Genomic DNA, 47,729 nt, shown 5'->3' on the forward strand with positions numbered 1-47,729 from the left:
TCGCTGCGCTCCCGGCGCCGTCGTCATTCGGCCCGCTCGCTGCGCTCCCGGCGCCGGCACAGTAGCGGGCCGTGGCGAGGTCCTCCGCGCGGACCAGCACACCCTCGGAGACGAGGAATCCCGACGCGAGTTCGACATCGTGTCCCGGGGTCCGCATCGTGACCGCGAGACGTTCGCCGTTGACGCGCATCTCCAACGGCTCTTCGACGGCCAGCACGTCGACGCGCGTTGTCGGCTGCGCGCCGCGACGGACGCGAGTAACGCGACGTCGTGCTGTGATTCGGCCCATATAAACCACGGTATCGGTTGCCGGGCGACTCGCCCACCCGATGAGCGGCCGCAGTCGGGGGTCTCAGACGTCGACGATGAGGGTCACCGGACCGTCGTTGACCAGCGAGACCTCCATGTGCGCGCCGAAACGGCCCGTCGCGACGGTCGCTCCGGCGGTACGCAGTTCCGCGACCACGGCGTCGACGAGCGGTTCGGCGACCGCGCCGGGTGCCGCGGCATTCCACGAGGGGCGTCGACCCTTGGTGGTGTTGGCGTACAGGGTGAACTGGCTGATCACCAGGATCGGAGCGTCGAGGTCTGCGGCAGAACTCTCGCGCCCGTCCGGACCGTCGAGGATGCGTAGCCGCCAGATCTTGTCGGCGAGTTTCGTCGCGTGCGCCGGAGTGTCGTCGTGGGTGACCCCGACGAGCGCGACGAGACCGAAGCCTCCGGGAGCGATGTCGAGTTCACCGACCGTCTCGCCGTCGACGGTCACCTTCGCCTGGGTTGCTCGTTGGATCACTGCGCGCATGCCGACCAGCATCACAGATCGGCCGCACCCACCCGCTGGTGGCCGAGTGCGTCGGACATCAGATGAAGATCTGGTGACGACTTCGACGCGTCGGAATACCGGCGAGCGAAGATGAGGTTCGCTGTGAACATGACCGCTTCATCCAAGGCAGCGCAGACCAAGGCAGAACACATCGCCAAGTTCGGCACCTACGGCGCGTGGGGTTGGTTCAAGCAGTTCTCGCCCGACGAGGCCCGCGAGATCGAGAAGCTCGGCTACGGGACCATCTGGCTCGGCGGGTCGCCCAAGAATCTGCATCCGATTCGCACGATCCTCGAGGCGACGGAGCACATCACCGTCGCCACCGGCATCGTGAATATCTGGAACTCCGTCCCGTACGTCATTGCCGGTGAGTTCCACGCACTCGAGCGCGACTTTCCCGGCCGCTTCTATCTCGGTGTCGGTGCCGGGCATCCGGAGGCGACGTCGGAGTACACGACGCCGTTCAAGGCTGTCGGACGCTACCTCGACGCTCTCGACGGCAAGCAGGTTCCGCCCGACCGTCGACTGCTCGCCGCACTCGGGCCGCGCATGCTGCGGATGTCGGCCGAGCGGTCACTGGGCGCCCATCCCTACCTGACGACTCCCGAGCACACCGCCGAGGCCAGGAAGATCCTCGGACCCGACGCGCTGCTCGCCCCGGAGCACAAGGTGGTGTTGACCGTGGACGCCGACGAGGCACGTGCCGTCGGTCGCCCACCCGTCGACCAGCCCTACCTGCATCTGAGCAACTACACCAGGAACCTCAAGCGCCTCGGATACACCGATGAGGACATCGCCGACGGAGGCAGCGACGCGTTGATCGACGCCCTCGTCGCACATGGCACTCCCGCGCAGGTGAAAGCCCGACTCGACGAGCACCTTGCGGCCGGTGCCAATCACGTGACGATTCAGGTGCTCGGATCGGAAACGCCCGTCGAACAACTGGCTGCGATCATCTCGGCGTAGGGTTTCGCGCGACGATCGACTTCGCGGTGGCGGCGAGGCCCGACGACACCCTCAGCGCGCGCGGATAGCGGCGCTACTGCACCGGCTCCTTGAGCACCATCGAAATCAGCCAACTGACGATCGAGACGACCAGCGCGCCGAAAATCGCAGCCCAGAAGAAGCTGTCGACCTGCAGCCCCCAGTGCGTCGTGTTGTGCGTGATCCACGAGGTGATCTCGAGCATGAACGCATTGATCACGATGTGAATCAAACCGAGGGTGAGGATGTACAGCGGTATCGAAAAGAGCTGCACGATCGGCTTGATGAAGGCGTTCACCACACCGAAGATCAGGGCGACGAGCACCACGATTCCGAACTTTTCCAAGCCCGACGCGTCGTCGGGAAACTGAAAGCTCAGGCCGGGCACGATCAGAGTGGCCACCCAGAGAGCGACGCCCGAGAGCGCCGACTGGAGCAGAAATGCACGCATGTACAAGATCTTGCCAAATTCGGACAGGGCGGCGCGCGCTGTATGACGGATCGGCGACGCGCCCCTCGCGGCGGATGCCCTTTCAGCTCAGCCGATCTGATCGCGGCGCGCGGTGACGAGGGTGCGGATGGCGTCGTCGGATGGGGGATCAGACGGTTGGAACCGAATGGTGCCCTTGTCCATGTCGAGGCCCTCGAGTTCCGGGGCCGCTGTCGAGACCGCTTCCGGGCTGAACGGATAGATGCCGATGTGCTTTTCGGCTCGCATCACCGACAGCAGTGGCTTGCCGTGGTAGGTGAGGGCGGGCATGCCGTAGCCCTTGCCCTGCTCGGCGTCGGGGACGACCTCACGGGCGGTTGTGTAGATGTGATCGATCACTGCGCGGTCGGTGTCGTCATCGAGTTCGGCCAGATAGTCGTCGATGGTGCCCACGCCTCAGCGTGGCACGTCGCCATGCCCGACCGCCCGATTACCAGGACAATTCGGGGACCTGGTCGGCCGTGACCTTGTTCAGCTCGTCGAGTTGTTTGCGCTGCTCGGCTTCCTTCGCGGCCTTGGCGTCGTCCGTACCGGTTGCGGGGACCTCATGGTCACCATACGAATCCGCCTTGTGACCATGAGGGCGTCGTGGCTTGCCGCTCGGGATGATCGAACCCGCTCCCGCGAGCATCGGGAACTCCTCCTCGGCTTCTTTGTCGAGATCTGCTTCGACGTCGCTGGCCTTGGGTGCGGCGCGCAGCGATTTCCACAGCAGCACGAGTAGCCCCGCGATCAGCACGGCGAGCACGATGGTCGACGCCGCGAGACTCGGCAGTTGGGTGAGGCCGTAGACCGCGGCCGCGACGATCGCCGCGGCCGGCATGGTGACGACCCATGCCACCACCATCTTTCGGAACACCGCCCAGTCGACCGTGCTGTTGCGGTTGGTGGTGCCGACTCCTGCGACCGCGCCTGCGACCGTGTGGGTTGTCGACACCGGCGCGCCGAGGGCCGTCGAGCCGAAGAGTGCGATCGCGGCACCCGTCTCGGCGCAGAAACCGCTGACCGGGCGTAGTCGGGTGATGCCGGTGCCCATCGTCCGGACGATGCGCCATCCGCCTGACAGAGTTCCTAGCGCAATGAACAGATAGCAGCCGAGGGCCACCCAGTCGGGCACCGGCAGTGACGATCCGGTCTGGGTGAGGTGGCCGGTCGAGACGAGGAGGCCCGCGACGATGCCCATCGTCTTCTGTGCGTCGTTGCCGCCGTGGGCAAGCGAGATGGCTCCCGACGATGCGAGCTGGAACCACCGGAAGAGTTTCTCCGTGCGCAGGACGGGTGCGCGGAAGAGCGCTGCGCGCAGGATGAGCATGAGCGCACCGCCGAGCAAAAGACCCGCAAGTGGTGAGATCACAATGAATGCCGCGGTCTTCTCGACACTCGACGCCTTGATCGCGTCGATGCCACCCTTAACCTCGATCCACCGATCGGCTTTTGCGGTGTGGTGAAAAGTGTTGAGCACGTTCGGCCTGGGTGGCGGGCATGAGTCAGTTGCCGATCTCTGATGTCGGCTTGTTTCACCGGGTTTCGGGATCGAGGCTGTTGGGCCGGGGTGGTTAGGGCCAGGTTGGCGGTCTTCGGTGAATAGTGTTGTCGAACAACAGGTTCCATTCGGTTTCCCACGGCCATCGGGCGGGTAGGTGCATGGTGATGCGCCGGGCTGAGGACGCGATCCGCGCCGGAATGCAGATCAGGGTGCGGCGGACCGTGGATGTGGTGGCTTTGGCCAGACGCCCGCCGCTGAGGCTGGCGGCAGCACGAGTCAGGTTGAACGCGATGACCGCACACACCAGCCAGGCGGCGTTCGCGCAGAACTTTCCCGACGGCAGATGCGCGAGCGCGGAGGCTTTGAGATCGGCGTGAACTTGTTCGATGACCGCGTGGGCGCGGTGGGTCTTGTCGGCGGTGACGGTGTCGAGGTCGCTGGTGGTGAAGAAGGCGTGGAATCGCCACACATCGAACAGGCCGTCGCCCTCGGGTCGGAAGTCGGGGATACGGCGCACCACCAGCCGCCCGGGAACCTGCAGCGCTTTGGCTTTGGAGGTGAACGCGGTGAACGCTATCTCGGCGACCTCGGCACGTGAGATCCACAGTCCGGTGTCCGCGTCGAGAATCGCGTCGGTGTACTCGATCTTTGTCCACGCATCGGCTGCGATCTCGCTGATCGCCGCACGTATCCGCAAGTCTTGGCGCACGGTGACCGATACCTGGGCGCCGGCACCGATCGCAGCACTGACGGCGCGGTGACCGTAGAACGCTGAATCCGCCCGCACCAGCACCGGCCCCGACGCGTCAGTCGACCGCAGACGCCGCACGCTAGCCAGTGTGTCGGCGATCAACCGATGGGCTCCGCGGGCGGAATTGCATGCTCCTTTGCGTAGTCGTTGAGCAGCGATCACCGGTGCACCGTGGGCGGTGCTGATGGTGGTGATCGCCGAGTTGAGCCCCCGTACCCGGGTGTAGCCGAACCCAGCGCCCTGTTTGGCCGGGCCGTGGACCTCGATGATCGAGTCGTCGATGTCGACCATCACCGGCCCGTCGATCCCGGCCAGTACCGGGGTGTGGGTGTGCAGGCCAGCGAGCGTGCGGGCGGCGATCGCATCCAATTGCCGGACATGCCCGAACCGGAACTCGCGCAGAAACGACCCCAACGTCGACGGGGCATACGGATGGTCGAACACCTTCCCCATCGCACCGTGCCGCAGTACGGCCATGTCATCGATGCTGTCGGCACCGGCCACCATGCCCGCGACCAGCGAGAACACCTTCCGATCCGGATTGGCGCCCTTGTCGGTCGGCACCGTCAGATGCTCGAGAGCCAACCCCGACAGGCCCGCTTGCTCGGCCAACGTCATCACCGGCACCAACCCCGCCGCGCCGAGGAGATTCGGATCATCACAGGATGCAGACCGGACCGGATGACTGTGAGACAATCGCATCTACGAGATGCCCTTCTGCGTGCACGGATGGAAACCTAGACAATTCCCATTCTGTCACTCAGACAGGGCATTTCGTCTATCCCTCACCGCCCAAACGAATACGAATCGGTGGATCGAGGCTTAATCAGCGCGGCGCCGACGAGGCCGCCGATGAGGGCGTGCGACGACGACGTCGGAATTCCGAAGTGCCACGAGAGGAAGTTCCAGATGACCGCGGCGAGCAGTGCGGCGAAGACGACGGCAACGCTGTAGTACTGCGCCTTCACCGTCTCTCCGACGGTGTCCGCGACCGCGGTCCCGATCAGGAAGAAGGCGAGGAAGTTCCAGCCGGCCGCCCACACAACCGCGACCTTGGGCTTGAGGACGTGCGTCGCGACCACGGTGGCGATGGAGTTCGCCGAATCGTGGAATCCGTTCGTGAAGTCGAACAGCGCCGCAAGCGCGATGATGCCGACCACTGCAAGTGTTGTGAGGTCCACTCAATCCAGAGTGATAGCCGGTGGATGCCGGATGGGCTCTCCAGACGACTCGTGCGCAACTCATCGGAGTGTGTTCATCCCACGGTCACCCCGTCGGGCGAAATGTCGGAGTCGCGTCAGACCAGCTTCCCGGGTTCGGGTCAGACGGCACGGGTTTGGACTGTTAGGCCAGTTCGCGTAGGATTGAACGTCGGTGCGCTTGTCGTGCCGGTATGCGCATGCCATCTACCCGGTGAGCGCGGCCGGAGACATCGCCGCCAGGCCCTCGCTCTCGGAGCGGGTGCCAACACACTAACGGATAAACACAGATTCAACCGGGCAGTGGGGTGAATCGTTCGTCCGGGCACTTGTTGCCCTGCGAGCGGATCGCGACGCCGCCGAGGATCGCGGAGGACATGGCGAAGAAAGACGGGGCCATCGAGGTCGAGGGACGGGTTATCGAACCCCTGCCCAATGCGATGTTTCGCATTGAGCTGGAGAACGGTCACAAGGTTCTCGCCCACATCAGCGGCAAGATGCGGCAGCACTACATCCGCATCCTGCCCGAGGATCGGGTCGTCGTGGAACTCTCGCCGTACGACCTCGGTCGCGGGCGCATCGTTTACCGCTACAAGTAAGACTTCCCGGCCGAGACCGGTCCGGGACAACCCTCGTGTGGTGCGGCCATTCGGTCGTGCGCACGGGCGACAACAGGAGAGATTGACGTGAAGGTTCAGCCGAGCGTCAAGCCGATCTGTGAAAAGTGCAAAGTGATCCGCCGTAACGGCCGGGTCATGGTGATCTGCGAGAACCTGCGCCACAAGCAGCGTCAGGGCTGATCACTCCCACGGTCGTACGACCGTGGAGCACCCCACCAGATCGCTTGGTGAAACACACAACTGAATACACACACCAGAGCTGAGCAGAACTTGTGAAGCCCTCCCAGCACCAGCGGCGACAGACGCGTCACCGCCTACCTCCGGACTGTGTCACGCGGACCACCGCTCGACACCGCGCAGCGAGTACAACTCGCTTCGTGCAGAGGCCGGAGCCCCTCAGAGCAAGCAGTACAGACGAGTAGGGGACGGACCGGGAGAAGACCTCTGAAAAGTAAAGGAAATCCGCCACATGGCACGTGTTGCTGGTGTCGATCTTCCCCGCGAGAAGCGGCTCGAGATCGCACTGACCTACATCTACGGAGTTGGGCGTACCACCTCCAAGGAGATCCTTGCGGGCACCGGGCTGAGCCCCGACCTGCGCGCCAAGGACCTCACCGACGCAGACGTCACAAAGCTGCGTGAGTACATCGAAGGCTCGGTGAAGGTCGAGGGTGACCTGCGCCGCGAGGTGCAGGCCGATATCCGTCGCAAGATCGAGATCGGCTGCTACCAGGGTCTGCGCCACCGTCGTGGCCTGCCCGTCCGTGGACAGCGCACCAAGACCAATGCCCGTACTCGTAAGGGCCCGAAGAAGACCATCGCCGGGAAGAAGAAGTAATGCCTCCGAAGTCACGTAGCGCAGGCCCCAAGAAGGGCGCACGCCGTCGCGATAAAAAGAACGTCCCGCACGGCAACGCACACATCAAGTCGACGTTCAACAACACCATCGTGTCGATCACCGACCCCAACGGCAATGTCATCAGCTGGGCATCGTCGGGTCACGTCGGCTTCAAGGGCTCGCGCAAGAGCACCCCGTTCGCGGCTCAGCTCGCGGCCGAGAACGCTGCGCGCAAGGCCCAGGAGCACGGCGTCAAGAAGGTCGACGTGTTCGTCAAGGGACCGGGCTCGGGTCGCGAGACCGCCATCCGGTCGCTGCAGGCAGCCGGCCTCGAAGTCGGCACCATTTCCGATGTCACCCCGCAGCCGCACAACGGTTGCCGTCCGCCCAAGCGGCGTCGGGTCTAGCGGGAAAGGGAGGAAGAGAAAACATGGCTCGTTATACCGGCCCCGCAACAAAGAAGTCCCGTCGTCTGCGCGTCGACCTCATCGGAGGCGACCAGGCGTTCGAGCGTCGCCCCTACCCGCCCGGCCAGCACGGCCGCTCGCGGATCAAGGAGAGCGAATACCTGCAGCAGCTGCAGGAGAAGCAGAAGGCACGCTTCACCTACGGAGTGATGGAAAAGCAGTTCCGTCGCTACTACGAGGAGGCCAATCGTCGTAACGGCAAGACCGGCGACGAGCTGCTGCGCATCCTCGAGACCCGTCTCGACAACGTTGTCTACCGCGCAGGTTTGGCACGTACCCGTCGTCAGGCACGTCAGCTGGTCACCCACGGTCACTTCACCGTCAACGGTGTGCGCGTGGATGTCCCCAGCTACCGCGTCAGCCAGTACGACATCATCGACGTCCGCCCGAAGTCGCTGCAGACCACTCCGTTCCAGATCGCCAAGGAGCTCGTCGGCGATCGTCCGGTTCCGGGCTGGCTGCAGGTGGTTCCTTCGACGCTGCGCATCCTCGTGCACAACGTGCCCGAGCGCGCTCAGATCGAGGTTCCGCTCACCGAGCAGCTCATCGTCGAGTTCTACAGCAAGTAAAACCAAGCAGCACAAGCTGTTTCGGTCCACTTCTAGGCCGTCAAATAGCGGTCGGCCACAAGGAGAAATCAAGAAATGCTCATCTCACAGCGACCAACCCTCACCGAGGAGATCATCGCCGACGACCGGTCGAAGTTCGTCATCGAACCGCTCGAGCCGGGCTTTGGCTACACCCTCGGTAACTCGCTGCGTCGTACCCTGCTCAGCTCGATTCCGGGTGCTGCGATCACCAGCATCCGCATCGACGGAGTTCTGCACGAGTTCACCACCGTCCCCGGCGTGAAGGAAGATGTCACCGACATCATCCTGAACCTCAAGGGCCTCGTGGTGAGCTCCGAAGAGGACGAGCCGGTCACCATGTATGTGCGTAAGCAGGGTCCGGGCACCGTCACCGGTGCTGACATCGTGCCGCCCGCAGGCGTCACCGTGCACAACCCGGATCTGCACATCGCCACCCTGAACGACAAGGGCAAGCTCGAGATCGAGCTCGTCGTCGAGCGGGGCCGTGGATACGTGCCTGCCGTGCAGAACAAGGCGTCGGGAGCCGAGATCGGCCGTATTCCGGTCGACTCGATCTACTCGCCGGTGCTGAAGGTCACCTACAAGGTGGAGGCCACCCGCGTCGAGCAGCGCACCGACTTCGACCGTTTGGTGCTCGACGTCGAGACCAAGAACTCGATCAGCGCTCGTGACGCCCTGGCGTCCGCGGGTAAGACCCTGGTCGAGCTGTTTGGTCTGGCTCGGGAGCTCAACGTCGAGGCTGAGGGAATCGAGATCGGGCCGTCGCCTGCGGAGGCTGACCACATCGCGTCGTTCAGCCTGCCGATCGAGGATCTGGATCTGACCGTCCGTTCGTACAACTGCCTCAAGCGCGAAGGTGTTCACACCGTCGGCGAGCTGGTTGCACGTACCGAGTCGGATCTGCTCGACATCCGCAACTTCGGTCAGAAGTCGATCGACGAGGTGAAGGTCAAGCTGCACACCCTGGGTCTGTCGCTCAAGGACAGCCCGGCCAGCTTCGATCCGTCGCAGGTCGCCGGTTACGACCCGGCAACCGGAACGTGGTCGGACGACGCGTCTTTCGACGCTGACTCCGGTGAGGATTTCGCGGAGACCGAGCAGCTCTAGTCGCTGCGACTGCCAAACCTGACTCGTCGAGCGATCGTCGGGTCCTCCTAGGAGAAGACAATGCCCAAGCCCACCAAGGGTGCCCGCCTCGGCGGGTCGGCCAGCCACCAGAAGGCGATGTTGGCGAATCTCGCCACCTCGCTCTTCGAGCACGGCCGCATCACCACCACCGAAGCAAAGGCCAAGCGCCTGCGCCCGTACGCGGAAAAGATCATCACCCACGCCAAGGCCGGCAAGCTGGCCAACCGTCGTGAGGTCATGAAGGACATCCGCGACAAGGACGTCGTCCACACGCTGTTCGCCGAGATCGGCCCGTTCTTCGCGGACCGTCCGGGCGGCTACACACGCATCATCAAGACGATCAACCGCAAGGGCGACAACGCCCCCATGGCTGTGATCGAGCTGGTGCGTGAGAACACCGCGTCGACCGAGGCCACCCGCGCCACCCGTGTCGCTGCGTCGAAGAAGGCTGCTGACGAGAAGGCCGCTGCTCCGGCAGCCGAGGCCGACAACGTCGTCGAGGCCGTCGCCGACGAGGCAACCCCGGCACAGGTCGAGAACGCCGAGGCCGTGGCCGAGGCTGTCGACGATGAGTCGACGGCTGCCACCGCACCGGAGGCCGAAGCTGCTGACGCCGACGTCGACGGCGACAAGGCCGACGACAAGTAGGTCGGACGGCTGAACACGCCAGACATGAGCGGACCCGCCACCACACCAGGTGGCGGGTCCGTTCGTCTGCGTTTCGACATCGGCTACGACGGAACCGATTTCGCGGGCTGGGCGCGACAGATCAGTCAGCGCACGGTATGTGAGGTCGTCGAGACGGCGTTGTCGACGGTGCTGCGGGTACCGGTCCGGCTGACCGTCGCCGGACGGACGGACGCGGGCGTCCACGCCACCGGTCAGGTCGCGCACGCCGACATTCCCGTGTCGGCACTCGACACGCGCTCAATAGACGGCGACCCCGGGCGCCTCGTCGGACGACTCGCCAAGATGCTTCCCGACGATGTGCGCGTGAAGCAGGCCGCGTCGGTCAGTGACCACTTCGACGCACGGTTCTCGGCGTTGCGGCGTCACTACCGGTACCGACTGTCCGACGCGGCATTCGGTGCCGAACCGGTCCTCGCGCGCACCACCGCCGCATGGCGACGGCCGCTCGACGTGGAAGCGATGAACGCGGCGTCGTCGGCGTTGGTGGGGCTCAACGACTTTGCCGCCTTTTGTCGACGCCGCGAAGGTGCTACGACGATCCGCGATCTGCAACGGTTCTCGTGGTCACGTGACGCCGACGGCGTGCTGATCGGCGAGGTCAGCGCCGATGCGTTCTGCTGGTCGATGGTGCGCTCGCTCGTCGGTGCGGTGGCGTCGGTGGGGGATGGTCGGCGCGATGTCGACTGGTGCCGAGCGCTTCTCGGCGAGCGTGAACGCAGCGCGAAGGTGCCCGTCGCCGAGGCGCGGGGACTGTGTCTCGTCGGCGTCGACTATCCGGAGGCCGACGAGCTGGCGGCGCGCAATGCGATCACCCGCGACGTCCGGGTCGCGACAACCGAAGGCGCACAAGGATGTTGCGGCGACTAGTGATGACAACGGCGGTATGCGTCGATGGGTGAGCGCCGTCCCGAGACGGTCGACAAGGCAATCGCCCGACTGCAGAGGGCTGCCGCCGCAGAGAAGATCGAGTGTGCCCGGTTGTCAGAGAACGAGGTGGCGTTGCGGGCAGACGGGGTGTCGAGCCTTGTGACGTTCGAGCCGGATGCCCACGCGTTTCGTCGCGAGGGACTCGGTGGACTGCGCCGCCGATCGACTGGTGCCGGCGACCGATTTCCGGGCGCCGGCAGGTTTCCGTTGAGCGACAGCGATTCCGGGGTGGGCTTCGGAATGAGGAGGTCGACGATCCTTGCCGGACGCGGATTGGAGTTGTCGACCGCGCTGGTGAGAGAGGCTGCTACCGGAAAATGGGAGCCGCAGCCCACGAACCGTGTGGGCTTTCTTGTCTACGACGAGTTGGTGTTGCACGGCTGGCATCAGCGGTGCAGCAAGCAGACGCTGGCACTGATTGCGTGTGTGGCTCTCGTGCTCACCGTGGTAATCGCCGTGCTTGCCGTGGCGTTTCTCGCCTGAGTCCGACCTGCTTGCTGCTCGTCTGATCGTCTGGCTGTCTGGGCCGTTACGCCGAATATGCGAGTGTCTGCGCGTAGTTGACGCGCGCGCCGAGGTCGGCAACGGCTGCCCGTGACATCACCGGGATCGCGGTGGTGTGGGCGACTGGTCCAGCAGACACGGTGATCTGCACGAACCCGATGGTGCGCTCCTCCTTCACCAGAAGAAACAGCAGGCCGAGTCCGCAGAACAGTACGGCCGTCACGATTCCCACGATGAGGGCCCACTGCGGGATCTCGTTGGTGGTGCGTGACATATCGACGAAGCTCCACCGCGACCCGGCCAGTGGTGCGTTGCCCGCGGGTGTGATGACCTGGCTGCGCGTGCAGTGGATGTCACCGATCGAGACGAGGATCGGATCGCTCGGCGGCGGTGCCGCAGCGTAGCTTCCCGGGGCAGGCGTCGGCGGCAACTCGACGTCGCTCCACGCGGGACCGGTTGATTCGGGCCCGCGAGGTTTCGGCGGATCGGGGTTCGGCGCGTCCGGGTAGCTCACTGTGTCACCGTCCTCACGGGGGTCACCGTCGTCACTGGGTCGCGGTCCTCACTGGCTGCCATTGCACAGCAACGGCAGCCTCGTCAGGGCGTCAAGATCGGAGTTTGTAGCCGTTCGAGTCGCGGACGCTGCCGGTGAACATCATGATGGCGTCGACGAGGACCCAGATCCCGACCGCGGGCAGGATGAAGAAGCCGATGAAAAGGAACGTCGTGATCCACCCGACGATCGTCAGCACGAGCTGTGCGACGCCGATGCCGGTATATCCGAGGTAGAACCGTCCCGCGCCGAAACCGCCGAGGAACAGTTGGAGCAGGCCCGCCGTGACCTTGGACTTGCTCGAGAGGGGCTCACCGGTGAAGGGGTCGCGTCCGTACGGGGCCATCGGATCCGCGGCGCCGGGGTAACCGGCTTGCATCCCGTACCCGGGGACCGCATATCCCTGAGCCCCGTATCCCTGGGCTCCGTATCCCTGGGCTCCGTATCCCTGAGCGCCGTATCCCTGGGCTCCGTAGGTCGGCGAACCGGGGGTTCCGTTCTCGTACGGGAGCGGCATGAACTGGTCGCCGGCGGCGGGACCGAACGGTGATGGAGCGCCGTAGGGCGAAGAACCGTAGGGCTGCTCGTTGCCGCGGGCATCCTGGTTCGAATTGTCGGGATAGCTCATGGCGCCAATACTCGCATGGACCCCCGACAGGTGTCGCCCCCCGGGTCTCAACGAATGGGCGTATGTCGTTCGGTCGGCTGACCTCAGGTTGCGCTGCGCTCGTCGTCGATGGCGTCGAACACTGCCTCGACGGTCTGCTCGTCGCCAACGATGTCGGAACTCTTGCGGCCCTCGGTCATCAGCCTGCGCCAGACCTGGGAGTCGAACTCCATGGGTTCGTTGCGTTCGAGGAACTCCATGACGACCTGCACGAAGCGTTCCGGGTCGTCGTGGAAGGGGAAGTGGCCCGAGCCGTGGAACGTCGACATCTCGCTGTGGCCGATCGCCGAATTCGCGAGCAGGGCGTGTTCGTAGGGGATGACGGTGTCGTCGTCGCCCCAGACAATCAAAACGGGCAGGTACTCGGTCAAATAACATCGGTCGAGCATCGTGATCGATTGCCCTCGCCAGTCGACCACTGCCCGCAGGGTGCGGAGGAATGCCGCCGATGCGGTGGGTGCCGCGAGATCGCCGAGGACGCGAAGCAGATCCTCGTGGTCGTTGAGCATGCGTTTAGGTGACAGATCATGCGGGAGGTCGGGGATTCCCGGAGGCGTTGGCGTTGCGGCGATCACGCTGACGCCCAAACGGAGTGCAGGCAGCACTCCCGGAACCCGTAGTGCTGTGAGTGCGCTGTTGACCAGTGGCAACGTCACCAGCCTCAGGGCGGGGTTGACCTCCCGGCTGACGCCGCCCGCGGCGACCAGGACGAGCCGCTCGACGAACCTGGGGAACTGGTAGCAGAACTGCATTGCGACGCCGCCGCCGAGCGAGTGCCCGACGACGGTGACCTTGCTGATGCCGAGTACCACCAGCAGATCGCGCATGCCGTTTGCGAATGCTGGGACGGAGTAGTCGGCGCGCGGCTTGTCCGATCGTCCGTGCCCCAAGAGGTCGGGTGCGATGACGGTGTAGTGCTGGGCGAGCATGGGAATGACTTCGTTCCACGTCGACGAGTTGTCGCCGATGCCGTGGATGAGAAGCAGTGCCGGTCCGCTCCCCGCGATCCGATATGCCCGTCGGTAGCCGTGGATGACCTTGTATTCGATGCGCATTTCAGTGTCGGAGACCGGGCGTAGGTTGGCAGACGACGAGCCACCGGAACGTTTGATTCCGCCGACTCGGGTCGGGGCTTCTGACACGACTAACTCCTCGCGTGATCACAACGGCGTGATGTCTCGGCTGGCGGCATGTGACCACAACGCCTTACCTCCGAGTAAACACCTGATAGGCGTTGTCTGCCCACCATGTTGCAGCGAGTTAACGTGAGCGCAAACGAGTGGGTTCGACCACATCGCGGGCGCCCGGGTGTCGATAGGCTTGCGGGCAATGAATCCGTTCGACATCGACGCGTTTCTGACCACGGGCGGGCTCGTCGGACTGTGCCTGCTGATCTTCATCGAAACGGGCCTGCTCATCGGTTTCGTGTTCCCCGGCGACTCGATTCTGTTCACCGCGGGCGTCCTTGCGGCTCAGCCGGAACCTTTCGCCCCGCTCTGGCTGTTGTGTGTGCTGGTTCCGTTGGCCGCGATCCTCGGCGACCAGTGTGGATTCCTGATCGGTCGACGGCTCGGCCGCGGAGTGCTCGAGGGCCGTCTGATGCGCACAATCGGACCGACCTACATCGAGCGGACGCACCGCTTCTTCGACAGGTTCGGTCCGCTGACCGTGTTCTTCGGTCGGTTCATCGGGATCGTGCGCACATTGACGCCGCTTGTCGCGGGCTTCAGCGGGATGCGCCACTCGGTGTTCACGTTCTTCAGCGTTCTCGGCAGCATCGTCTGGGCGGCGGGCATCATCGTCCTCGGCTACTTCCTCGGCTCCGTGCCGATCATCCGCGATCACCTCGAACTGATCATCGTCGCGTCGGTGCTGACCGTGGTGGTGCCCACACTCATCGAAGGCGCCCGACGGTGGCGCGCAGTGCGTCGGCTGAAGGGGGCCGACGCAGTCGGGGCCGGTGGCGACGCGCGGGTCGGCGACGCTGAGGGTGGCGGTTCTGGGACCGGCAGTTGTGAGACCGGCAGTTCTGAGGGTGACGGTTCTGAGGGTGACGGTTCTGGGGGTGACACCCCAGCCGGCGACGGCCATGAGGGTGGCGACTCGGACGTCGATGGACTGGGCGCGGGCTGCTCGGGAGAGTCGCAGAACTAGCATCGCGGGATCGCACACTCGATGCCCTCGCAGATGTTTACGCGTTTGTTCGTCGCGAAACGTAAAAATCCGACAGAATGACTTATCCACAAGCAAGCGTCGGGGTATCGCCGGGAGGCCCACCGGGTGGCAATATCTCAACGCACAACGCGCTTGACGAGTGAGGTCAGCAGCGCGGCCGGTGGGGTCATATACGGAGGGGTCAGGGGGATGCGGGATCAGATGTCAGTCCAGCAGAACAATTTCGGGCAGCAGAACGATTTCGGGCAGCGCAACGACTTCGGGTCGACGAGCGACCACGAGTCGCAAGCGCAGGTTCCCGCAGCATTTCGAATGTCCTCTGCGCGATCACGATCCGGCGCGATCACGGTGGTGACCACACCGCAAGGTCTGCCGACGCGCGTCCGCATTGATCGATCGCAGCTCGAGAAGAGGCCTGACGTCCTCGCCGACGAGATCCTGCGGCTCTGCAGGCAATCGGCGATGGCCGCCGGTATCCGTTGGCGCGACGAGCTTCTCGAGGCCGGGGCGTCGCGCGACGTCGTCGATGCAATGGGCTTGCCGACCACCGACGACCTCTCCCGCGCCGAGCAACTCGACGACGAGCGCGACGACGTCCCGGCGTCGTGGCTGCGCCGGGTGTGAGGCGAAGACGATGACGGGTGCAATGGACGAACTCGAAGCGCGCGCACGGGCTCAACTGGGTCACCTTGCCGACTTCGGCGACCGGCTGGCCGCGTTGAGCGTGCGGGAGAGTTCGTCGGACGGACTGGTGACGGCGGAGGTAGACGGCAGTGGGGCGCTGACCGGTCTGTGGTTGGAAGAAGGCGCCAGCGATCTCGGCGAGGTGCGGCTGGGCGAACAGATCGTCGCGACAGCACTTCTCGGTGCCCAACGTGCGTTTGCCGCACGTGCGGCGCTCACCGAAGAGTTCACCGCGGTCTTCGCCGAGCAGCTCGAGAGCCGATGACCGACACCGACGCAACGTCGGGAAATTCGATGGAACCTTTCGGGCGCAGGGCGCGTCAGATCCCCAAAGCTCGAAGAACCGCTCAAGCACAGATAGCCGCTCAAGCACAGAGAACCGTAAACCTGCAATCGCTCATCAACGAGGGGACCACATGGACAACGTGACGGTGACACCTGAAGTGCTGGAAGGCTTTGCGGCAACCAACGTGGCGATCGGCACCGCGGTAGGCGCGGCGGGCACGGTCGACGCAGCGGCGAACACCGCTGCGATGATCGGGGTGTTCGGGCTCATCGGTCAAGAGTTCTTGGCGGCTTTCATCACCGCTCAGGCCAACCACCTGGTCGGGGTCGGGAGCCTCGCGGCCGTCCACGCATCGACTGCCGCGAGCACGGTGGCCGCACTCGCTGAATTCGACGCCAACGACGCGGCCGGTGCGGCAGCAATTCGGTCGGTGCTGTGAGCTCGCCGCAACCCGCCACGGGTGGGCCACATCTGCCCGACGCGATCGACACGTCGATGCCCGATGTTCCCGCGGTCAACAACATGTCGATCCAGGACATGATCGACGCCACGCCTCTCGGGCCGATCCTCGATAGGCCCGTTGGTGAGGTACTCGCCGGACTCGGCCTGCCGCAGATTCCACAGTTCCCGGCGCTACCGCCCATGCCGGGACTTCCGCCGCTGCCGACGATAGACATCGGCATGCTGCTCAAGCCGATCACCGATCTCCTGGGCGGATTCGGAAGCGGCAACCTGGCCGGCGCACCGGTCGACCCGTCGATGCTCTTCGATAGCTTGTCGACGGTGCTCGACACCGCGATGTCCACCGCCACACAGGCTCTCGGTGTGCTCGATACCTTGTGGGCAGGCCAGGCGTCGCTGGGTGCGACGACAAAAACGGCGCAGGCGAGCGCCGACAGTGCCGCGCTGTCGACCCAGGGCGGGGTGATGTCGATCGACATCCAAGCCGCAGCGGGGATCGTGGCGGCTGGCCTCGCGACCGTGCAGGGGATCATCGCGGCGACGATCGGCAAGATCGCGGTGCTCGGGCCGGGCCTTGTGACGCCGGTCGGGCAGGGCGCCGCGGTCGCATTCGCTACCGAGGGTCTTGCCGAGGCGACTGCCGCGGTCGCGGTGACTCGGGCCCAATTGCTCGGCCCGACAACGCAAATGGTCGTCAACGGGGCCCCTGTCAACGTGACAGCCCCGCCGACGGCCGCAACATCGGCAGCGCAGTCACCGTTCGCGCTGGCCAGTTCGATCCTCGAGGCGGTCTCGCCCCTCGTCTCCACCGCGACACAACTGCCCTCTGCGTTGATGGCTCCTGTCAGCGAGATGCTCGGTATCGCCTCCGGCGACGGCGTCGACGCCGCACGTCTCGACCACCTCGTCGCCGGTGACGATCCCGATCTCGCAGGACCGCGCGGGGGATCGGGCGACGCCACTGTCGGCGCGGCTGGGATGGGTGCCGGCGCTCTGGGTATGGGGGTTGGTGGTCTGGGTGCGGCGTCGGCGCCTCTCGGGGCCGCACGGGCGGGCATGTCTGCCGGGATAGGGACCACCGAGCCTGCGTCGTTGACGCCGTCGCAGACAACTCGAACCGCCGGTACGACAACGACTCCCGTGCCGGCGTCAATGGCCCCGATGATGGCGGCGGGCGCGGCGCGCGGCGCAGCGGATGCCGCGGAGCACCACGAGATTCCTGACTACCTCGTCACCGAAGAACACGGTTTGGAGGTGGTTGGCGAGTCGCACGAGGTGGCTCCCTCCGTGATCGGTGATCAACCTGCGCAACCCGAGTCATCGCCGACACCGGATATCCAACTGCGCCTCTTGTGGCACGACTCCGAACTGGAGACCGAGCCGCAGAGTTGATCCGTCCTCTCGCCAACGACCACTGTCCGAGACACCTGGAGGTGTGCCATGCCGGATCCGAAACTCAGCGTCGACCCCGACGAACTGATTACTGCCGCAAGAGATCTCGACCGATTGGCCGATCGAATTGAGAAGTCGGTGATCAGTACCGCCGATCGGCGGACGGTTGCCACGGCTGGTCGCGACGAGGTGTCAGTCGCGGTCGCGGGTTCCTTCGATGCCGTCGCGCGCGGGTTCGACGCCGACGCCGCGTCGGGAGTCTTCGAACTACGCAAAATCGCTGCCACATTGCGCGCCCAGGCGACACGGGTCGTCGACGCCGACGACGCGGTCGCACGCGGACTGCGTATCTGAGTCGGGCTGCGAAGCCGCACGTCAAGACATCGAGTACGACAAGAGCTGCCGGCGAATACCGCTGTAGCTGAATACCGCTGTAGCAGTCAAGCTCTCGAAAGGAAGGAGTAGTGCAGTGACCGGTTTCACCGGCGTCATCTGGGACGCACGTACCACCGATCGGCTCGTGTCCGATCTCGCGTCCGGTGTCGGTCCTGCGTCCTTGATCGAGGCGGGGGGCGCGTGGGGTGCTGTCGCGAGCGAGATGGGCGACGCCGCAGTCGAATACGGCACCATCCTGGCGCGGATGGGGGGATCGTGGGCATCCACCCACGCAAGCGAGGCGCTCGATCGGCTGACCGCGTTGGGCGGCTGGTTTGCCGATGCCGCGGCGACCGCGGCGTCGAACGCTGTTCTCGCGCAGGAGCAGGGTGCGGCAGCAACAGTTGCGAGGCTGGCGATGCCCGCCGCCGGAGAGGTGGATCTGGTCGACGGACTGAGCGATCTCGCGAGGTCGGTGAGTGCGGTCGCGCCTGTCATCACGGGCGCTGCCGCCCACGCCGAGCGCGCCCGACACGACCAGCGCATGCGCGCGGCCCGCGTGATGGAGGCATACGAACAGGCTGCGACGCCCTCAGCGCAGCCGTGGCATGTCGAGGATCGCGCGCCGCTGCTGGTCTCCGACGCGGCACTGCTTGCCGAGCAGTCGGCGGCGAGCGCTGCTCGCAGCGCAGCGGACGCCGCGAACGTCGAGCCCCACACGGTGACAACAACAAACGCGACGACACGGCTGGCCGGGGGTGGATCGCCGTTCGGGCCAATGGTGCCGCCGCCGGTCACGGCCGGATACGCGGCGACGACCCTCGCGGCGGCCCCGCAGGCCACGGCGGCCGCTACGCCGACACCTACATCACGACCGATGCCATCGGAGTCGATGCAACCGCCCGTCGCCCCGTCGGTGGCTGCGACGACCGAGCAGCGTGTGACGCGAACAGTAGCGGTAGCCGCCGATCGCGGCGAACCGGTATGTGGCGCCGGGATCGCTCACGAGCCGCCTGCCACCTGGGCAGCCGCAGGCGTTGCGGTCACCTCGCAGGTGACGATCGACTCCGGCGTTGAATCGGGCTCGCCGACAATAGATCCCGCCTATCTCGAGCAGACCCTTCGGCTCGGGGAGGTGTCGACGCGATGATCTGGACAGCGACGCGAGGTGGACGAGTGGATGTCGCGACTCTACGCCGGGTCGGTGCGCGGTTCGGTGTGACCACCTGGCCGGTCGTGCTCGATCTCCTCGCCATCGACGACGATGCCGAGCGTGCGCGCGCCGCACACTCCGCGGCCGACGCCCGCATCGCCGAGCTTCGACTCGTCGATGACGTGGGCGATCCCGTGCCATGGCTTGCGACCGCACTGCGGGTACTCGCGCTGCCCGACCGAGAGTTGGAAATCCGCACATTCACCGAATCCGACACCGTCCGTGCGTGTCTCGCGCGTCGTGACGACCGCCACGTCTTCGCCGTGAGGAGCGGCGACACCATCGACATCACGGTCGTCGAGCTTCCTGACGTCGCCGCGGTCTCGGCGCTGGTACGTCGACACTGCACAGATCGCGGAGACGATGACAGGAGCGATCGGGGCATAGCGGACCAGAAACCCATAGCGCGCCCGGAACCCTTGGAGTTCGGTGCGCTCGCGTGTCCGTGCGACGAACTCGCAGATCGTCTCGGGCGCTGTCTGGCTACCGCTGAGGTCGCGCGAACACTGACGCGATTGGGTATGCCACCGGGCGATTCCGGCGCTGTGGCACGTGCTTTCGCGACGATTGAGCGTCGCATTGAAGTTGTCGCGGTCTCGCGCCGCGGCGGAATGCTCACGCAATCCCCGGGAGCGCTCGGCGTCATCGACACAGCGCGAGGTCGAATCGTTGCCGGTCCAAGTAGATCTCCCGACGGCAGGGTGTGGACCACGCTGTCGCCGGGTTCGGGTCATCGCATCGGTCAGGCCGTGGGTCTGCTGATCGAGACCCTTCCCGACGGCTGGTGGCCCCGGTGACGTCCGGGCCACTCGTTCGGGAAGCGACGTCGGAACCGATTCCGAACGTCGTGCACACCAACGGTATCTGAGTCGCGGATACCGCGAGGCACCGTGATCGGTGCTCAACCACAGGAGGATCAGGATGCTCAATCTCGGTGACAACGGCGGGGGAGCGGTCAAGGTCGACGTCGAATCGGCAATGGCCACAACGAAATCGGTTGCGGGGGTGGTCGCCGACATGCAGGAGACCATCGGTCGCATCGCACGGGCATCGTCGAACGGCGCCGCGTCGTGGCAGGGCAAGGCGTCGGCGGCCTTCACCGATACCCACGCCGACTGGAACTCGTCGGCGCTGGCGTTGCACAACGCGCTCGACGACATCCGGAACAAGCTCAGCAGCGGCTTTACCGGATACGAGGACAACGATGCTCAGGTCGCGGGTGGTTTCCAGCCCGGAGGCGTGCGGATCTGACGCAGGTGATCACGGCCAGTCACGCAACGGCACAACCACATTCGCGCTCGACACGTTCACGCTCGACACATTCACGCTCGGGGGCATTCGGTTCGAGCGATCAGAAAGGAATACAGACATGGGACAGATCGAATACAACTTTGCAGGTCTCGGCGATCTCAGCGGCAATCTCCAGTCGGAGTTCGCGCGGCTGAGCGACCTCGCCGACGAACTCAAGCGGCAGGTCCACTCGCTCGACGAGATCTGGACGTCGAATACTGCCAAGGCGTCGTACGAGCAGGCGCAGGCGAATTGGGACCGCATCTTCCTCCAGTCGCGCGATCAACTGTTCGGCCTGCACCGCGGCGTGCAGAACGCGTCGAACACGATGTCGGAGCTCGACGGCGCGATCGGGCGCGGTTTCGGCTCCATCTGAATGTGACGTCCCGAACGGGGGCGGGGCGGGGTGGGGCCTGCGGTTGTGCCTGCGTGGTCCCATACCCGCCCGCGCGAAACGCCGGCATGTTCGTTCCGGGGTGGTCGGTTAGAGTCTCAGGCGACAAGAATGACCGGCGATGCCTGTGCGGCGGGCGGCAATGACGTCGATGGAAGGACAACACGGTGTCGGCAGAAGGTTCCAAGAAGGCAATTCTCGCGGCACTCGCGGCCAACGCCGGTATCGCCGTGGCCAAGTTCGTCGGATTCGCGATCACCGGGTCCTCGTCGATGCTCGCGGAGGGTGTGCACTCCGTCGCCGACACCAGCAATCAGGGGCTGTTGTTGCTCGGGCAGAAGCGCGCAAGCCAGGAGGCCGACCAGCTTCATCCGTTCGGTTATGGGCGCGCCCGGTACTTCTATTCGTTCGTCGTGGCGTTGGTGATCTTCACGCTCGGTTCTATGTTCGCGATCTATGAGGGCATCGAAAAGATCACCCACGCAAACGATCACGGACTCGAGTCGCCGATCGTCGCGATCGTGATCCTGCTTGTCGCCATCTGCCTCGAGGGCTACAGCTTCACGACGGCCATGCGTGAATCGCGCCCGCTCAAGGGCGGTGCGTCGTGGTGGCGATTCATCCGCAACTCGCGGAATCCGGAACTCCCGGTGGTTCTCCTCGAAGACACGGGCGCGTTGATCGGTCTTCTACTGGCGCTGCTCGGCGTCGGGTTGACCATGATCACCGGCAATGCGGTGTGGGACGGTATCGGAACGCTGGCGATCGGCGTTCTGCTCGGCGTGATCGCGATCGTGCTGATCGTCGAGATGAAGAGCCTTCTGATCGGAGAGGGTGCGACGGTGGAGGAAGAGGTCGCTCTCCGCGAAGCGCTCGAGTCCGATGGGGTCGATCGCGTCATTCACATGAAGACCCAGTACCTCGGGCCCGACGAGCTCCTCGTGGCCGCCAAGATCGCGATCCCGGCCGGGACAGATGTGGTGGCGGTCGCGCATATCATCGACGACGCCGAAGCGAGAATCCGTACGGCCGTGCCACAAGCGAGGATCATCTATCTCGAACCCGACATTGATCGGGGCTCGGCGCAGCCCGCCGCAGATCGGGCCGACACGTCTTCGCGTTAAAGCCCTCACACCACCCGCGCAGTCGGTAGCGTGTGAATCCGCGATAACCGGAACGCCGGTTGCGTGAGCACACTGTCGAGTCGGGGGATCACAAGTCACTCCGACCCTGCGTCGGTCGAGAAGACGGACGACGCGTCGACGATGCTGACCTGACACTGCTGACCAGAAATGCAGGGAGAAGCGCTGATGGCCAACGCGTTCACACGCACCAAGTCTGTCGAGCAGTCGATGGCCGACACCGACGAGCCCGAGCACAGACTTCGCAAGGATCTGACGTGGCGGGACCTCATCGTCTTCGGTGTCTCGGTCGTGATCGGTGCGGGTATCTTCACGATCACCGTGTCGACTGCCGGCGACAAAGCGGGGCCGGCGATCTCCCTGTCATTCGTCATGGCCGCCATCACCTGCGCGCTGGCGGCACTCTGTTATGCCGAGTTCGCCTCGACCGTTCCCGTCGCAGGGTCCGCATACACATTCGGCTACGCGACATTCGGCGAGTTCCTCGCCTGGATTCTCGGCTGGGATCTGATCCTGGAGTTCGCGGTCGGTGCGGCTGTGGTGTCGAAGGGATGGTCGAGCTACCTCGGCAGCGTGTTCGGCTTCTCCGGCGGGACTGTCGACATCGGGTCGCACACCATCGACTGGGGTGCGATTGTCATCGTCGCGGTTGTGACAACACTGCTTGCTCTGGGCACCAAGCTGTCGTCGCGTGTCAGCGCCGTGATCACCGCGATCAAGGTCGGCGTCGTGCTGCTCGTCATCGTCGTCGGCTTCTTCTACATCAAGACGGCGAACTACCACCCCTTCGTGCCGCCTGCGGAACACGCGGCAGGTGAAAAGGCTTCTGTTGATTCGACGCTCTTCTCGCTGATCACAGGAGGAGGCGACTCGTCCTACGGGTGGTACGGCGTGCTCGCCGCGGCGTCGATCGTGTTCTTCGCGTTCATCGGATTCGACGTCGTCGCCACCACCGCGGAGGAGACCCGCAATCCGCGCAAGGACGTTCCGAGGGGCATCCTCGGGTCGTTGCTGATCGTCACAGTGCTCTACGTGCTGGTCACGATCGTCGTCACCGGCATGGCGAACTACAAACAGCTCGCGAGCAGCGGCGGTGACTCGAAGAACCTCGCTGACGTCTTCGCGTTGAACGGGGTCACCTGGGCGGAGAAGGTGATCGCCATCGGCGCACTGGCGGGCTTGACGACGGTCGTCATGGTGCTGATGCTCGGCCAGTCACGCGTCGCCTTCGCGATGTGTCGCGACGGTCTGCTGCCGCGCGGGTTGGCCAAGACGAGTCCGCGGTTCGGAACCCCCGTGCGGTTGACCGTGCTGATCGGTGTTGTGGTCGCCGTGGTCGCGGGATTCTTCCCGATCAACAAGCTCGAGGAGATGGTCAACGTCGGAACGCTCTTCGCGTTCATCGTCGTCGCCGCGGGTGTGCTGGTCTTGCGTCGGACCCGGCCTGACCTCGAACGCGGGTTCACCGTTCCCGGTGGGCCGATCATTCCGGTGCTCGCGATCCTTGCGTGCCTGTGGCTGATGCTGAACCTGTCGGCGCTGACGTGGATTCGCTTCGTGATCTGGATGGTCATCGGCGTGCTGATCTACGTGCTCTACGGAATGCGCCATTCGATGGTTGGCCGTCGCGAGCGCGGCGAGGTAGAGGGCGTTGCCTCGGACAAGGATCTGTGAGCGTCGCCTCGCCGGGCTCGCACGGCACCGCGTTCGCCGCTCGACGTGTGGCCAGCCATGGCCTTGTCTGCGGTATTAGATAGCCTCGTAGTGGAGTGACTTTCGGGTGCGCAGTTCGCGTGCCCGTTCAATCGGCGCGTCGGCGAACAGTCGGCGCGACACCCTCATACAGGCGCGTGCCCGGCGGCACACATCGGTGACATGCGATTTCACGGATAAGGGGAAGACATGACCATGGTGCAGAACGAGGCACCTCAGGTGGACACCAAGAACGGCATCGACTACAAGGTCGCCGACCTGTCGCTTGCCGAGTTCGGCCGCAAGGAGATCGGACTCGCCGAGCACGAGATGCCAGGCCTGATGTCGCTGCGTCGCGAATACGCTGACGTCGCGCCGCTGAAGGGTGCGCGTATCTCCGGTTCGCTGCACATGACCGTGCAGACCGCGGTGCTGATCGAGACCCTCGTCGCACTCGGCGCGCAGGTGCGGTGGGCGTCGTGCAACATCTTCTCCACCCAGGACCATGCCGCGGCAGCGATCGTCGTCGGCCCGCACGGCACCGTCGACGAGCCGAAGGGTGTTCCGGTCTTCGCGTGGAAGGGCGAGACTCTCGAGGAGTACTGGTGGGCGGCCGAGCAAATGCTCACCTGGCCCAATCCCGACGAGCCCGCGAACATGATTCTCGACGACGGCGGCGACGCCACCATGCTTGTGCTGCGCGGTGCGCAGTTCGAGCAGGCGGGTGTCGTCCCTCCTGCGGACGACGACGATCCTGCCGAGTACAAGGTGTTCCTCGAGCTGCTGCGCACCACGTTTGCCGAGGACAAGACCAAGTGGACGAAGATTGCCGAGTCGGTCAAGGGCGTCACCGAGGAGACGACCACGGGCGTGCTGCGGCTCTACCAGTTCGCTGCTGCCGGTGAACTCTCGTTCCCCGCGATCAACGTCAACGACTCGGTCACCAAGAGCAAGTTCGACAACAAGTACGGCACGCGCCACTCGCTGATCGACGGCATCAACCGCGGCACCGACGTGCTCATCGGCGGCAAGAAGGTGCTGATCTGCGGCTACGGAGACGTCGGCAAGGGTTGCGCAGAGTCGCTCGCAGGCCAGGGCGCCCGCGTGCAGGTCACCGAGATCGATCCGATCAACGCGCTACAGGCGCTCATGGACGGATTCGACGTCGTCACCGTCGAGCAGGCGATCGGCGACGCCGACATCGTCGTCACCTCGACGGGCAACAAGGACATCATCCTGCTCGAGCATATGAAGCAGATGAAGAATCAGGCCATTCTCGGCAACATCGGTCACTTCGACAACGAGATCGACATGGCAGGCTTGGAGACCTCGGGCGCGACCCGCATCAACATCAAGCCGCAGGTCGACCAGTGGGTCTTCGGCGACGGCAAGTCCATCCTCGTCCTCAGCGAGGGGCGACTGCTCAACCTCGGCAACGCGACGGGTCACCCGTCGTTCGTGATGAGCAACAGCTTCTCCAACCAGGTCATCGCGCAGATCGAGCTGTGGACCAAGAACAACGAGTACGACAACGAGGTCTACCGGCTTCCCAAGCACCTTGACGAGAAGGTCGCGAAGATCCATGTCGAAGCACTCGGTGGCACTCTGACCAAGCTCACCAAGGAGCAGGCGGAGTACATCAACGTCGACGTCGAGGGGCCGTACAAGCCCGAGCACTACCGCTACTGATCTACCCGCTGCTGATCCTCGCACTGCCGATGGATCAGAGCGGAGTCAGACGATGACGAGCCGGGGGCGTCGACGACAACTGTCGTGGACGCCCCCGGCTCGTTCGTGAGTGATCGCTCTCGCGCTCTACGTGCTGTAGGAGGGCTGAGCGTTGGGGCAGAAGTACCAGATGCCCTTCTCGTTGCTGAAGGTCGCCTTGTTGGTCTTGGTCTGGGTGGCCCGATCTCCGTCGGTCACGTGGGTCTCGACGAGCGACTGCGCGACGTCGCCGGTGACCTGTACTTCAGACATGCCGTCGAGAATCACCATGCCCCGGCCCTGCGGTGCTCGAATCCGGTCGCGTAGTCCGGTGCAGGTGGCGGACTTGATCTGATCCACGTTCCCGGTGTTGTAGGCGTCGATGTAGCGCTGCATCGCTGCACGAACCTCTACGGCCTGGGTGCCATCTGCGGGGGCGTCGGCAGAGTCGCCGTCCTGACTGCCCTGAGTACCCTCACCGCCCTGATCGGAGTCGTCGGGCGCAGCCTGGCTGGGCGACGCCGCCGCAACCGTCGGTGTCGAACTGTCGCCGCCCGAGGTGAGAGCCACGACGAGCACCACACCGAGTGCCAGGATCACGACGACGCCCGCTGCGATTCCTGTGATCAGGCCCCGATGCGGCGTCGACTTGGCGGTTTGCATGTGCGCGAACGGTGAATCCCAGCCGGGTGGTGGAACGGCCCGCTGCGGCAGCGGCCCCTGTGGTCCCCCCGGATACGGCTGGGCTCCCGGGTTTTGCTGGGCTCCCGGGTATTGCGGGGCTCCCGGGTACTGGGGAGCCCCTGAGTAGGGCTGGACGCCCGGGTACGGTTGCAGCCCCGACGCCGGAGCGGCGCCCGGTGGCGTCGTCTGAGGGAACGGCGCAGGCGCAGAGGGCGGTGCAGCCCACGGATTGCCGTCGACGTAGGCGGGTGAAGGCTGATCCGGTGACTGCTGGCCCGATGAATGCTGCGTGGTCGGGTACTGCCCCTGCGGCGGTGTGCCGCGTCCCGGTGTGGGCGGGTAGGTCATGAAGCTCCTTGGCAGATGGTGTCATCGTCGACGTTATCGAAGAGGCGAGCGGCTGCCCCAGTTCCGTCATTCATAGCGCCGTCGTTCACGCGCGCAGGAATTCGTGGGCGAGGATCGCGGGTGCAGTCATTCGTGCATCAGACGCGCAACAAGGCCCGCGGGTTCCACCGATTCGGGAGATTCTGTGCCGACCTCGATCCACGGCGACGCCCAGCTCTCCGCGGCGAGCTGTCGGTAGACGGAGTCGACGCGCATCTGCAGGTCGTCGTCGCGTTCGTATGCGTCACGTGGCCGTGACGGATCGGTTGCCGCGCGAGAGCGTGCGCGCTCCATCGCGACGGTTGCGGGCACTCCGAGCAGTAGGTGCTGGTCGGGGACGGGAACGTCGAATCTGCCGAACTCGAGGTCGGCGACCCAGCGCACGATGTCTCCGGATGCGTCCTGCCGTAGCCGTCCTGCGCTGTAGGCCGCATTCGACGCGACGTATCTGTCGAGGATCACAACGTCGGATTCGATGAGTGACGCGCGGATCTGTGCTGCGGCGTCGACGCGGTCGAGTGCGAAGAGCAGCGCCATGGCGTTGACGCTCTCACGCAGATCGCCGTGCTCACCGTGTAATGCCTCCGACGCGACGTCGGCGAAAATAGATGAGCCATATCGCGGGAACGTGAAGGTCGACACCGACGCGCCGCGTCGGGTCAACTCGTCAACCACGCCGGTGACCAGCGTGTTCTTTCCGGCGCCGTCCAACCCCTCCACTGCGATGAGCACTCCCACGATCGAATGGTAGGCGCCGAGGCGATGAGAAGGCGCCAGCCCGCCTCGGCGCGTCAATCACGACGGTTCGATCACGGAAGTGTCACCATTGGAGTCATGAAGCCTCGCATCCTCGTTGTGGACGACGACGCCGCGCTCGCCGAAATGCTAACGATTGTGTTGCGTGGTGAAGGTTTCGAACCCTTCGTCGTCTCCGACGGAACACAGGCGTTGACTGCGGTTCGAGAGGTTCGTCCTGACCTCGTCCTCCTCGACCTCATGCTCCCCGGGATGAACGGGATCGACGTGTGTCGGGTGTTGCGGGCCGATTCCGGTGTACCCATCGTGATGCTGACAGCGAAGTCCGACACCGTCGACGTCGTGCTCGGGCTCGAGTCGGGTGCCGACGATTACATGGTCAAGCCGTTCAAGCCGAAAGAACTCGTGGCGCGGGTGCGTGCGCGGCTGCGTCGCAATGACGAAGAGCCTGCCGAGTTGCTGTCGATCGGGCCGGTGGAGATCGATGTGCCCGCACACAAGGTCACCCGTGACGGCGTGCCCATCTCGCTGACACCGCTCGAGTTCGATCTCCTCGTTGCGCTCGCCCGCAAACCGCGGCAGGTCTTCACGCGCGACGTGCTTCTCGAGCAGGTGTGGGGATACCGGCATCCGGCGGACACTAGACTCGTCAACGTGCATGTCCAGCGTCTACGCGCCAAGGTCGAGACCGACCCGGAGAATCCCGAGGTCGTCCTGACGGTGAGGGGGGTCGGCTACAAGGCCGGCCCGCCGTGATCGGTCGTTCTCGACGTCGCGTCAACAGCACTCTCGGTCGGTTCACCCGCGCGGCAGGCGGCGTCGGCCGGACATTCGGCCGCATGTGGCGGCGTTCGCTCCAGTTGCGTGTCGTCGTGTCGACGCTCGTGTTGTCGTTCGTCGTGCTCCTCATCCTCGGGTTCGTGCTGATGAGTCAGATCACCGATCGGCTTCTCGAGGTCAAGTTGGGTGCCGCGACCGAAGAGGTCGAGCGTGCGCGCGTCGCCGTCGAACGTGACCTTGCGAGCGGCGACGGCAACACGTCCGTGCAGAACCGGCTGCGGCAGACGAGGTCGTTGCTGACCGACCGCGACGTCGACACCAGCCAGACGTCAGGATCTGTCGGCACCTTCGACAGCGTGCTCATCGTGCCGCGATCAGGCAGTGATGGTTCACAGTTCGGCGTCGGCCCGATCTCGGAGATACCGCGCAACCTGCGTGACATGGTGCAGGGCGGACAGGTTGCCTATCAGTACACGCGCGTGGCCGACGGTTCCGGCGGATCGATTCCCGCGCTGGTCATCGGCACACCGACCAACTCGTCGGTTCCCGGACTCGAGCTCTATCTGGTGTTCCCGCTGACCACCGAACAGAACACGGTCGACCTCGTGCGGGGCACTCTGCTCGCCGGAGGCGTTGTGCTGCTCGGCTTGCTCGCGGCCATCGCATGGTTGGTATCCCGGCAGGCCGTCATGCCTGTGCGGTCGGCGTCGAGAATTGCCGTGCGCTTCGCCGATGGGCGCCTCAAGGAACGAATGCCGGTGCGCGGCGAGGACGACATGGCCCGCTTGGCGATGTCGTTCAACGACATGGCCGAGAGCCTGTCCAAGCAGATCACCCACCTTGAGGAGTTCGGCGGTCTGCAGCGACAGTTCACCTCCGACGTCAGCCACGAACTCCGTACCCCGCTCACGACGGTCCGCATGGCCAGCGATGTCCTCTACGAGGGCCGCGACGACCTCGACCCCGTGCGCAAGCGATCCGTCGAGCTGCTCGACAAAGAACTCGATCGCTTCGAGACGCTGCTCAACGAGCTCCTCGAGATCTCCCGACACGACGCCGGAATGGCTGAGCTCGCCGCTGAACGAATGGACATGGCCATACCGATCGACGGAGCGCTCGCGACGGTCTCGCACCTCGCCTCCGACACGGGAACCGAGATCATCCTCGACCTACCGGCCGAACCCGTCATCGCCGAGATCGACCCGCGTCGCGTCGAACGCATTCTGCGCAATCTGCTCGCGAACGCCATCGACCATGGCGAACGCAAACCCATCACGCTCACCATGCGTTCCGACGGCGACGCCGTTGCCATCACGGTGCGCGACCAGGGCATCGGGCTGCGCCCCGGTGAAGAAAAGCTGGTGTTCAACCGCTTCTGGCGGTCGGATCCGTCGAGGTTCCGTCGGTCGGGTGGCACCGGGCTCGGACTCGCGATCAGCATCGAGGATGCCCGGCTGCACCAGGGGCGTCTCGACGCATGGGGCGAGCCCGGCAAGGGAGCGTGCTTCCGACTGACCATTCCGCTGATTCGCGGTCACAAGGTTCTCGGCAGCCCGTTGCCACTCAAACCGGTTGGCCAGCCGGTCCGCAGTTTGCCCGCGAAGTCGTCGACGAAAACGGTTGTTACGCGACTCGACGACCCCGGCACGTCTGACGCCGTTGGCGAGGACGACACTGCCGACAAGACCGACACCGCTCAGAGGACAAGCTCCGCTGACAAGGCAGACCTCGCCGACAGGGCCGACGCGAGCGACGGGGAGCAACGGTGATCGCGCGCGTGGGCGGTCGGACGTCACGACGATTCGTCGCGCTGATCGGGCTGCTCGTGACGGCGATCGTGCTCGCCGCATGCGGCGGCGTACCCGAGAGTTCGTCGCCTCAGCCCATCGAATCCTTCAAGCGCGAGGGACCGACGAACGCGGTTCCGGTTCCGCAGTCCGACATGGACCCCGAAGCGCTGGTGCGTGCATTTCTTGAAGCCACGGCGTCGCCGACGGATGGGCATGCGGCCGCGCGGCGATTTCTGACGGCACCGTCGTCGCAGCAGTGGGACGAGCGTGGCGACGCCATCATCCTCGACGAGATCAACACGTTCGTCGATCAGCGCAGCCAGAACTCGGTGCGCATGCGTCTGGTCGGCGACAACGTCGGAGTACTCAAGTCCAACGGGCAACTGCTGCCCGCCAGCGGGCGGGTCGAGACCACGATCAGCCTTGTCCGCGTGGGGGAGCAGTGGCTGATCGACGGCCCGCTGCCCAACGGCGCGATGATCGACAGGAGTCGGTTCGTCGCGACATACCGTTCGGTGTCGCTGTACTTCACCGATCGCACCCATCAGCATCTGGTGTCGGATCCGCGGTGGCTGTACGGCAACCAGGACGCCGACCCGACGGTCCTGCTCACCAGGCTGATCGCGGGCCCGGCAGAAGATCTCGAAGCGGGCGTCGACAACGGCTTCCCGACCGGGTCGTCGCTGCGCGGACAGGCTGCGCAGATCTCCGGCGGCGGTGTCCGCATCGAACTGACCGGTCTCGGAACCCTCGGCGTGCGTGACCGGACATCGCTTGCCGCTCAGATCATCTGGACCCTCAACGCCGCGGACATCGGCGGACCGTATGTGATCAACGCAGACGGCGCGCCGCTGGTCCCCGAGCGCAGCGCCGGGTGGCAGCCCGCCGACGTCAAGGCGTTCGACCCGCTCGCAACGCCCACCACCGATGTCGGGCTCAACATCGTGCGCGACGGCGCTCTGCTCAAGGTCACCGACACCGGGACCACGCCGTCGGGTGGATCGCTGGGTACCAGCCGCGACGTTCGCTCCGCGTCGATTTCGGCGGACGGCGACGAGGTGACGGCGGTCGTCGCAGCCCGCGGCGGACCCGGACTGCAACTCGTGTCGGGCGCTTATGGCGGTGAGGTCTCGCCGCTCACCTCGGGGACCTCGATCACGCGACCGTCGTTTTCGGGGAGCTATGGGAACGACACCGTGTGGGCGGTCGTCGACGGCAAGCCCGTTCGCGTTGTGCGTGATTCCCAGAACTCCAGCCAGATCGTTTCGACGGTCGACGCGGCGTCGATCGCACCGATTGCCCGTGGCCCGATCACCGAATTGCAGGTGTCGCCCGACGGCGTCCGTGTCGCACTCATCGTCGGCGGACAGGTGCTGCTCGCCGTCATCGCGACCAACGAGGACGGCCAGGTGACCCTGTCCGACCCACGAATCGCCGCGTACAACGTCGGCAATCAAGCTGTGTCGCTGTCGTGGGCCACGTCGACGACTCTCATGGTCGCCCGGGACGCCTCCGATTCGCCGGTGGTCCAGTTGCCGATCAACGGTGCTCCTGCATCCGGTCTGATCAGCGGAAACGTGGCACCACCGGTCCGCGCGGTCACTGCGGATGCCAGCAACGTCTACATCGGCGACCAACGCGGGATACTCCGACTCGGCAGCACCAACGGGCAGCCCGACCAGTATTGGACTGAGGTTGAGCCCGCGATGTCGCCGACTGCGATCCCCGTGCTGCCCTGAGCCTCTGGCGTCTGTCATGCGCCGGCGATGACGGCGACGAGGTCGACGCGTACGCCGTGTTCAGCGAGCACGCGGACTGATTCTGCTGCTGTCGCGCCGGTGGTCATCACGTCGTCGACCAGCACCGTCGCCGTGCGAGGTGAACGGTCGGTCCGCGTCGGCGGTGACCGGACGCCGACGCGCTGCGCGAGGTTTCGACGCCGCGCCCTGGCGTCGAGTCCCGCGGAGTCGCGTCCTCCGGGGCGGATGGTCAACAACGGACGCACCGACGTGCGTTGCCCCAACTCACCGGCTGCGCAGGCGGCGATGGCCGTGACGGTGTCGCCGCCGCGTCGTCGTGCCGCGAGCGGCCGCGTCGGAGCGGGAACGAGAGACAGCCGCGACGCGGGTGGGATCTCGCCCCAGCGACTCAGCGTGCGCAGTGCGTCGCCCAAGGCGTGCCCCAGCGGGGCGGCGAGATCGCGTCGGCCGTGTTCCTTGAGCTCGATCACCGCCTTGCGATGTGGACCGCGATAGCGCCCGAGCGCCCACACCCCGACACCGACCGGGACCCTGGGGGAGAGCATCACGGGAGCGTCGGCGAGAAGCGCCGCGCAGCGTGCACACCAGCGCGGTCCCGGAGCATCGCAACCGCCACAGGTCACCGGGATCATGAGGTCGACGCCGGCGCGTGCGATCGCGCGGACGTGCCGTCGGGCGATTCCTGACATGGACCCGAGCCTGCACGCTCGACCGAAGGACACCCGTGGTGCGGCTGCGATCCGACGCACAACTGTGGATTCATGTGAGCCTGTGGATATCTGCCGAGCGGGCACCCGCTGGGCCGTTGGTCCCGTGCTCGAATCAACGTGGCGACGAGCCGTCATATCGATGGCTAACAGGCAAACTTCCGACTACGGTCGAGGTTGCAGAAGGTAGCCGAGTCCCGGTACGGGAGGTGAAGCCCCTGACACTGGTTGTCAACCGCCGGTTGGCATGAATGAGTCGCCATTTCCTGACCTCAGTTGCCGCGAATCGTCTGGTGCTTCACGTAAGTCACAGCGGGTTCTCCTTGCGCACAACGGCTTTCGGGCTCTACAGACCTCGATGGGTTCCGTAGATCTTTCGACGAGATCGGGTGGTGGTAGCACACCCAGGAGGTAGTCGAATGTCGCAAGTCGTCCATCGCAAGGGTCGGCGTGAATCAAAGGTCGGTGCCACCACCGACGAGTACGACGCAGAATTCGCTTTTGTGCGGCCCCCCGGAACAGTCGAGTCCGACGAGCCGGCCGAACCGAACGCCACGGTCGTCTTCGCCGGGCGCAATGTCGAGATACCCGAGCACTACCAGATCTACGTCCGCGACAAGCTCGCGCGACTCGAGAGGTTCGACCTCAACGTCTACCGATTCGACGTCGAACTCAATCACGAACGCAATCCGCGGCAGTCCAAGGCGTGCCAGCAGGTGGAGATCACGGCCACCGGCAAGGGGCCTGTCGTCCGTGCGCAGGCATGCGCGGAAAACTTCTACGCCGCGCTCGAGGCCACTCTCGACAAGGTCGAGTCCCGATTGCGTCGGGTGAAAGACCGCAAACGCGTGCACTACGGCAACCGTCGGCCGCTCTCGGTGGCCGAGGCGACCGAGGTGGGGGCACCGCCACTGCGAGTCGACCAACTAACCGTCGACGAACTCCCCGGTGACCCCGGCACCGTCGACGGTGCACAAACCTGGGACGACGGCGTCGATGACCACACACCAGGACAGATCGTCCGCGTGAAGGAACACCCAGCCGTCCCGATGACCGTCGACGACGCCCTCTACGAAATGGAACTGGTCGGACACGATTTCTTCCTGTTCCACGACAAGGAAACCGATCAGGCTTCGGTGGTCTACCGCCGCCACGCCTTCGACTACGGACTGATTCGGCTCGTCTGATCGACAGCCACGGGGCACCGATCAGGCTCCCTTCAGGCGACGTCGGTACCATGGAATACGGCCTGCGTTCATGCACTCGCATGCACAGGCCGTATTTCGTGAGTAGTCGACATGAGTAAGGGACTCGATCCACGGTGCTGAACAAGCTGCTGCGCGTCGGCGAAGGCCGCATGGTCAAGCGACTCGATGCGATCGCATCGCACGTCGAGGCGTTGGAAGACGAGATCGCGTCGCTGTCCGACGACGAACTGCAGGCCAAGACCGGCGAGTTCAAGGATCGGATCGCCGAGGGCGAGACGCTCGACGAAGTGCTGCCCGAGGCCTTCGCGGTCGCTCGCGAGGCCGCGTGGCGCGTTCTCGACCAGAAGCACTTCCACGTGCAGATCATGGGTGGCGCCGCGCTGCACTACGGCAACATCGCCGAGATGAAGACCGGTGAGGGCAAGACCCTGACCTGTGTGCTGCCCGCCTACCTCAATGCGCTGTCCGGCGACGGCGTGCACGTCGTCACCGTCAACGACTACCTGGCAAAGCGCGACTCCGAGTGGATGGGACGCGTCCACCGCTTCCTAGGTCTCGAGACCGCGGTGATCCTGACCGGGATGACTCCCGAGCAGCGCAAGGTCGCCTACGCCGCCGACATCACCTACGGCACCAACAACGAGTTCGGCTTCGACTACCTGCGCGACAACATGGCGCATGCACTCGAGGATCTCGTGCAGCGTGGCCACAACTTCGCCGTCGTCGACGAGGTCGACTCGATCCTGGTCGATGAGGCGAGGACACCGCTGATCATCTCGGGTCCCGCCGAGGGATCGAGCAAGTGGTACACCGAGTTCGCGCGTATCGCGCCGCTGCTCGAGCGTGACGTCCACTACGAGGTCGACATCAAGAAGAAGACGATCGGCGTGCACGAGGCGGGCGTCGAATTCGTCGAGGATCAGCTCGGCATCGACAACCTCTACGAGGCCGCCAACTCGCCGCTGGTCAGCTATCTGAACAACGCGATCAAGGTCAAGGAACTCTTCCACCGCGACAAGGACTACATCGTCCGCAACGGTGAGGTGCTCATCGTCGACGAGTTCACCGGTCGCGTGCTCGACGGCCGTCGCTTCAACGAGGGTCTGCACCAGGCGATCGAGGCCAAAGAGGGCGTCGAGATCAAGGCGGAGAACCAGACACTCGCCACGATCACGCTCCAGAACTACTTCCGTCTGTACGACAAGCTCTCGGGCATGACGGGTACCGCGGAGACCGAGGCCGCGGAGTTCGACCAGATCTACAAGCTCGGCGTGCTCCCGATCCCGACCAACAAGCCGATGGTCCGCAAGGATCAGGGCGATCTGATTTACAAGACGGAAGAGGCGAAGTTCGCCGCCGTCGTCGACGACATCACCGAGCGCCACCAGGCGGGTCAGCCGGTTCTGATCGGTACGACGAGCGTCGAACGGTCGGAGTACCTGTCGCGTCAGCTCGCCAAGCGCGACATCCCGCACACCGTGCTCAACGCCAAGTTCCACGAGCAGGAAGCGCAGATCGTCGCAGAGGCCGGTCGACCCGCAGCGGTCACGGTCGCCACCAACATGGCCGGTCGCGGTACCGACGTCGTGCTCGGCGGTAACCCCGACATCATCGCCGACACCCGCCTGCGCAAAGCCGGACTCGATCCGGTCAACACCCCCGACGAGTACGAGGAGGCGTGGGAAGAGGCGATCACCGTCGCGCGCCGCGAGGCCGCGGAGGAAGCCGACGCCGTGCGCGATGCGGGCGGTCTGTACGTACTCGGTACCGAGCGCCACGAATCCCGTCGCATCGACAACCAGCTGCGCGGACGTTCGGGGCGTCAGGGTGATCCGGGCGAGTCGCGGTTCTACCTCTCGCTCGGCGATGAGCTCATGCGACGCTTCAACGGCGCGGCGCTGGAGACCATCATGAACCGCGTCAACCTGCCAGACGACGTCCCGATCGAGGCGAAGATGGTCACCAAGGCCATCCGCAGCGCACAGACCCAGGTTGAGCAGCAGAACTTCGAGGTCCGCAAGAACGTCCTCAAGTACGACGAGGTGATGAACGAGCAGCGGAAGGTCATCTACGCCGAGCGTCGCACCATTCTCGAGGGAACCGAGCATCGCGAGCAGATCATGCAGATGATCGCCGAGGTCGTCGGAGCGTATGTCGACGGCGCAACCGCGGAGGGCTACGCCGAGGACTGGGACATCGACGAGCTGTGGACCGCCCTGCGCGCGCTCTATCCGATCGAGCTGGACCCACGAGAAGTGGTGGGCGAGAACGAGTTCGGTGAGCGTGACGACATTTCGGCCGACGAGCTGAAAGAGATCCTCGTCGACGACGCGCAGAAGGCGTACGAGAAGCGCGAGGATGAGATCACCGCGATCGGCGGCGAGGACGCCATGCGGCAGCTCGAACGCACGATCCTGCTCAGTGTTCTCGACCGCAAGTGGCGCGATCACCTCTACGAGATGGACTACCTCCGCGAGGGCATCCACCTGCGCTCCATGGCGCAGCGTGACCCGGTGGTCGAGTACCAGCGCGAGGGCTACGACATGTTCGTCGGGATGCTCGAAGGCCTCAAGGAGGAGACCCTCCAGTACCTGTACAACGTGCAGGTGCAGGCCGAGCCCGCTCCCACTGTCACACCGGCTTCCGCTGCGACGACTGCCGCCGCGGCCGCCGCACGCCAGCCCGCGATGGCGGGTGCGGCGGCGTCGGGCAACGGGGCATCGCAGAATGGCGCGTCTGGCAACAGCGAGGCACCGGCCGCATTGCGTGCTGTCGGCGTCGACGCCGAGTCCGACGTCCCGATGACGTACTCCGGGCCCGACGAGGACGGTGGCACGTCCGTGCACTCGGAGGAAGAGGAACTCGACGATCCGGCACTCGTGGCCGCGTCGCGTCGGGAGCGTCGGGCCGCCGCGCGTGCCAGCGGAAAACGCGAGGGCGCGAAGCCGCCGAAGTCCAAGCGACGTCGACGCTGAAAATTCTCTGACGTTCATGGAACCGGACGTACCTCGCGTGCGTCCGAGTTTCCATGACCAACACCTACACTGATCAGCCGTCGCATATCGAAGCGAGTCCGGCGTCGAGTCGTATCCGGATAGTGCCCGCGCCCGACTACGAGACGCGCGGGTCCCTGACCGGCTCGACGCGTGACGAGAGGTCCGCTGCCGCCCCCGCTCGCCGCGCGCCGGAGATGCCGGGCGCCAGTACCCGCACCGCGGCTCGTGCGACTTCCCGCACTGGTTCCGGCGCAACCGCCATTGCGGCGCGGGACTTCTCGGTCGGCACGCTCACGATGATCTTCGAGGTCATCGCGCGCCGCAGGCCCGCATCGCATCTGCAGCATCGGGTCGGAATCCAGGTCGACGACCAGATCGACGCCCTCGCGCGGGCCGGGGCGGCGGGCCACGACATGTGCATCCCCACCGTTCGACGCGTCCACGTCCAGATGTGCGACGCGGGATCGGCAGAGATCTTCGGGACGTACTCGCGGCAGGGCAGGTCGCGGGCGTTCGCGGGGCGTATCGAACGCGTGCCGTGCCGGGTTCGCGTAGCTGGGCAGGCGGCTCGTGGTCGCTACAGTCCGGTGGCGACCCGCGTCGAGTATCGCTGGCAGCTGGTCGTCCTGACACTCGGATGACTACGTTCGCGGGGCGCGCCCATGCGATGCGGCGGGTATCGCCATCGCGATGTCGGCGACGGTGTCCGCGGCGCTAGGATCATCGCGTGGCGAACCGGCTGTCTCCGCGCGAGGCGATCTCCTACTTCCTCGACGGCGCAGGTGTCACCAATCACCTCGGTGCCGTCATCGTCTTTCCCGGAACCAACGGCAAGAAGCGTTCCGCGGCAAAGGATCTCGCGACCAGTCGGACACGCGGAAAGAAGTCGGAACCACCCGTCCTCGACTATCCGGCGCTGGTGCGGCTCGTCGAGAACCGACTGCAACTCGTGCCGCGGTATCGGAAGGTGGTCCTGGAGGTCACCCTCGGGCTGGCCCGTCCGGTCTGGGCCGACGACCCCGACTTCGACATCAATTTCCACATCCGCCGATCGGGCCTGCCGTCGCCGGGAACGATGGCCGATCTCGAAGATCTCGTCTCCCGCGTGATGTCGCGGCCCCTCGACCGCAGCCGACCGCTGTGGGAGATGTATCTGATCGAGGGACTCGAGGACGGCGGGTTCGCGATCCTGACGAAGTCGCATCGCTGTCTGATCGACGGCGGTGGCGCCGAGATGAGCGAGCTGATCTGCGACGACGAACCCGACGTCGCCGCACTGCCCGTGGATGTCTGGATGCCCGGGCCCCCACCCGGTTCGGCGTCGTTGGCGGTCAGTGCGCTGGCCGAGGCGTTGGCGCGCCCGGGAGAGCTGATTGATTCGGTCATCGGTGGCAACGGATTGCTCGGTGAGGCGAAGTCCGTGGTGGTGGGTACGGTCCGCCGCGCAGGACGCCTGGTGCAGCAGCTCACGGATTCGGCACCGTCGAGCCTGTTGAACGCGCCCGGGTCGTCGACCCGCACGTTTGTCTCGGCGTCGGTGCCACGGCGCGATGTCGCGAAGATCGCCGAACGCAACGAATGCACCGTCAACGACGTCGAGCTCGCGATCATCACGGGTGCGATGCGCCATTGGCTGCTGTCCATCGACGCGGAGGGTCGGTTCGGCGACACCGTGCGGGCGGTGCTTCCGCTCGGCGCGCGACAGTCCGGGGTACTTGCGCACGAGGAGTCACCCGAGACGTGGATCGTCACCGACGAGCCGCGGTTTGTCACCGACCTCCCGGTTGGGGAGTCCAATCCGCTGGTCCGACTCGCTCAGGTCGCGGGGCTGGCCAATCGCTATGCGCAGTCGTCACGACGCGTCTCACCGTCGACGCAGCCGTTGCTGAGCGAGCTGGGTGTCATACCGTTCGCGGAACTCAGTTCGCGCGCGTTCCGGTCACTCGACCGCCGCGGGTACAACGTGCCGGTCGCGATGAACACCGTGCCGATTCCGCCCCAGTACGTCTCGGGCCACAAGGTGTCCAACCTGTTCGTCGTACCCGGCCTGGTCGCCGGACGCGCGTTGTCTGTCGGCGTGTGCGAGTATGCGGGGTCGATCGAGTTCGGGTTCACCGCCGATCGTGGTGTGATCGACGACCCCTCCCTCATCGGCGACTACGTCCGCGAGTCGTACGAGGAACTCGCCGACGCCCACTAGTGTTGGCAGCGGAATCCAGGTAAAGCGCGGAATCCAGGTAACGCGCGGAGGATGTCGTAGGAGGAAATACGCGGTGAGGGTCTACTTTCCGGCGACGCTGACCATGCTGCTCGAACTCGACGAGACCGGGGAGTTCCGCCCGATTGGCGGGACGGGTTTCGCACTCACCCCGGCGTTGCGCGAGTCGTACCTCTCCGGTGACGACGAGGAGTTGGCGGAGGCGGCGATCCGCGAGGCCGCGCGTGCGTCGCTGCGCCTGCTGGCCGGTGAAGCCCCCGAGCCGGGCGACCCCGACGCGGAGGCCGACCTCGAAGCCGACGAGGCGACTGCCAAGCCCGGCGACACACCCCGCCTACCGCCTCGTCGTGCCGTGGTTGCCGCCGACGTCGACGGAGCCACACTGCGTCCCGACCTCGACGACGCCGTCGTGAAGGTCTCCGGTCCGATCGCGAAGTCGGCGATCGCGTCTGTGCTGGTCGACGGCGCCGATGCCGAAAGTGCTGTCCGTAACGCCGTCGTGGTCATCGACGCCGCGGACATGGGCGACCTGGACGCCGAACTCGCCGTCGGCGACGTCGAAGACCACGACCTGGGGTGGTACGCGACCCAGGAGCTACCGTTCCTCCTCGAACTGCTCTGAGGCTTTTGGACTGCTCTGAGGCTTTTGAACTGCTCTGGGGCTTTTGAACTGCTCTGGGGCTTTTGAACTGCTCTGGGCTCTGAACTGCTCTGGGGCTGTCCCGGAGTCCACTCATTCCCTAACCTACGGTTCCGTAGGTTAAAGTTGTCGCGTGAGGTCTTCGGGGCCCCGATTGCGGGCTCCGTCCAACATGCGGTCGCACGACGAGGAGTGGGAACGGTGAACCTGCGGGAGCTGCGGGAACGGTTTGAAGAGCCGGTGTCGGGGGTGGCAGCGCGTAGTCGTGGGGCTCGGTGGGCACGCGCTGCGGTCGCGCGGATCACCACGCCGCTGTTGCCCGACGACTATCTCCACCTGGCCAATCCGCTCTGGTCGGCGCGTGAACTGCGCGGCCAGGTGGTGTCGGTGACTCCGGAAACCGACGACTCCGCCACCATCCGTATCAAGCCGGGGTGGGGATTCACGCTCGACTACGCGCCCGGGCAGTACATCGGAATCGGAGTGCTCGTCGAGGGGCGTTGGACGTGGCGGTCGTACTCGTTGACCTCGGTGCCGGATCTGACGCGCACCGAGGGCACCATCGCGATCACGGTCAAGGCCATGCCCGAGGGTTTCCTGTCGACGCACCTGGTCAAGGGACTTGAGCCGGGTACAGTCGTGCGATTGGCCGCGCCCAAGGGTGAGTTCGTTCTGCCCGAGCCACTGCCGGGCAAAGTGCTTTTCCTGACCGCTGGCAGCGGACTGACCCCGATCATCTCGATGCTGCGCATGATGCGCCATCGCGGACAGTCGACAGACGTGCGCGTGGTGCACTCGGTGCCGACGCCCGACGATCTGCTGTTTGCCGACGAACTCGTCGAGATGGAGAAGAGCGGACTCATCGACCTGCACGTGCAGTACACGAGGGCCGACGGCAAGGTCACCGCACATTCGCTCGACGAGCTCAGCCCCGACTGGCGGACACGCGAAACGTGGGCGTGTGGGCCGGGCGGTTTCTTGGAAATGGTCGAAGCGGCGTTCATCGATGCAGATGCCTCCGATCGCCTGCACATCGAGCGATTCGCTCTCGAGCGTGGCGCGGTCGGCGCGCAGGGCGGGACCGTCACCTTCGGACGCACGGGGCAGACCGCGGAGGTGGACGGCGCGACAACCCTGCTCGAAGCGGGGGAGCAGGCCGGTGTGTTGATGCCGTTCGGATGCCGCATGGGCATCTGTCAGAGCTGCGTGGTCATGCTCGACAAGGGGTGCGTGCGCGATCTTCGATCCGGCGACGAGCATGTCGCGGGCGAACGAATACAGACCTGCGTGAGCGCTGCCGCGGGTGACTGCACACTCGATGTATGACGAATCGCCGAAATCCTCGGCGAATGCGCAGCTCACGAGCGTTTCGGGCGCCTCGGCGCCTGTGTTCCCCGTCGCCGGGTTGGTCGACGCGTTAGGCTCTGTGGGCGAGGCTGTCGACCACGGAGGTGGATCCGCGTGCGAGCTGAACTGATTGAACTGACCGCGACGAGTGATGTCCCGGTGCTGACCGATGGCACCATCACTCTGCGGGCACATCAGACCGACGACGTCGATCGCATCGTCGGATATGCCACCGATCCCCTGACGATGCGATGGGCCAAGATGCCATCGCCGTACGGTCGATCCGACGCCGAGCGGTTCATCATCAATGCACTGCAGGGATGGCGCAACGGGACGTCGATGATCTGGGCCATCGAGCACGACGGCCGGTTCGCCGGAAGTATCGATCTCCGTGGGCCCGGCCGGATCGTCGACATCGGTTTCGGGTTGCATCCCGATGCTCGCGGTGAAGGCCTCGTGCGGCGCGCGATGGTGTTGGCGATGCAGTACGCCGTCGACAACCGCGACGTCGAGGTCGTGCGCTGGGAGGCCGCCGAGGGCAACCTCACCAGTCTGCGCGCTGCGCACGCCGCGGGATTCACTCTGGTCGGTCGGCTTCCCGACTGGCTCGAGATGAACAGCGGCGTCGTCGACGCCTGGTGCGGCAAGTGGCACGCCGGCGAGAGTTTCGAACCCAAGACCGTCTGGCACGCAACGACTTTCGAAACCGAGCGGTTCCGCCTGCGGCCCCTGGAGGCCAAGGACGACGAGCGCATTCGAGAGACGCTCGACGACCCGATCTCGCGCAAGTACCTGTTCGGCAGGCCCGACCCGCTGACCGTCGAACATGCCGCGGCCGAGCGCACCAGGAAGTGGTGGACCGCTGCGCGAGGGGAGACCTGCACCTGGGCCGTCGCCGACAAGGAAACGGACCACTACCTCGCCGACATCTCGCTGTTCAAGATCGATCCGGTGGTCGGCGCCGAGATCGGCTTCTACACGCATCCCGAGGCGCGTGGTGCCGGCGTGCTCGGCGAGGCGTTCCCCGCGTCGGTGCGGCACAGCTTCGACGTCCTCGGTCTGCGCAGGCTGACGATGTTCGCGGCCGACTCCAACGAGGGCAGCAAACGCCTTGCGCTGCGCGCGGGCTTCAACGAGTTCGGCACCCAGCCGCTTGCCGCGAGCTCGGCGGGCAAGATCGAGGATCTACTCGGGTACGAACTGCTCGCCGACGCAGGCGATCACTAGCGCCTCTGTCCCCGAAAGCTGGGGCTTTTGGTGGGTGGCCAAACCGGGACAATGGGATAAACGCAGCGGACCTGCCGCCACGCTCCGAATTCGGGAGAACCAATGGCATCCCAGAACAGTGCAGGTGCCGTAGCGGTGGCGAACGTCGACCTCTGCATCGTCGGCGCGGGAGTAGCGGGCTTGAATGCTCTCGCTGTGGCAACCGAATACCTCGACGCGGGCGCTCGGGCGGCTCTCGTCGATCGTCGTCCGGATGCGGGTGGGATGTGGAACGACACGTATTCCTATGTCCGGCTTCATCAGCCATATGAGTTCTTCACTGCCGGCGACATCGCCTGGAGGCTGCGTCGTGCGCCCGACTACCTTGCGACCAAGCCAGAGGTCCTCGATCACCTGCGGTACTGCCGCGACGTTCTCGCGGAACGAGTCGCGCTCGACGAGTACTACGGATGGACGATGGACCGATTCGATGAACACGCAGACGGCGTGCGCGTCCATCTCAGCGACCCCGCGGGTGGGAAACTCGTCCTCGACACGCCGATCCTGATCAACGCGTACGGATTCAACGTGACTCCGAATCAGCCTCTCGCGCTGAGCAGTTCGCAGGTGAAGTCGGTCTCGCCCGACTTCTTCGACTTCTCCGAGAATGACTTCACCGACACCAATACGCCGGTCTGGATCATTGGCGGCGGCAAGACCGCCATGGACACCGCCTATCTGATCACCACCAGAAATCCCGGACGTGAAGTGCATCTGGTGGCCGGTGCCGGGACGTTCTTCAACAATCGCGAGGCTGCTTTCCCAATCGGAATGCGCAGATGGTGGGCAGCCAAACCCGCCAGCCAGGTCTTCACCTCGTTTGCCGACATGTACGACGGGACAAATGATCAGCAGGTGACCGCCGCCTACCGCGCGCGGTATGGAATCAGCCCGATGCCCGAGTCGCGTCGGTTCTTGAACGGCAACCTCTCACCATCTGAATGCGACGCCATCTCGGCTGCGCTCAGCGGCATTGTCACTGATTACCTTGTCGACGTCGTCGATCGAGATGGCATGCCGCAGCTGGTGTTCCGTAGTCATGAGGAGTTTCCCGTCGTCCCGGGGAGTTGGGTCGTCAATTGCACCGGCTACATCCTGCGTGAGCGTTCAACCGACGATCCCTACGTTTCGGAGGGTGGTCGGGTGCTCACCATCAACTCCGGATCGGCGATCGTATAGTTCTCCACATACGCCGCCTATTTCCTCACCCACCTCGCCTTCCTGGGCAAGCTCGATTCGGTGCCGCTCTACCAAACCGATATCGGCGTGGTGGCGCGCCAACATTCACAGGCCGCGGTCGGTATCAGTTGCTGCCTTGCGATGTACAACATCGGGCTGATCGCCGACGAGGTCCCGCTCAAGGTCTTCACCAACTGCGGTGTCGACTTCGACAAGTGGGCTCCGATGCCGCTGCGCCTCGCGGCGTCGACCCGATTCATGCTCACCCGTCGCCGCAAGCGTGAACACTATCGCCGCGCGCTCGACATCGCGTCGCAGCGGCTGGGGTTCGCATGCGGGCCACTCGTCGGGGCGACTGCGTCCTGACCGTTGCGATAAACCTCACTGCCGTTCGCCACAGAACACCCGCCATTTGGTCTGGACAGTCCGATGCCCGTAACCTACGCTTACGTAAGTTACGGGAACGTAGGCGTAGCCGACTCTCCCGTCGCCCCTGACCATCCGCGACCAGTGAGGACGCCCATGGCGATCACCGACATCCCGGAGTACGCACATCTGAGCAAGGCTGACATCGAAGAACTCGGCCGTGAACTCGACAAGATCCGTGCCGAAATCGAGGCAGACCGAGGGGAGCGGGACGCGCGGTACCTGCGCAACACCATCCGCTTTCAACGCGGCCTCGAGTTGGTCGGCCGCGGACTGATCTTCGGTTCGACGCGTCGCTCGTGCTGGTGGGCGGGCGCGACGGCGCTCGGCGTCGCGAAGATCGTCGAGAACATGGAACTCGGCCACAACGTGATGCACGGGCAGTGGGATTGGATGAACGATCCCGAGGTGCATTCGACCACGTGGGAGTGGGACAACACCGACCCCTCGGCCCACTGGAAGCACACGCACAACTACATCCATCACAAGTACACCAACGTGCTCGGCATGGACGACGACGTGGGCTACGGACTGCTCCGCGTGACGCGCGACCAGCGGTGGCGTCCGTTCAACTACGGCAACCTCGTCTACAACACGCTGCTCGCGCTCTTCTTCCAGTGGGGAGTTGCCGCGCAGCACCTGGAGATCGGCAAGAAGCGTCGTACACCGGAGGCCAAAGCGCAGTTCCGCCGCGACCTAGCCGACGTCGGCAACAAGATCGGTCGCCAGGTCGGCAAGGATTACGTGATCTACCCCGGTCTTGCGGCTGCGGCAACCGCCGCGGTGACCAAGGGAGACGCCCGGGCGTCGGCTCGCGCGTTCGGCAAGGCAGCCACTGCGAACGCGCTGGGCAACGTCATCCGCAATGTGTGGAGTAACGCCGTGATCTTCTGCGGGCATTTTCCCGACGGTGCGGAGAAATTCACCAAGCAGGACGTCGACAGCGAGACGCAGGCCGAGTGGTATCTGCGACAGATGTTGGGATCGGCCAACTTTCGCTGCGGATTCCTGCTCGCTTTCATGAGCGGAAATCTCTCGTACCAGATCGAGCACCACATCTACCCCGACCTCCCGAGCAACCGGCTCGCCGAGATTGCCGTTCGCGTCCAGGCGCTCTGCGACAAGTACGACCTGCCCTACACGACGGGGTCGTTCCCGCTGCAGTACGCGAAGTCGTGGCGAACGATCGCCAAGCTGTCGTTGCCCGACAAGTACCTCAAGGCGACTGCCGACGACGCTCCCGAGACGGCGTCGGAGCGTCGATTCAAGACCGGACTCGACGAGGGGGTGCGCCTCGAGTCGGTGGTCGATCCGGTGAGTGGACGTCGACGCGGGCTGCGTAGTGCGATTCGGTCGCTGCGTGATCGGCGTCGAGGACGTGCGGCAGCGCCGACGGTGGTTACAGCACGTTCAACGCGCGCTGCCTGATCGTGAATACGGCGACCTCACGCTGCCTGCGGTTACTCGCGGGTAGGGTGGGTGTCGCACACACGCCGCGTGCGACATAATGGAGTGCAATGGCTATCACCGACATCAATGAATACGCACATCTGACTGACGCGGATGTCGAGGCCCTCGGCGCCGAGCTCGATGCTCTGCGACGAAAGATCGAGTCCGAACGCGGCGAGCGGGATGTGCGTTACCTGCGCAGGACCATCCTCGCGCAGCGCGCCCTCGAAGTTGCCGGTCGACTCGCGTTGTTCGGTTCGCATCGTCGTTCACTGTGGTTGCTCGGCACCGGTTCGCTGGCGTTGGCCAAGATCATCGAGAACATGGAGCTCGGCCACAATGTGATGCACGGGCAGTGGGACTGGATGAACGATCCCGAGGTGCACTCCACGACGTGGGAATGGGACATGGTGTGCGCGTCCCCGCACTGGAAGCACTCGCACAACTACGTCCATCACAAGTACACCAACGTGCTCGGCATGGACCACGACGTCGGTTACAAGGTCCTTCGGGTCACGCGGGACGAGCCGTGGGAACCGCGGCGCCTCCTCCAACCCTTCATGAACCTGTTTCTCGCGCTGACGTTCGAGTGGGGGATCGGGCTGCACGATCTCGATCTCAGCGAGTACCGCGCGGGCGAGCGTCCGCGTGAGGTCACGATTCCGAAACTCAAGCTGTTCGCGCGGAAGATCGGCAAGCAGGTGGGCAAGGACTTCGTTCTGTTCCCGGCACTGACCGGCCCCAACTTGATGCATACGCTCACGGCCAACCTCACCGCCAACGTGATCCGCAATCTGTGGGCCTACGTCGTGATCTTCTGTGGTCACTTCCCCGACGGCGCAGAGAAATTCACGGTCGACACCCTCGACGACGAGACGCCTGGCCAGTGGTACCTGCGGCAGATGCTCGGCTCCGCGAACTTCAACGCCGGCCCGGCGATGGCCTTCATGTCGGGCAATCTCTGCTACCAGATCGAGCATCACCTCTACCCGGATCTGCCGAGCAACCGCCTCGCCGACATCTCGGTGCGCGTGCGCGAACTCTGCGACAAGTACGACCTCCCCTATACGACGGGATCATTGTGGGTCCAGTACTTGAAGACGCTACGGACCATCAACAAACTCGCACTGCCCGACCGCTTCCTGCGTGATTCGGCCGACGACGCACCCGAGACCGCGTCGGAGCGACGCTTCGCCGGTCTCGACCAGGCGATGGGTCTCAAGACGGCTATCGAAGAGGTTCGCCGCAGGCGTCGGATGCGTCGCCGGGCGCGCCGCTAGTCACACGCTCGTCGGTGGTCACACGCTCGTCGGGTGGTCACACGAGAGCGTGGCTCATCGGCCGGCGGTGACCCAGTCGCTCGTCGATCGCGCGAGTCGTCGCGACACGAATGCCAGGCTGACGACGCAGACGGCCGCAACGGTCACTGCCCATGGTGCGAGGTCGTGGATCACGAGCACGCCGCCGACGACGGCTCCCGCGAACATGGTGGCGATCGACATCCCCCTGCGGCCGGCTCTGCTGCCGCTGCCGGTACCCACGCGGCTGTCCCCGAACACCCCTGTGATCGTCAGCGTGAGAACTGTCGTCGTGAGGTCGGGAACGGCGAGGCCGCGCGCGAGGGCGTTCTGCAGTCCCATCGCGGCGGAAACGAGTGCGATGAGCGTCGCCACGATTCCCGTGTGATAGGGATGCGGGAACGTCCACGCGACCACGCCCGCGACGATCATGAGTACGGCCTGGGTCGCGAGCGCGGTTCGCAACTGCTTGCCGCGATGCCCGTCGTGGATGCGTAGGATTCGTCCGCCAAGCGCGGCTCCACAGGCGAACGTCAGCAGCGACGTGATCGAAGCCCATGCTGCGAAGCCCGCGGCACCTGCCAAACCGAAAGCGAGGAAGACGACGTTTCCGGTCATGTTCGCCACGAACACTCTGCCGAGCGCGAGATAGCTGAAAGCGTCAACGACACCGGTCACGAAGGTCATGGCCAGCAACATCGCGGGCAGGGGGCCGTGCTTGCCCTGCGCCGGTGGAGCTATCGTTTGCCAAGCTTCGCGCGCGTGATTGCTGATGGTTGTCGCCATGTTGCCTCGCTCCTACCCGGCTTGTGTGTCTTGGCGTAGCCGTGCGTGTGCGGTCACTCCCTGTAGCGGATGGTTGCGCTCGCTGATTGCGAAGACGGCCCACAGTGCCATGCCGGCAATCGCCGTGCCTGCTCCGGCCGCGCACACCAGTACCCATCCACCGGCCTGGTATGCCCACGCGCCGAAGGCCGATCCGAGCACCCCGCCTGCGAAATAGGCGACCATGTAGGCGGTCGTCAAGCGGGATCGTGCTTCGTCGTCGAGCGAGTACACGGCGGCCTGGTTCGCGATCTGGACGCCTTGGACGCCGAAATCGAACACCAGCAGGGCGATGACCAGCACGATGACCTGGTGTGCTCCCCAATAGAGCAGAGCCCACCCCAGGAGTTCGATCGCCCACACGCCGTATTGGGTGTGGCGTAGATACCCGCGGTCGGCGAGTTTGCCGACGCGCGGCGCCGCCAACGCCCCGGCCACCCCGGCGAGTCCGAAGAGTCCGATCGCGGCGTCGGAGAAGGGGTAC

At 65.1% G+C, this 47,729-nt stretch carries 52 protein-coding genes; 37 read left to right on the forward strand and 15 right to left on the reverse strand.

Features of this window, described 5'->3' with window-relative positions; all coding sequences use genetic code 11:
* Both B3T59_RS20550 and dtd read right to left on the reverse strand, forming a co-directional pair.
* Positions 1-289 (reverse strand): formate dehydrogenase accessory sulfurtransferase FdhD (locus B3T59_RS20550; protein ID WP_287005009.1); only part of this gene is annotated, 289 nt, incomplete at its 3' end.
* Positions 290-352: 63 nt separating this feature from the next.
* Entirely contained in the window at positions 353-802 is a 450-nt protein-coding gene (gene dtd, locus B3T59_RS20555; RefSeq protein WP_267626167.1) for a D-aminoacyl-tRNA deacylase, read from the reverse strand.
* A 129-nt stretch (positions 803-931) separates the two neighbouring features.
* Here dtd and B3T59_RS20560 point away from each other — a divergent pair, with 129 nt between their 5' ends.
* Positions 932-1,789, forward strand: a complete 858-nt coding sequence (locus tag B3T59_RS20560) for an LLM class F420-dependent oxidoreductase (RefSeq protein WP_287005010.1) — start codon at positions 932-934, stop codon at positions 1,787-1,789.
* A gap of 73 nt (positions 1,790-1,862) precedes the next feature.
* Here B3T59_RS20560 and B3T59_RS20565 read toward each other — a convergent pair whose 3' ends face one another.
* The 5 genes from B3T59_RS20565 to B3T59_RS20585 form a co-directional block, all read right to left on the reverse strand.
* Positions 1,863-2,258, reverse strand: coding sequence for a phage holin family protein (locus B3T59_RS20565; protein ID WP_005207975.1), 396 nt, complete (start codon positions 2,256-2,258; stop codon positions 1,863-1,865).
* An 87-nt stretch (positions 2,259-2,345) separates the two neighbouring features.
* On the reverse strand, positions 2,346-2,690 hold the full coding sequence (locus B3T59_RS20570) for an iron chaperone (protein ID WP_005207976.1): 345 nt from the start codon (positions 2,688-2,690) through the stop codon (positions 2,346-2,348).
* A 37-nt stretch (positions 2,691-2,727) separates the two neighbouring features.
* Entirely contained in the window at positions 2,728-3,759 is a 1,032-nt protein-coding gene (locus tag B3T59_RS20575; protein ID WP_287005011.1) for an inorganic phosphate transporter, read from the reverse strand.
* A gap of 94 nt (positions 3,760-3,853) precedes the next feature.
* Positions 3,854-5,236: an IS1380 family transposase gene (locus B3T59_RS20580; RefSeq protein WP_064868524.1), complete on the reverse strand. Its 1,383-nt coding sequence runs from the start codon at positions 5,234-5,236 to the stop codon at positions 3,854-3,856.
* A gap of 83 nt (positions 5,237-5,319) precedes the next feature.
* On the reverse strand, positions 5,320-5,715 hold the full coding sequence (locus tag B3T59_RS20585) for an inorganic phosphate transporter (protein ID WP_287005012.1): 396 nt from the start codon (positions 5,713-5,715) through the stop codon (positions 5,320-5,322).
* A gap of 395 nt (positions 5,716-6,110) precedes the next feature.
* On the opposite strand from B3T59_RS20585, the gene infA reads away from it, so the two are divergent.
* From infA to B3T59_RS20630, 9 genes are all read left to right on the forward strand, one after another.
* On the forward strand, positions 6,111-6,332 hold the full coding sequence (infA, locus tag B3T59_RS20590) for a translation initiation factor IF-1 (RefSeq protein WP_005170487.1): 222 nt from the start codon (positions 6,111-6,113) through the stop codon (positions 6,330-6,332).
* An 87-nt stretch (positions 6,333-6,419) separates the two neighbouring features.
* Positions 6,420-6,533, forward strand: coding sequence for a 50S ribosomal protein L36 (rpmJ, locus tag B3T59_RS20595; protein WP_005207978.1), 114 nt, complete (start codon positions 6,420-6,422; stop codon positions 6,531-6,533).
* A 289-nt stretch (positions 6,534-6,822) separates the two neighbouring features.
* Complete coding sequence (gene rpsM / locus B3T59_RS20600) at positions 6,823-7,191, forward strand: 30S ribosomal protein S13 (protein WP_005207979.1); 369 nt, start codon at positions 6,823-6,825, stop codon at positions 7,189-7,191.
* Complete coding sequence (gene rpsK / locus B3T59_RS20605; RefSeq protein WP_005207980.1) at positions 7,191-7,598, forward strand: 30S ribosomal protein S11; 408 nt, start codon at positions 7,191-7,193, stop codon at positions 7,596-7,598. The genes rpsM and rpsK overlap by 1 nt, the downstream gene beginning before the upstream one ends.
* A 23-nt stretch (positions 7,599-7,621) precedes the next feature.
* Complete coding sequence (gene rpsD, locus B3T59_RS20610; protein ID WP_005207981.1) at positions 7,622-8,227, forward strand: 30S ribosomal protein S4; 606 nt, start codon at positions 7,622-7,624, stop codon at positions 8,225-8,227.
* A 75-nt stretch (positions 8,228-8,302) separates the two neighbouring features.
* The gene (locus tag B3T59_RS20615) at positions 8,303-9,355 is read left to right on the forward strand and encodes a DNA-directed RNA polymerase subunit alpha (protein WP_005207982.1); all 1,053 of its coding nucleotides are present in this window, start codon (positions 8,303-8,305) and stop codon (positions 9,353-9,355) included.
* A 60-nt stretch (positions 9,356-9,415) separates the two neighbouring features.
* Positions 9,416-10,024, forward strand: coding sequence for a 50S ribosomal protein L17 (gene rplQ / locus B3T59_RS20620; protein WP_005207983.1), 609 nt, complete (start codon positions 9,416-9,418; stop codon positions 10,022-10,024).
* Between the two features lie 24 nt (positions 10,025-10,048).
* A complete protein-coding gene (gene truA / locus B3T59_RS20625) occupies positions 10,049-10,933 on the forward strand; it encodes a tRNA pseudouridine(38-40) synthase TruA (RefSeq protein WP_064903107.1) in 885 nt (294 codons plus the stop codon).
* A 24-nt stretch (positions 10,934-10,957) separates the two neighbouring features.
* Positions 10,958-11,476 carry a hypothetical protein gene (locus B3T59_RS20630; RefSeq protein ID WP_287005013.1) on the forward strand — a complete coding sequence of 173 codons (519 nt, stop codon included), beginning with the start codon at positions 10,958-10,960 and terminating at the stop codon, positions 11,474-11,476.
* A 46-nt stretch (positions 11,477-11,522) separates the two neighbouring features.
* On the opposite strand, the gene B3T59_RS20635 is transcribed toward B3T59_RS20630, so the two are convergent.
* The 3 genes from B3T59_RS20635 to B3T59_RS20645 form a co-directional block, all read right to left on the reverse strand.
* Entirely contained in the window at positions 11,523-12,011 is a 489-nt protein-coding gene (locus B3T59_RS20635) for a hypothetical protein (protein WP_005207986.1), read from the reverse strand.
* Positions 12,012-12,102: 91 nt separating this feature from the next.
* Positions 12,103-12,678, reverse strand: a complete 576-nt coding sequence (locus B3T59_RS20640; protein WP_005207987.1) for a TM2 domain-containing protein — start codon at positions 12,676-12,678, stop codon at positions 12,103-12,105.
* Between the two features lie 83 nt (positions 12,679-12,761).
* The gene (locus tag B3T59_RS20645) at positions 12,762-13,772 is read right to left on the reverse strand and encodes an alpha/beta fold hydrolase (RefSeq protein ID WP_210734281.1); all 1,011 of its coding nucleotides are present in this window, start codon (positions 13,770-13,772) and stop codon (positions 12,762-12,764) included.
* A gap of 274 nt (positions 13,773-14,046) precedes the next feature.
* Between B3T59_RS20645 and B3T59_RS20650 the strand changes: the two genes are divergently transcribed.
* The 13 genes from B3T59_RS20650 (at position 14,047) to ahcY (ending at position 25,511) form a co-directional block, all read left to right on the forward strand.
* Positions 14,047-14,871, forward strand: coding sequence for a DedA family protein (locus tag B3T59_RS20650; RefSeq protein WP_376782601.1), 825 nt, complete (start codon positions 14,047-14,049; stop codon positions 14,869-14,871).
* A 333-nt stretch (positions 14,872-15,204) separates the two neighbouring features.
* Complete coding sequence (locus tag B3T59_RS20655) at positions 15,205-15,516, forward strand: hypothetical protein (RefSeq protein WP_051994049.1); 312 nt, start codon at positions 15,205-15,207, stop codon at positions 15,514-15,516.
* 10 nt (positions 15,517-15,526) lie between these two features.
* On the forward strand, positions 15,527-15,841 hold the full coding sequence (locus tag B3T59_RS20660; protein ID WP_005207991.1) for a YbaB/EbfC family nucleoid-associated protein: 315 nt from the start codon (positions 15,527-15,529) through the stop codon (positions 15,839-15,841).
* A gap of 151 nt (positions 15,842-15,992) precedes the next feature.
* A complete protein-coding gene (locus tag B3T59_RS20665; RefSeq protein WP_287005014.1) occupies positions 15,993-16,301 on the forward strand; it encodes a type VII secretion target in 309 nt (102 codons plus the stop codon).
* Positions 16,298-17,716: a hypothetical protein gene (locus B3T59_RS20670; RefSeq protein ID WP_005207993.1), complete on the forward strand. Its 1,419-nt coding sequence runs from the start codon at positions 16,298-16,300 to the stop codon at positions 17,714-17,716. Before B3T59_RS20665 ends, B3T59_RS20670 begins: the two co-directional genes overlap by 4 nt.
* A gap of 48 nt (positions 17,717-17,764) precedes the next feature.
* The gene (locus B3T59_RS20675) at positions 17,765-18,070 is read left to right on the forward strand and encodes a PE family protein (RefSeq protein ID WP_005207994.1); all 306 of its coding nucleotides are present in this window, start codon (positions 17,765-17,767) and stop codon (positions 18,068-18,070) included.
* Between the two features lie 115 nt (positions 18,071-18,185).
* The gene (locus B3T59_RS20680) at positions 18,186-19,241 is read left to right on the forward strand and encodes a PPE domain-containing protein (protein WP_287005015.1); all 1,056 of its coding nucleotides are present in this window, start codon (positions 18,186-18,188) and stop codon (positions 19,239-19,241) included.
* Positions 19,238-20,101: an ESX secretion-associated protein EspG gene (locus B3T59_RS20685; protein WP_005207996.1), complete on the forward strand. Its 864-nt coding sequence runs from the start codon at positions 19,238-19,240 to the stop codon at positions 20,099-20,101. The genes B3T59_RS20680 and B3T59_RS20685 overlap by 4 nt, the downstream gene beginning before the upstream one ends.
* A gap of 124 nt (positions 20,102-20,225) precedes the next feature.
* A complete protein-coding gene (locus B3T59_RS20690) occupies positions 20,226-20,555 on the forward strand; it encodes a WXG100 family type VII secretion target (protein ID WP_005207997.1) in 330 nt (109 codons plus the stop codon).
* Between the two features lie 118 nt (positions 20,556-20,673).
* The gene (locus tag B3T59_RS20695; protein ID WP_287005016.1) at positions 20,674-20,970 is read left to right on the forward strand and encodes a WXG100 family type VII secretion target; all 297 of its coding nucleotides are present in this window, start codon (positions 20,674-20,676) and stop codon (positions 20,968-20,970) included.
* Positions 20,971-21,155: 185 nt separating this feature from the next.
* Positions 21,156-22,112, forward strand: a complete 957-nt coding sequence (locus tag B3T59_RS20700) for a cation diffusion facilitator family transporter (RefSeq protein WP_251722821.1) — start codon at positions 21,156-21,158, stop codon at positions 22,110-22,112.
* Between the two features lie 186 nt (positions 22,113-22,298).
* Positions 22,299-23,804: an APC family permease gene (locus B3T59_RS20705; protein WP_251722822.1), complete on the forward strand. Its 1,506-nt coding sequence runs from the start codon at positions 22,299-22,301 to the stop codon at positions 23,802-23,804.
* Positions 23,805-24,032: 228 nt separating this feature from the next.
* Positions 24,033-25,511: an adenosylhomocysteinase gene (gene ahcY / locus B3T59_RS20710; protein ID WP_287005017.1), complete on the forward strand. Its 1,479-nt coding sequence runs from the start codon at positions 24,033-24,035 to the stop codon at positions 25,509-25,511.
* Between the two features lie 126 nt (positions 25,512-25,637).
* Here ahcY and B3T59_RS20715 read toward each other — a convergent pair whose 3' ends face one another.
* Positions 25,638-26,561 (reverse strand): hypothetical protein, encoded by a 924-nt coding sequence (locus tag B3T59_RS20715; protein ID WP_251722824.1) that lies wholly within the window; start codon positions 26,559-26,561, stop codon positions 25,638-25,640.
* A 126-nt stretch (positions 26,562-26,687) separates the two neighbouring features.
* Positions 26,688-27,338, reverse strand: coding sequence for a dTMP kinase (locus B3T59_RS20720; RefSeq protein WP_251722825.1), 651 nt, complete (start codon positions 27,336-27,338; stop codon positions 26,688-26,690).
* A gap of 96 nt (positions 27,339-27,434) precedes the next feature.
* On the opposite strand from B3T59_RS20720, the gene mtrA reads away from it, so the two are divergent.
* From mtrA to lpqB, 3 genes are read left to right on the forward strand one after another with little or no spacing between them, the layout of a single operon-like run.
* Positions 27,435-28,112, forward strand: coding sequence for an MtrAB system response regulator MtrA (gene mtrA, locus B3T59_RS20725; RefSeq protein WP_005170551.1), 678 nt, complete (start codon positions 27,435-27,437; stop codon positions 28,110-28,112).
* Positions 28,109-29,905, forward strand: coding sequence for an MtrAB system histidine kinase MtrB (mtrB, locus tag B3T59_RS20730; protein ID WP_287005018.1), 1,797 nt, complete (start codon positions 28,109-28,111; stop codon positions 29,903-29,905). Before mtrA ends, mtrB begins: the two co-directional genes overlap by 4 nt.
* Entirely contained in the window at positions 29,902-31,665 is a 1,764-nt protein-coding gene (gene lpqB, locus B3T59_RS20735; protein WP_005208005.1) for an MtrAB system accessory lipoprotein LpqB, read from the forward strand. The genes mtrB and lpqB overlap by 4 nt, the downstream gene beginning before the upstream one ends.
* 14 nt (positions 31,666-31,679) lie before the next feature.
* Here lpqB and B3T59_RS20740 read toward each other — a convergent pair whose 3' ends face one another.
* On the reverse strand, positions 31,680-32,375 hold the full coding sequence (locus tag B3T59_RS20740) for a ComF family protein (RefSeq protein ID WP_005208006.1): 696 nt from the start codon (positions 32,373-32,375) through the stop codon (positions 31,680-31,682).
* 437 nt (positions 32,376-32,812) lie between these two features.
* Between B3T59_RS20740 and hpf the strand changes: the two genes are divergently transcribed.
* From hpf to B3T59_RS20795, 11 genes are all read left to right on the forward strand, one after another.
* Positions 32,813-33,580: a ribosome hibernation-promoting factor, HPF/YfiA family gene (gene hpf / locus B3T59_RS20745; protein WP_005208007.1), complete on the forward strand. Its 768-nt coding sequence runs from the start codon at positions 32,813-32,815 to the stop codon at positions 33,578-33,580.
* Between the two features lie 134 nt (positions 33,581-33,714).
* Positions 33,715-36,576, forward strand: coding sequence for a preprotein translocase subunit SecA (gene secA, locus B3T59_RS20750; protein WP_287005019.1), 2,862 nt, complete (start codon positions 33,715-33,717; stop codon positions 36,574-36,576).
* Between the two features lie 53 nt (positions 36,577-36,629).
* Complete coding sequence (locus B3T59_RS20755) at positions 36,630-37,238, forward strand: Rv3235 family protein (RefSeq protein ID WP_005208009.1); 609 nt, start codon at positions 36,630-36,632, stop codon at positions 37,236-37,238.
* A gap of 86 nt (positions 37,239-37,324) precedes the next feature.
* Positions 37,325-38,797, forward strand: coding sequence for a wax ester/triacylglycerol synthase family O-acyltransferase (locus B3T59_RS20760; protein WP_005208010.1), 1,473 nt, complete (start codon positions 37,325-37,327; stop codon positions 38,795-38,797).
* 73 nt (positions 38,798-38,870) lie between these two features.
* Positions 38,871-39,437: a DUF6912 family protein gene (locus B3T59_RS20765; RefSeq protein WP_287005020.1), complete on the forward strand. Its 567-nt coding sequence runs from the start codon at positions 38,871-38,873 to the stop codon at positions 39,435-39,437.
* 219 nt (positions 39,438-39,656) lie between these two features.
* Positions 39,657-40,781, forward strand: a complete 1,125-nt coding sequence (locus B3T59_RS20770) for a ferredoxin reductase (RefSeq protein WP_005208012.1) — start codon at positions 39,657-39,659, stop codon at positions 40,779-40,781.
* A gap of 135 nt (positions 40,782-40,916) precedes the next feature.
* On the forward strand, positions 40,917-42,029 hold the full coding sequence (locus B3T59_RS20775; protein WP_064862040.1) for a GNAT family N-acetyltransferase: 1,113 nt from the start codon (positions 40,917-40,919) through the stop codon (positions 42,027-42,029).
* A 102-nt stretch (positions 42,030-42,131) separates the two neighbouring features.
* Positions 42,132-43,247, forward strand: coding sequence for a potassium transporter (locus B3T59_RS20780; protein WP_287005021.1), 1,116 nt, complete (start codon positions 42,132-42,134; stop codon positions 43,245-43,247).
* 60 nt (positions 43,248-43,307) lie between these two features.
* The gene (locus tag B3T59_RS20785) at positions 43,308-43,613 is read left to right on the forward strand and encodes a hypothetical protein (RefSeq protein WP_287005022.1); all 306 of its coding nucleotides are present in this window, start codon (positions 43,308-43,310) and stop codon (positions 43,611-43,613) included.
* 156 nt (positions 43,614-43,769) lie between these two features.
* The gene (locus B3T59_RS20790; protein ID WP_064862038.1) at positions 43,770-45,101 is read left to right on the forward strand and encodes a fatty acid desaturase family protein; all 1,332 of its coding nucleotides are present in this window, start codon (positions 43,770-43,772) and stop codon (positions 45,099-45,101) included.
* 89 nt (positions 45,102-45,190) lie between these two features.
* Positions 45,191-46,402, forward strand: a complete 1,212-nt coding sequence (locus tag B3T59_RS20795) for a fatty acid desaturase family protein (RefSeq protein WP_064904951.1) — start codon at positions 45,191-45,193, stop codon at positions 46,400-46,402.
* 54 nt (positions 46,403-46,456) lie between these two features.
* Here the strand turns inward: B3T59_RS20795 and B3T59_RS20800 are convergent, their stop codons facing one another.
* Both B3T59_RS20800 and B3T59_RS20805 read right to left on the reverse strand, forming a co-directional pair.
* Positions 46,457-47,206 (reverse strand): YoaK family protein, encoded by a 750-nt coding sequence (locus tag B3T59_RS20800; protein WP_064862036.1) that lies wholly within the window; start codon positions 47,204-47,206, stop codon positions 46,457-46,459.
* A 12-nt stretch (positions 47,207-47,218) separates the two neighbouring features.
* On the reverse strand, positions 47,219-47,729 hold a 511-nt coding region (locus B3T59_RS20805; protein ID WP_349681981.1), incomplete at its 5' end, for an MFS transporter.

Origin of the sequence: Gordonia sp. UBA7860, assembly GCF_002500165.1 — a bacterium.
Classification (GTDB): Bacteria; Actinomycetota; Actinomycetes; order Mycobacteriales; family Mycobacteriaceae; genus Gordonia; species Gordonia sputi.

Coding starts and splice junctions, on each gene's coding strand:
- dtd (WP_267626167.1), bottom strand. CDS start 802: ATGCGCGCAGTGATCCAACGAGCAACCCAGGCGAAGGTGACCGTCGAC.
- B3T59_RS20560 (WP_287005010.1), top strand. CDS start 932: ATGACCGCTTCATCCAAGGCAGCGCAGACCAAGGCAGAACACATCGCC.
- B3T59_RS20565 (WP_005207975.1), bottom strand. CDS start 2,258: ATGCGTGCATTTCTGCTCCAGTCGGCGCTCTCGGGCGTCGCTCTCTGG.
- B3T59_RS20580 (WP_064868524.1), bottom strand. CDS start 5,236: ATGCGATTGTCTCACAGTCATCCGGTCCGGTCTGCATCCTGTGATGAT.
- infA (WP_005170487.1), top strand. CDS start 6,111: ATGGCGAAGAAAGACGGGGCCATCGAGGTCGAGGGACGGGTTATCGAA.
- rpsM (WP_005207979.1), top strand. CDS start 6,823: ATGGCACGTGTTGCTGGTGTCGATCTTCCCCGCGAGAAGCGGCTCGAG.
- rpsK (WP_005207980.1), top strand. CDS start 7,191: ATGCCTCCGAAGTCACGTAGCGCAGGCCCCAAGAAGGGCGCACGCCGT.
- rpsD (WP_005207981.1), top strand. CDS start 7,622: ATGGCTCGTTATACCGGCCCCGCAACAAAGAAGTCCCGTCGTCTGCGC.
- B3T59_RS20615 (WP_005207982.1), top strand. CDS start 8,303: ATGCTCATCTCACAGCGACCAACCCTCACCGAGGAGATCATCGCCGAC.
- rplQ (WP_005207983.1), top strand. CDS start 9,416: ATGCCCAAGCCCACCAAGGGTGCCCGCCTCGGCGGGTCGGCCAGCCAC.
- truA (WP_064903107.1), top strand. CDS start 10,049: ATGAGCGGACCCGCCACCACACCAGGTGGCGGGTCCGTTCGTCTGCGT.
- B3T59_RS20630 (WP_287005013.1), top strand. CDS start 10,958: ATGGGTGAGCGCCGTCCCGAGACGGTCGACAAGGCAATCGCCCGACTG.
- B3T59_RS20640 (WP_005207987.1), bottom strand. CDS start 12,678: ATGAGCTATCCCGACAATTCGAACCAGGATGCCCGCGGCAACGAGCAG.
- B3T59_RS20645 (WP_210734281.1), bottom strand. CDS start 13,772: ATGCGCATCGAATACAAGGTCATCCACGGCTACCGACGGGCATATCGG.
- B3T59_RS20650 (WP_376782601.1), top strand. CDS start 14,047: ATGAATCCGTTCGACATCGACGCGTTTCTGACCACGGGCGGGCTCGTC.
- B3T59_RS20655 (WP_051994049.1), top strand. CDS start 15,205: ATGTCCTCTGCGCGATCACGATCCGGCGCGATCACGGTGGTGACCACA.
- B3T59_RS20660 (WP_005207991.1), top strand. CDS start 15,527: ATGACGGGTGCAATGGACGAACTCGAAGCGCGCGCACGGGCTCAACTG.
- B3T59_RS20665 (WP_287005014.1), top strand. CDS start 15,993: ATGGACAACGTGACGGTGACACCTGAAGTGCTGGAAGGCTTTGCGGCA.
- B3T59_RS20675 (WP_005207994.1), top strand. CDS start 17,765: ATGCCGGATCCGAAACTCAGCGTCGACCCCGACGAACTGATTACTGCC.
- B3T59_RS20685 (WP_005207996.1), top strand. CDS start 19,238: ATGATCTGGACAGCGACGCGAGGTGGACGAGTGGATGTCGCGACTCTA.
- B3T59_RS20690 (WP_005207997.1), top strand. CDS start 20,226: ATGCTCAATCTCGGTGACAACGGCGGGGGAGCGGTCAAGGTCGACGTC.
- B3T59_RS20695 (WP_287005016.1), top strand. CDS start 20,674: ATGGGACAGATCGAATACAACTTTGCAGGTCTCGGCGATCTCAGCGGC.
- B3T59_RS20705 (WP_251722822.1), top strand. CDS start 22,299: ATGGCCAACGCGTTCACACGCACCAAGTCTGTCGAGCAGTCGATGGCC.
- ahcY (WP_287005017.1), top strand. CDS start 24,033: ATGACCATGGTGCAGAACGAGGCACCTCAGGTGGACACCAAGAACGGC.
- B3T59_RS20715 (WP_251722824.1), bottom strand. CDS start 26,561: ATGACCTACCCGCCCACACCGGGACGCGGCACACCGCCGCAGGGGCAG.
- mtrA (WP_005170551.1), top strand. CDS start 27,435: ATGAAGCCTCGCATCCTCGTTGTGGACGACGACGCCGCGCTCGCCGAA.
- B3T59_RS20740 (WP_005208006.1), bottom strand. CDS start 32,375: ATGTCAGGAATCGCCCGACGGCACGTCCGCGCGATCGCACGCGCCGGC.
- hpf (WP_005208007.1), top strand. CDS start 32,813: ATGTCGCAAGTCGTCCATCGCAAGGGTCGGCGTGAATCAAAGGTCGGT.
- B3T59_RS20755 (WP_005208009.1), top strand. CDS start 36,630: ATGACCAACACCTACACTGATCAGCCGTCGCATATCGAAGCGAGTCCG.
- B3T59_RS20780 (WP_287005021.1), top strand. CDS start 42,132: ATGGCATCCCAGAACAGTGCAGGTGCCGTAGCGGTGGCGAACGTCGAC.
- B3T59_RS20790 (WP_064862038.1), top strand. CDS start 43,770: ATGGCGATCACCGACATCCCGGAGTACGCACATCTGAGCAAGGCTGAC.
- B3T59_RS20795 (WP_064904951.1), top strand. CDS start 45,191: ATGGCTATCACCGACATCAATGAATACGCACATCTGACTGACGCGGAT.
- B3T59_RS20800 (WP_064862036.1), bottom strand. CDS start 47,206: ATGGCGACAACCATCAGCAATCACGCGCGCGAAGCTTGGCAAACGATA.